The organism is Micromonospora rosaria (assembly GCF_001567585.1).
GTDB classification, from domain to species: Bacteria; Actinomycetota; Actinomycetes; order Mycobacteriales; family Micromonosporaceae; genus Micromonospora; species Micromonospora rosaria.
Map to the genome: position 1 here is coordinate 1 of NZ_LRQV01000044.1, position 48,261 is coordinate 48,261.

Genomic DNA, 48,261 nt, shown 5'->3' on the forward strand with positions numbered 1-48,261 from the left:
AGCTCGGCGTCCCGGCCGATCAGCACCGCCCGGTCGGGCGGGCCGGTCCCGGCCGTCGGGGCGGCTCCGTCGGGCGCGTCGACGCCGGGCGGCGGGTCGGCGGGGCGCCCGACCACCGTGCCCGCGCCACCCGCCCGCCGCGCGTCGGCCAGCATGCTGCGCAGGTCCTCCCGGCCGGGGTACGCGTCCACCAGCCCGTGCAGGACCGACGTGGCCTCCTCGTGCCGGCCCGCCGCGACCAGCAGGGTGGCGTACCGCTCGGTGGTGGCGAGCCGCAGTTCCGCCAGGCGCAGCCGCTGGGCCTCGGCGAACGGGCCGGGCACCCCGGCCAGGGCCACCCCGTGCCACAGCCGCAGCGCGGACTCCACGGTGGCCAGTTCGGCGGCCGTGTCCCCGGCGACCCGGTGGCGTCGGGCCGCCTCGCGCAGCGACTCGAAGCGGACGACGTCGACGGACTCCGGGGGCAGGTGCAGCTGGTACGAGCCGCCGCCCGAGCTGAGGAGCCGCCCCGCCGCCCACCGGTCCCGGGCCGGCTCCAGCACGTGGCGCAGCGCCGAGACGTACGTGTAGATGTTGCCGGTCGCGCTGGCCGGCGCCGCCTCCCCCCAGAGCGCGGTGACGAGCTGCTCCCGGGAGACGGCGTGCCCGGTGCGGAGGGCGAGGACACCGAGCACGGCCATCCGCCGCGCCGACCCCAGCGGGAGTTCGACCCCGTCCCGCCAGGCCCGCACGGGCCCCAGCAACTGGAGGCGTACGCCTCCGTCCCCCACCGACACCGCCGCCCCCAACCGCCGTTTCGAGACCTGGCCCGCCGCCCGGCGGCCACGCCCCCGTGCCACCGGCCCGCCCGACCGGCCTCCCCTCAAGATCTACGCGATTCGGGGCGGTCGTTGCCACCGCTGCCGATCGGTCGGGCCCCGATCGCGCGCCCCGCCCCACCGGCGGGGCGCCCTCGCGTCCAGTCTCTCCCCGCCGCGCCCACGGTGCCTGTCATGATCGGCCCGGTCCGGGCGTCCCGGGCGGTAGTCCGGGCAGAACAGACCGGAGCCCGGGGCACTTCCGTGACCGAGGCCTTCCCCCGTGGTCACCGGGCTGGTGCACTCGACCGGTGCCGGCTCACCCACCTGCCTCGACGAGCCCGTTCGCGGGCGAACTCCTGCTCGCGCTCGCCGCCGAGGGGCGGCTCGTGCTCGACGCGGCGCAGGCCGACGAGGCCATAGCCGGGCTGGAACGCACCCTGTCCGAGGTCCGGGCGCGGCTGCGCATCATCCACATGTGGCAGTGCGCGCCCACCCAGCGGGTCGACGAACTCCCCGACGAACTGGCCCGGGACGTGGTCGAGGCGGTCTTCGCCGACCAGCTCGCGCCCGGCCGGCTGGAGCTCGCCGTGGTGGAGATCCCCAAGTACATCGAGGCGCTCCGCCGGGCGCGGGAGGCTCCCCCGGCGGCGGGGGACGCCGCCTGTTCCTGAGCACGTCGGTGCCGCGCCTCGGGCAAACCTTCACGGTCGACGGGCGGGCGTGAAGACCGGCGTGGAGATTTTCTGAAGGGGTGTTGCGCAGACTCCACCGGGACCGGCGACAACGGGAGGCATCGGTGGAACGGGTAGGGCTCATCCTGCAGGCGTCAGAACCGCTCAGTCACGCGGGACTGGCCAGCTTCCTGCGCTCCTGCCCGGAGGTCGAACTGCTGCCCGCCGACGAGCGGGCCGGGGCGAAGGTGCTCGTGTTCGCCTGCGAGCAGCTCACGGTGGACGTGGTGGCGATGCTGCGCCGCTCGGCTGCGGAGACCGGCCTGCCGGTGGTCCTCGTGCTCCGTGAGATCACCGAGAGCGAGCTGCTGACGGCGGTGGAGTGCCGGGTGGTCGCCATCCTGCCGCGCGCGGCGGTCACCGGCGAGCGGCTGGTGCACAGCGTGCTGGCGGCGGCCAACGGCGGCGGGGTCATGCCGCCGAACCTGGTCGGGGAGCTGCTCAAGCACATCGAGCGGCTACAGCGCGAGGTGCTCGCCCCGAACGGTCTCAACGCCTCCGGGCTGACCCCGCGCGAGGTCGACGTGCTGCGGTTGATGGCCGACGGGCTGGACACCAACGAGATCGCCGGCAAGCTCTGCTACTCGGAGCGGACCGTCAAGAACGTCATCTACGGCGTCACCCACCGGCTCAAGCTGCGCAACCGCTCGCACGCCGTCGCCTACGCGCTGCGGGCCGGCCTGATCTGATCCGCTTCCCGGCGCACCGGCCCCGCCCGGGGGCCGGTGCGCCGGGCTGCCACCCCCGTTGCGGCCCCGCCGACCGTCCGCTGCCGCTCTCCGGGACGACATCTCGGAACGTGTACGTGATTTGACCGTAATATCCACTTTGTGGGTGAACCTTCGTCACCCGCCGCGACTCTCCCGTATGCACATCGTTTCCTCGGTGTCAACATCCACCACACGGGGGAGTACATGATCGAGACCTCTGCACGGCACAGACCGGGTCGCCTCTGGACCCGGCTGGCCACCTTCGTACTGCTGACGGGGGCCCTGCTGGTCGGGGCCGGCGCCCCGGCGGCCGCCGCGACGACGATCGAGATCAACCAGGGGAACGTGCCGACGACGGCGGCCAACTTCACCCAGAACTGTGATCCGAACCTGGGCGGCGGGCCCTATCCGAACCAGGACGTCTGGGTGTTCAACCTGCCAGGCAACCCGCAGACCAGCGGCACCTTCCAGTCGGTCACGGCGACGTTCAGCACGCCGACGGGCAACGTGACCCTGACGATTCCCACCGATCCCAACAGCGCCATCGTCAACGACCTCGGCACGAGCAAGGCCTGGATCCGGACGCCGGCCGGCTGGACGCTGCTCAACGCCACCGCGGTGATCAGCGGTACGGCCGACTTCTTCGTCCTCACCCACACCTGCGCCGCGTCCAGCCCGGAGGTCAACCCGAGGCTGACGCTGACCAAGACGGGGTCGCCGGCCAGTGGGCTGAAGGTCGGTGACGTGGTCACGTACACGTACACCGTGACCAACGCGAGCACCGGCACGGCCACGCCGATCACCGCCATCGCCGTCACCGACGACACGGTCACCGGCATCACGTGCCAGGCCACCTCGCTCGTCCCGGGGCAGAGCACCACCTGCACCGGGACGTACACGGTGACCGAGGCGGACGTGGAGCGCGGCCAGATCGTCAACACGGCCCAGGCCACCGGACGCTTCGGCGAGCAGCTCGTGCCCTCCAACGAGGCGACCTTCACCGTCACCACGGTGACGCCCAAGCCGAAGCTGACGCTGACCAAGACGGGGTCACCGGCCAAGGGTGTGAAGGTCGGTGACGTGGTCACCTACACGTACACCGTGACGAACGAGAGCACCGGCACCACCGCCTCGATCACCGACATCGCCGTCACCGACGACACGGTCACCGGGATCACGTGCGAGGACACCTCGCTCGCGCCGGGGGAGAGCACCACCTGCACCGGGACGTACACGGTGACCGAGGCAGACGTGGAGCGCGGCCAGATCGTCAACACGGCCCGCGCCTCCGGCGAGTTCCGCGAGCAGACGGTGTACTCCAACCAGGCGACCTTCACCGTCACCACCAAGGTGGCGCGGCCGGGCCTGTCGATCGACAAGAAGGCCCGGGTCGACACCGACTGCAAGGACAAGTGCAAGAACGGCGACGTCGCGCACAAGGGTGACAAGATCTTCTACACCTACCGGGTGACCAACACCGGGAACGTGACGATCACCAACGTCGCCGTCGACGACCCGACCGCCGGTCAGGTGGTCTGCGACCGCACCACCTTGGCGCCGGGCACCAGCACCGACTGCCACGCGGTCAACCCGTACGTCGTCACCGAGGCGGACGTGAAGGCCGGCAAGGTGGTCAACACGGCGCGGGCCACCGGCACGTACCGCTACCAGAACGTGGTCTCCTCCTCGGTGACCGTCACCGTCTGCGTCGAGGAGCCCCACAAGAAGGAGCACGAGAAGGGCAACTGGAACGACAAGGAGAACGACAAGGAGAACGACAAGGAGAACGGTAAGGGGAAGGGCAAGGACGGTCTGCCCGTCACCGGCCAGAGCCTCACCGGCGCCCTCGCCCTCGGCGGCGGCCTCCTGGTCGCCGGCGGCGGCCTGATCGGGCTCAGCCGGATCCGCCGGGAGGTGAACTCCTCACTCTGACCGCTCCGTCGCGAACTCCGGGCACCACTCTGGTGCCCGGAGTTCGTCTGTCGTGCGGCGGTGGACCGACGGCGCCGTGCCCGGTCGGGTGGGGTCAGGGGCGGCGGGCCAGCCAGACGGTCCGGGTGGCCCGGACCGTGAGGTCGGTACGGCTCGCCACGCCCGCCGCGATCGTGTCGAGCGCCGCGAGGTCGGGTGCGGGGAGCCGCCCGTCGAGGCCGTGCCGCATCCGGGCCAGGGTGAGGTGGGCGTAGCGACCGGTGGCGGCGGGCAGGGGTGCGCGCAGCGCGATGTCGAACCGCCGTTCCGCCTCGACGGTGAAGCCCGCCTCGACCAGTCGGGCGGCCCAGTCCTCGGTCATGTGCAGGCCCTTCTCGGCCCGGATCTCGGCGAGCACGGCGTGGCACCGTTCCTCCAGGTCCGCCCCGGCCCCCTCGGGCAGGAACCGGGGGAAGGAGTCCAACTCGGTGACCACGAACAGGCCCCCCGGGCGCAGCGTCGCGTGGGCCCGGGTGAGGGCGCGGGCGGGCTCGGCGAGGTGGTGCAGCGAGGCGGAGGCCCAGATCAGGTCGGCGGGGCCCAGCGGCGGCCAGGACTGGTCCAGGTCGGCCTGGACGGTGTGCACCCGGTCGGCGACGCCGAGCGCGTGCGCCCGGCCCCGGAGGTGGTCGAGCATCTCGTCGTCGACGTCGACCGCGACGATCTCCGCGTCCGGCAACTGCCGGGCCAGGGCGAGGGTACCGGTGCCGGAGCCCGCGCCCAGGTCGACGACGCGGGGCCGGGCGGGGGTGAGCGAGCCGACCCAGGTGAGCACCGTGTCGTGGTACTCGTGCAGGACGTCGGCGTCGAGGTCGAGCAGTTCGGCCAGGTGGGTGTGTGCCATGCCGCGACGGTACCCGCGTCTTGCTCTTACGGCATACAATCTTGCGTATGAAGCAAGACGGTGAGGTGGACGCCCTCGTCCGGCAGCGCATCCGGGGGCTGCGGGTCGCCCGTGGCTGGTCGCTGGACGAGCTGGCGGCGCGCAGCTTCCTGAGCCCGTCGACCCTGAGCCGGATCGAGACCGGTCACCGGCGGATCGCCCTCGACCAGTTGACCCCGATCGCGCGGGCGCTGGGCACCACCCTCGACCAGCTCGTCGAGTCGGGCACCGACGACGACGTGGTGATCCGCCCGCACCGCGACGAGGAGCGTGGCGTGACCACCTGGCTGCTGACCCGGCACGGCGCACCGGCCGGGATGACCGTGGCGAAGCTGCGCGTCACCCGACCGGTCCCCGCCGAGCTGCGGGTGCACCCCGGGCGGGACTGGTTCACCGTGCTCTCCGGGACCGTGGTGCTGCGGCTCGGTGAGCGGACGATCCTGGTCCGGACGGGCGAGGCGGCCGAGTTCTCGACGATGGTGCCGCACGCGTTCGGAGCGCACGGCGGCCCGGCCGAGATCCTGTGCATCCTCGACCACGAGGGGGAACGCAGCCACCTGGGCCCGCAGCGGCCCCCGGCCGGCACCGGATGACCCCTCCACCAGGCCGGCCCAGGCCCCTCCACCAGGCCGGCTCCACCCAGATCTCCACCCTCCGAAGGTGCCGGTCCACCCGGTCCCGCTCGTAACGTTCGGGTCATGAACGAGCAGGTCGACACCACGAGGAACGGCTCCCCGGCTGCCCGGCGCGGCACCGTCGTGCGGGCCGCGAACTATCTGCTGACCGGCGACGGGAAGGGCAGCCGGAGCACCCGGCTGGCCGGCACGGTCATCGACCGGGTGCTCGAACAGGAGGGGGGCAAGGTGACCGGACGTGTGGTGATGGCGGTCCTGGTGGTGCTCGGCGTGGCGGGACTGGCCTTCGTCGCCTACCGTCTGCTGGTGCTGGACCTGATCCTGACCCTGGTGCGGGAACGCGGTTGACCCTGGTGGACGGGCTGCGTCGGCTGACCCACCGGGTCGTACGGCTGCTGAAGGCCGACGACCCGGAGACCGGCTGGCTGGTCCGCATCGTGCTCAGCGCGCTGCTGGTCTGGTCGCTGCGGTACCTGGCCCCGACCGAGCCCGGCGTGCGGCCGGTCCTCGCCGTCAGCCTCGCCGGGTGGGCCTGCTTCGTGGCCACCGACCGCCGGTGGCCCCGGCTCGCCCGCACCGCGCTGGCCCTGGCGGCGCTGCTGCCGGCCACCGTCGCGGGCGTGCCGGACAACGCCGCGGCACTGATCTTCCTCTACGGCGCGCTGTTCACCTTCGTGCTGCTGCCCCGGATGCCGATGTGGGCCATCCTGGCCCTCACCGGCGCGGTCGTCGCGGTCCTGCTGACCGGCCTCTGGCTCGCCGGTCGCGGACCGACGGCGATGCTGACCCAGCCCGCGCTGATCGTCATCCTGGTGCTGTTCAGCCTGCACCGACGCGAGTACCGGCTGCGGGCCGAGCAGACCGCGCTGCTGTTGGACCAGACCGCGCGCACCCAGCAGGCCCAGGCCCGGGCGGCGGCGCTGGACGAGCGGGCCCGGATCGCCCGGGAACTGCACGACGTGCTCGCCCACTCGCTGGGCGCGCTCGGCGTGCAACTGGAGGTCGCCGAGGCGCAACTGACCGAGAAGGGGGACGTCGTGGCTGCCACCGCCCGGATCCGCCGGGCCCGCCGACTGGCCGGCGACGGCCTGGCCGAGGCCCGCTCGGCGGTCGCGGCCCTGCGTGCCGACGTACCGCCGCTGCCCCAGGCGCTCGGCGACCTCGTCGCCGGCCACCGGGCGGACCACGCGGCCACGGTCACCCTGCGTACCGAGGGCAGCCCTCAAGACCTGCCCTCGGCGGCCGAGGTGTCCCTGCTGCGGACCGCCCGGGAGGCGTTGACCAACGCGGCCAAGCACGCCCCGGGCGCCCCGGTCACCGTCACCCTCGACTACCACGGCCCGGCCGTACGGCTCACCGTGCAGAACCCGGCCCCGGACCCGACCCGGGTGCGGCCGGCCACCGGCGACGGCGCGGGTGGGCACGGGCTGACCGGAGCCCGGGAACGGATCGCGCTCGTCGGTGGGACCCTGGAGGCGGGCGTGGCCGACGGTACGTGGCGAGTCACCGTGGAGGTGCCAGCATGACCGACCGCACCGAGCGGGCAGTGCCGGAGGGGAGCCACGGCCGCGACGGCGAGGGCCGGGAGGGCATGCCAGTGCGGCCCAGCATGACCGACCGCACCGAGCGGGTCGAGCCGCGAGGGGGTCACGGCCGTGACGGCGAGGGCCGGGAGGGTATGCCAGTGCGGCCCAGCATGACCGACCGCACCGACCGCACCGGGCGTACCGACCAGCCGTTGCGGGTGCTGGTCGTCGACGACCAGCAACTCGTCCGGGAAGGGCTGACCGCCCTGCTGGAACTCACCGACGGGGTGGTCGTCGTCGGGGCGGCCGGCGACGGCCGGCAGGCGCTCGACCTGGTCGCCGACCGGAAGCCGGACGTGGTCCTGATGGACCTGCGGATGCCGGTCCTCGACGGGATCGCCGCGACCGCCGAGGTCCGGGACCGATTCCCGGAGGTCGCGGTGGTGGTGCTGACCACGTACGCCGACGACGAGTCGATCGCCGGGGCGCTCGCGGCCGGGGCCCGTGGCTACCTGACCAAGGACGCCGGGCGTGCCGAGATCGGCATGGCGTTGCGGGCGGCGGTCGCCGGCCACTCGATGTTCGACCCGGTGATCTCCGCCCGGCTCGCCGCCGCGCTGACCCGGTCGGCGCCGCCACCGGCGCGCGACCGGCTACCGGACGGGTTGACCCAGCGGGAGGCGGAGGTGCTCGGCCTGATCGCCCAGGGGCGGACCAACGCCGAGATCGCGGTGGCCCTGTTCGTCGCCGAGACCACCGTCAAGACCCACACCAACAACGCCTTCGCGAAGATCGGCGCCCGGAACCGCACCGAGGCTGCCGGCTACGCGATCCGCCACCGGCTCGGCTGACCCGGCGCCGCCCGGCGACCGACCCACTCCGGCGACCGACGGGGCCCGGCGACCGACCGGGTCCGGCGACCGACCGGACCCGCTGGCAGACCGGGCCGGTGGTGGACCAGAACTGCTGACGACCAGGCCGGTGGCAGACCGGCCTGGCGGTGGACCCATCCTGCCGGCGACCGGGCCGGTGACAGACCTGCTCAGTGAACGGCCGGGCCAGCCGATCCACGGCCGGGCCCACGGCACCCCGGGACAGGTGACGGCCAGCGGTGGCTGCCGCCCGCGCCCGACCTGTCGAGTACCAGCACCAACAAGGAGGGGATCAGTGCGACCGAGGATGCGGGCGCTCACCGTCGCCGTGGCGGCCGGGATGCTCGTCGCGGGCAGCGGTACCGGCGCGGCCGGGGCGGGACCACGGGCGGGGGACCGCGACCGTGGTTACCGCGCCGACATCACCTGGGTACCGTGCCCGGAGGCGGCCGACGTCGAGTGCGGCACGGTGCCGATGCCGGTGGACTGGGCCGATCCGGGTGGCGAGACGTTCACCCTCGCGCTGGCCCGCCGCCCGGCGACCGTGCCCGCCGAGCGCGAGGGCGTGCTGTTCGTCAACATCGGCGGGCCCGGCGGCTCGGGCGTGGACTTCGCCCTGGTGGCGGACCGGTACTTCAGCCCGCAGGTGCGGCAGCGGTTCGACATCGTGGGCATCGACCCCCGGGGGATCGCCCGCAGCACCGAGGTGGCGTGCCCGCCGGGCCGACTCGACCAGCGCCCCTCGCTGACGCCGGCCAACCAGGCCGGGTTCGCGCGCCTGGCCCGGTTCAACCGGCAGTTCGCCGCCGAGTGCCGGGCCCTGACCGGCCCGCTCTACGACCACGTGGACACCCGTAGCGTGGTCGAGGACATGGACGCCGTACGGCGGTCGTTGGGCGAGCGCACCATCAGCTACTTCGGCCTCTCCTACAGCACGCTGATCGGCCAGCAGTACGCCGAGCGGTACGGCCACCGGGTCCGGGCGATGGTGCTGGACAGCGTCATGGACCACAGCCTCGGTACCCGGGGCTTCGTCGAGACCGAGGCGGCAGCCGCCGAGGACTCGTTCCGCGAGTTCGTGGCCTGGTGCGGCCGGACCGGGTCCTGTGCGCTGCACGGCCGGGACGTGCCTCGGCTGTGGCGCAGCCTGCTGCGACGGGCCGACCGGGGCGAGCTGTCCGACCCCGGATCGGGTACGCCGGTCACCGCCCGGCAGGTGCGGGACCGCGCCTTCGCCGACTTCTACGGCCCGACCTGGTCCTCCCTCGCCGACTTCCTGTCGGCGCTGGACGGCTCCACCGCCCCGACGGAGCCGACCGGGGAGGCCGATCCCTACCTGAAGGCGCACCTGTTCCCGGCGGTGTTCTGCCTGGACTGGAGCATGCCGGTGCGTGACCACCGGGAGTTGACCACGCTGATTAAGCGGGCCGCCCGGGTGGCGCCGGCGATGGGCGGCTCACCACTGGCCACCGAGGCGGTCGGGTCGTGCGTCGGCCGGTCCGGGGACACGGTGAATCCGCAGCAGCGGCTGCGGATCACCACGGCACCGACGATCCTGCTGCTCAACGCCCGGCACGACCCGTCGACCGCGTACGAGTGGGCGGTCAACGTCCACCGGCAGGCCCGTGACGCCACCGTCCTGCTCACCTACGAGGGCTGGGGCCACGGCGTGTACGACCGTAGCGCCTGCACCAGGAACACGACCGACGCGTACCTGCTCGACCTGACCGTGCCCCGTGCCGGTGCCCGGTGTGCCGCCGTCGAGCCGGCTGCCGCCACGGACCGGCCGGCCCCGGTGGAGTCGCTGGTCGGCCCGCTGCGCAGCGTCGGCTGAGGCGGTGGCCGGGCGGCGGGTGCCGGTGGGGTGGTCCCACCGGCACCCGCCGCCGTGGTCGGCTCAGGCGATCGTGCAGGATGCGCCGTTGAGGGTGAACGAGGACGGCCGGGCGGTGTTGCCCGTGTGGGTGGCCTGGAAGCCGATGCTGACGGAGGCGTTGGGCGCGAGCGCGCCGTTGTAGTCGACGTTCCTGGCCGTCACCTGCCCTGAGGTGGGGGTGTAGGTGGCGTTCCAGCCGCCGGTGATGGTCTGCCCGCCGGGCAGGGTGAAGACCAGGGACCAGCCGTTGATCGTGGTGCTGCCGGTGTTGGTGATGGTGAGGTCCTCGGTCAGGCCGTTGCCCCACGCGTTGACGGTGGCGGTGACCCGGCAACCCGCCGGGCCCGGCGGCGGAGTGGTCGGGCCCGGCGGCGGAGTCGTGGGGTTGGGCGGCGGAGTGGTCGGGTTGGGCGTCGGGTTCGCCCCGAACTGGGTGAAGAACCGCCACGTCTCGCCCGGCAGCCAGGTCCGGGAGCCGCTGTCACCGGGGGCGCCGTCCTGCGGGGCGGCGATGTGGCCCTCGTCGAAGGCGGCCCACACCACCGGGTACCCGGCCGCGCAGCCGGAGTAGGTGGTGCTCCGGTGGGTCAGGCTGCCCTGTGCCGGCTCGGGCGGGTTCTGGGCGGTGCACCCGTTGTTGCGGACGAAGCGGTCGCGCAGCGTACGTCCACCGGAGATGGTGAGCACGTTGTCCCGGATGCCGTGCGCCCCGAAGTAGGCGACCCGGCCGGTACCGCCGCTGCACCCGCTGATCTGGCCGGCGCCGTAGACCGCGACCGCGCGGAACACGTCCGGCCGGGCGCAGGCGAGCGCGTAACTCATGCCGCCGCCCCAACTGAAGCCGAGCGCGAAGCGCTGCGTGGTCTCGACGCAGAGCTCCCCCTCGATGCGGCGGAGCATGTCGTCGACGAAGGTGACGTCCTCGCCGCCGCTGTTGGCCCAGCCGTTGTTGAGGCCCTGCGGGGCGACGAAGATGGTGCTGTTGTTCGCCAGCCGCAGCAGCCCGTAGTACGCCCAGACGTCCCGCTGCACGGTCTGCCCGGTGGCGACGTCGGTGGCCGTGGCGCCCCGCCAGTGGAACCCGAAGACCAGGCGGTGGGGGGTGCGGTTGTCGTAGTTGTCGGGCAGCCGCAGGATGAAGCTGCGGCTCTTGCCGCCGCTCTGGATCGTGTGCGTACCGCTGGTCAGCGTCGGGGTCCGGCCGCAGCCGGCGGTCGAGGCGGCGGCGCCGACGTCCGTGGCCGCCGTGGCGCCGCCGCCGGACGCGGCCGACGAGCTGGCGGCGGCGCCGACGGCGAGCGTCGTACCGCCGAGGGTCAGGGCGAGCAGGGCCGCTACCGCGACCGATCTGGGTCTCACCATCACGCGAAAACTCCCTCTGCCGTCCATGCGTCGGCATCAGTGGCGATGTGGGGTTCGGAACGGCTCGACGTACCGGACGGCTCCCGCGACTGGCCGTCCTGTCGGCCGGTACGTGTCCGATCGGTGTCCCGCCGGGGTGCCCGGGGGCGTCCGCTGCTCGGCAGCGGACGACGGACCCGGTGGGGACGGCGGAGCGTGCCCTTCGCTCCTGCCTGGAACCTACATTGTGAACGATAACATCGCAATGCGTGGATGGCATGTGTCGGCTGTCGGGCGGGGGCGGTCAGGCCGGGTGCTGGTACGTGGGATAGGTCAGGTAGCCCGCGTCGCCGCCGGTGTACCAGGTCGCCTCGTCGTGCGCGGCGATCGGCAGGCCCTGGCGCAGCCGCTCGACCAGATCGGGGTTGGCGAGGTAGGCGCGGCCGAAGCTGATCAGATCGGCGCCCAGCGCCAGCCAGTGGTCGGCGGCGGCCCGGTCGGTCTGCCGGGGGCCCATCGGGAGGACCGGGTTGACGACGAACGTGCCGGGCCAGGCGCGACGCAGTCCCACCAGGATCTCCTCGTCGGTGGTGGCCTCGACGTGGACGTACGCCAGGCCGAGGGGGGCGAGCTCGGCGAGTAGCGCGCCGTACAGCTCCGGTACCTCGCTCTCCCGGACCCCCCAGAAGCCCGCGCCGGGCGAGAGCCGGATGCCGGTGCGCGGCCCACCCACCGCGTCGACGGTGGCGGCGACCGCCTCCACCGCGAACCGGATCCGGTTGCCGATCGGACCCCCGTACCGGTCGGTGCGCAGGTTGGCGTTGCTGGACAGGAACTGGGCGATGAGGTACCCGTTGGCCCCGTGCAGTTCCACCCCGTCGAAGCCGGCGTCGACGGCGTGGCGGGCGGCGTCGGCGTAGGACCGGGCGTGCTCGGGCACCTCCCCGGTGGCCAACGCCCGGGGCACCGGGGCCGGCTTCGGCCCGGTGGGGGTGAAGACGTCCCCCTCGGCGGCGACCGCCGAGGGGCCGACGGGCTGCGTCCCCGTCGTCTCCGGGTGGGACACCCGGCCCCCGTGCATGAGCTGGGCGAAGATCCGCCCCCCGTTGGTGTGCACCGCGTCGGTGACCGGTCGCCAGCTCGCGACCTGCGCGTCCGTGTACAGCCCCGGGGTGCCCGGGTTGGACTGCCCGACCAGGCTCGGCTGCACGCCTTCGCTCACGATCAGCCCGGCGGTCGCGCGCTGGGCGTAGTACGTCGCCATCGAGGGGGTCGCCAACCCGCCGGGGGCGGCGCGGACCCGGGTCATCGGGGCCATCACCACGCGGTTGGGCAGGGTCAGCTCGCCGAGCCGGTAGCGGTCGAACAGGGTGGTCATGAGGTGCCTCCACGGGTGTCGGGCGGGACGGTCGCGTCGGCGGCTCCGGCGCAGCGCTACGCTAAAACCTGACGTTGACGTCAGAGGCAAGTGCTGCGGGACGCGGATCACAGGGGGGCGCGGTGCGGATCGGGGACCTCGCGGCGCGAGCCGGGGTGAGCGTGCGCGCGCTGCGCTACTACGAGGAGCAGGGCCTGCTCACCAGCGTCCGTAGCCCCGGCGGCCAACGCCGGTACGCCGACCGCGACGTCGCCCGGGTGCTGCTCATCCAACGCCTGTACCAGGCCGGGCTCTCCAGCCGGACGATCGTCGACCTGCTGCCCTGCACCGAGACGCCCAGCCACGAGGCCTCCGACCTCGCGTTCGAGCGGATGCGGCAGGAACGGGACCGGATCACCGGGCACATCGCGGAGCTCGTCCGTACCCGGGACGCCCTGGACCGGCTCCTCGCCGCCAACCGCACCCACCGGGAAGGGCTCGTCCCCGGCTGACCCCGGCCCCGGTCAGTTCGATGGTTTGCCCGTGCCGGGCCCGCCACCCGTACCACGATGGTCGGGCAGGCCGGTACGGGTGACGGGGGCACGGGGTGAGCGCGCTTGTCCTGATCGTGGTGCTGGGCGCCACGGTGATCATCGGCACCACCCTGGGCGGCCGGTACAGCGTCGCCCCGCCCGTCCTGCTCATCACGATGGGCGGTCTGCTCGCGCTGCTGCCGCCCTTCTCGCACGTGGTGCTGGAACCCGAGGTGGTGCTGGTGCTGTTCCTGCCGGCGATCCTCTACCGGGAGAGCCTGGTCGTCAGCCTGCGGGAGATCCGGGCGAACCTTCTCGTGATCACGTTGCTCGCGGTCGTCCTGGTCGTGCTGACGATGGTCTCGGTGGCGGTGGTCGCCCAGGCGCTCGGCGTCGTGCCGGCCGCCGCCTGGGTGCTCGGCGCGGTCCTCGCGCCCACCGACGCCGCCGCGGTCGCCGGCCTGGCCAAGCGGATGCCCCGCCGGATCCTCACCACCCTGCGCGCGGAGAGCCTGATCAACGACGGTACGGCGCTGGTGCTGTTCAGCGTGGCGGTCGGCGTGATCGCCGGGCACGCCTCACCGGGGTTCCTCGTCCTGCTCGGTGAGTTCGCCGGCAAGGCCGCCGTCGGGGTCGCCGCCGGGCTGCTCACCGGGGGCGTGGTGATCCTGGTCCGGCGGCGTCTCGACGACCCGCTGCGGGAGGGGGCGTTGAGCGTCATGACGCCCTTCGTCGCGTTCCTGCTCGCCGAGTCGGTGCACAGCAGCGGGGTGCTCGCGGTGGTGGTCGCCGGCCTGCTCCTGACGTACGCGGCCCCCCGGGTCATCCGGGCCCCCTCCCGGGTGCTGGCGCTCAACTTCTGGGACCTCACCACCTTCCTGATCAACGGTTCGCTCTTCGTCCTGCTCGGCATGCAGATCCCCCGCGCGGTGCGGAGCATCACCAGCACCTCGACCGGCCAGGCGTTGATCATCTCGGCGGTGATCGCCGGGGTCGTGGTGGTCACCCGGATGGCCTGGGTGCACCTGTCGATCGCCACCCTCCAGGCAATCGAGCGCCGGCCGGCCCGCCGGGAGAACCGGGTCGACTGGCGGGTCCGGACCATGGCCGGCTGGGCGGGCTTCCGGGGTGCGGTCTCCCTGGCGGCGGCGCTCGCGGTACCGGTGACCACCGACACCGGCTCACCCGCCGCCGAGCGGGACCTGATCATCTTCTGTACCGCCGTGGTGATCGTGCTGACCATGCTGGTCCAGGGCACCACCCTGCCGGCTGTGGTCGGCTGGGCCGGCCTGGTCGGCGACCCCGGCCGCGAGGACGAGGTCCGGCGGGCCCGGCTGGCGGCCACCCAGGCGGGACTGGCCGCGCTGCCCGAGGTCGCCGCCCGCATCGGCGTCGGGCCGGACGCGGTGGACCGGCTCCGCAGCGACTACGAGCGGCACCTCGACGAGGTCCAGTCCGCCCCCGACGACGAGGAGGCCGCCCGGGATCGGGAGCTGGACCGGCAGTTGCGGCTCGACGTCCTCGAACACAAGCGCCGCGAGGTGACCCGGCTGCGGGACAACCACGAGATCGACGACGCGGTGCAGCGGGAGTTGCAGGCGGCGCTGGACATCGAGGAGATCCGCCTGCTGGGGCCGCAGAACAACGACTGACGCCCCGCCCGCGCGACCGCCCCGCCCGCCGCCCGGCGCACCCTCCGGTGTGTACGGAGCGCACACCACGGCGTCGCTCACTGCTAGGATTCGTCGTCGCCGGGCCCTCCGACGCCGCCCTGCCGGGCGCGCCGTCCACCGACCACGTCGAGGTGCGTTCACGCCGAACCGCGACCACGCCGAACCGCGACCACCCCGAGGTGCCCGTCCGTCGATCACGTCCACGTCGCGTCAGTCGATCCGAGAGGACAGTGTCAATGACCGTCAGCGCGGATGCAGGACAACCCTTCGACTACCGGGTCGCCGACCTGGGCCTGGCCGAGTTCGGCCGCAAGGAGATCCGCCTCGCCGAGCAGGAGATGCCCGGCCTCATGGTCCTGCGGGACGAGTTCCGCGACACCCGCCCGCTGCACGGGGCCCGGATCTCCGGGTCGCTGCACATGACCGTGCAGACCGCCGTCCTGATCGAGACCCTGGTGGCGCTCGGCGCCGAGGTGCGCTGGGCGAGCTGCAACATCTTCTCCACCCAGGACCACGCCGCCGCCGCGGTGGTCGTCGGTCCGGAGGGGACGGTCGACGAGCCGCGCGGCGTGCCGGTCTTCGCCTGGAAGGGCGAGACGCTCCAGGAGTACTGGTGGTGCACCGAGCAGATGCTCACCTGGCCGGGCGCGACCGGGCCGACCACGATCGTCGACGACGGCGGGGACGCCACCCTGCTGGTGCACCTCGGCGCGGAGTACGCGCGGGCCGGCGCGGTGCCGGCGACCAGCCCCGAGGACAGCGAGGAGTTCGGCGTCCTGCTCGACGTGCTGCGCCGCTCGATCGCCGAGCGGCCCGACACGTGGACCACGATGGCCGACGGGATCCGGGGCGTCACCGAGGAGACCACCACCGGCGTGCACCGCCTCTACGACCTCGAACGCAGCGGGCGGCTGCTCTTCCCGGCGATCAACGTCAACGACTCGGTCACCAAGTCGAAGTTCGACAACCGCTACGGCATCCGGCACTCGCTGATCGACGGCATCAACCGGGCCACCGACGTGCTGATCGGCGGCAAGGTGGCGGTCGTCTGCGGCTACGGCGACGTCGGCAAGGGCTGCGCCGAGTCGCTGCGCGGCCAGGGCGCGCGGGTGGTGGTCACCGAGATCGACCCGATCTGCGCCCTCCAGGCGGTGATGGACGGGTACCAGGTGGCCCGGCTGGAGGACGTCGTCGAGCAGGCCGACATCTTCGTCACCGCCACCGGCAGCCGCGACGTGATCACCGCCGACCACATGGCCCGGATGCGGCACCAGGCGATCGTGTGCAACATCGGGCACTTCGACAACGAGATCGACGTGGCCGGGCTGACCGCCGTGCCGGGGATCGTCCGGGACCAGGTCAAGCCGCAGGTGGACGAGTGGCGCTTCCCCGACGGCCACTCGGTCATCCTGCTCAGCGAGGGCCGGCTGGTGAACCTCGGCAACGCCACCGGCCACCCCAGCTTCGTCATGTCCACCTCCTTCGCCAACCAGGTGCTGGCCCAGATCGAGGTGTTCACCAAGCCGGACCAGTACCAGCGGCGGGTCTACACGCTGCCCAAGCAGCTCGACGAGCGGATCGCCCGGGTCCACCTGGAGGCCCTCGGCGCGCGGCTGACCACGCTGACCAAGTCGCAGGCCGACTACCTGAACCTCCCCGTCGACGGGCCGTACAAGCCGGACCACTACCGGTACTGACGGTCACCCCGTCCGCCCGGTCGTGGCCGCCGGCCCGAGCAGGGCCAGGGCCGCGGCCGGGCTGCGGATCGTCACGTCGGCGGGGACGGCCGGGTCGTACTCGTGTCCCCACCCGGCGGCGACCGCGAGCGCGCCGGCGTTCCCGGCCGCCATCAGGTCCCGGGCCGAGTCGCCGACCATCGCCAGCGCGCCCGGCGGCACGCCGAGCCGCGCGGCGACCACGAGCAGCCCGTCCGGCGCGGGTTTGGCCCGCCGGGCGTCCTCGGCGCAGACCAGCACGTCCACCAGGTCGGCCAGGCCCGCGTCGTGCAGCAGCACCGCCGCCGCCCGCCGGCTCGCCCCGGTGCAGACCGCCACCGGGCCGTAGGCCCGCTGGGCGCGCAGTACACCCGGCACCCCCGGGTACGCCACCACGCCGGTCGCGCCGAGGTGTGTGTAGTACGCGCTCAGGTCCTCCTCGGTGGCCGGGCGGCGCAGCAGGTGGGCGAGCATCCGTTCCGGCGGCCCGAGCGGGTACGCGGCCTCGACGTCCGCCGGGCTGACGACGTGCCCGCCGACGGCCGCGACCGTCCGGACGAAGGCCTGCGGCACGTGGTGACCGGAGTCGACGAGCGTGCCGTCGAGGTCCCAGACCAGCAGCTCGGGTGGGGTGGGCCGGGCGGCGGGCGGCACGGCCGGCTCAGCTCGGCGGCAGCGGCAGGTCGGCGCGGCCGGGGGTGCGTGGTGGCCGGGGCGCGAAGGTCACCGGGAGCCGGCGGAAACCGTTGACCTGGCCGACCGACGGGTACCGCCGCACCCCGGCGGCGTCGACGCGGAAGTCCGGGATGCGCCGCAGCACGGCGGCGAGCAGGACCCGGAACATCGTCCGGGCGAAGTGGGCGCCGAGGCAGTGGTGCACCCCGGCGCCGAAGGCGACGTGCCGGTTGTCGGGGCGGTCCAGCACCACCCGGTCGGGCTCGGCGATCGCCGTGTCGTCGTGGTTCGCCCCGGCCCAGGAGATCAGCAGCCGGTCGCCGGCCTTCAGCGGGCACCCGTCGAGCACGGTGTCGGCGGCGACCGTCCGGCCGTTGAGGTGGATCGGGGAGAAGTACCGCAGGAACTCCTCCGTCGCCGGCTCCAGCAGGCGCGGGTCGGCGGCGAGCCGGTCCCGTTCGGTGGGGTGCGCGTCGAGCCAGTGCACGACGCTGCTGATCAGCGCGGTGGTGCTGTCCACGCCGCCGAAGAAGACCAGTTGGGCGATGCTGACCACCTCCTGGTCGGTCAGCGGCCGGTCCCCGTCGGCGTCGCCGACCAGCCCGCTGATCAGGTCGGTGCCCGGCTCCCGGCGGCGGCGCGCCACGGTCTCGGCGAGCAGCGCGAGCACGTCGGCGAGCCCGGCCTGGGCCCGGTCGTGGCTCGGGGTGCCGGGCGGATGGGTGACCAGGGTGTGGAACGGGTCGACCAGCTCGCGCCACCGGGGCACGGGCAGCCCGAGCAGCGCGACGACGAGCGCGGCCGGCACGGGAAAGCCGAGGTCGTCGGCGATGTCGAGCCGGCCGGTGGCGATCCTCGCGTCGATCAGGTGCTCGGTCAGCTCGGTGAGCCACGGCTCCCAGCGGGCCACCTCGCGGGGCGAGAACCAGCGGCTCATCCGGCGTCGGTAGAACGCCGACTCGGGCGGGTCCGCCTCCTGCGGCAGGCTGCGGGTGCCGACGGAGGCGGGGATGCCCACCCCCCGGTACCCGGTGCGCTCCCCGGTCGGGTCGTGGTCGGAGGAGAAGACCTCCGGGGTGCGGGCCACCTCGCGGACCGCCGCGTACGACGAGACGACCCAGAAACCGCCGTGCGCCCGGGAGTAGCCGACCGGGCAGGTGGCCCGCAGACCGGCGTAGATCTCCGGCCAGTGCCGGGCGTACTCCGTGGAGCTGAAGTCGAAGTCGATGACCGGTCGGGCCTGGGTCACCTCGCGCCACCTCCCCCGTCGCGCACCGGTGCGAAAAGCCGGCACGAACCGGCAAATCGATCGACAGCGATCGTACTCCCAATCGCGTCGGAGGGGCAAACGCATTGCGCTCGTCCGGTCGCTTCGAGTGACGTACGGGGTTGTGTTCATCGAACGCCTGTGCCTAGCATCGAGCGGAGCAAGTAGATCAATGCCAAATGTTGCCGGTAAGACGGGCATCCGGGTCGTGGCTGTGGTCCGCCCGGGCCCGGTGCCGATGTCGGCGCCCGCACATCAATTGCAGCCCTGATCGAAAGCGCGGGGGACCATGTCCGAACTCCTCACCATCGGTGGATCGCGTCCGGAGGGTTCCCGGGACCGCACCCGGGTGCACTACCGCAGATTCCACAACATCTATCTCTACATCACCGAGCGGTGCCAGTTGCGCTGCGGCCACTGCTACATGGGCGACCGGCTCGAACGCGGGCTCTCGCTCAGCTACGACAAGGCCGTCCGCATCATGAACCAGTGCCGCACGCTGGGCGGCGAGTACATCACCTTCCTCGGCGGCGAGCCGACCCTGCACCCCGACCTGCCCCGCATGGTCGACCACGCCCGCGAGGTCGGCTACCGGCAGGTGATGATCAACTCCAACGGTCTGCTGGAGCGGACCATCGACAAGATCGCGCCGGAGAAGTTGCACTACATCTCGTTCAGCCTGGACGGCGCCTCGGCCGAGGTGCACGACGCGGTCCGGGGCGAGGGAATGTTCGACAAGACGGTGCCCTGCATCCGCAGTACCGTCGAGGCGGGATATCCGGTCCGGCTGATCTGCACGATCTCCCAGATCAACATCGCCGACGCGCCGAACATCCTCGCGCTGGCCGACGAGATCGGCGTGCAAATGGTGAACTTCCACGTCTTCTCCGAAGAGGGGCGGGGCATCGCCAACGCGGAGACCTGGTCGCTGTCGCCGTACGAGTGGATCAGTTTCTACGAGCACCTGGAAAGCATCAAGGACGAATACCGGACCTCGATCTGGTACCCGCCGACGTACGCCAACCGGGAACGGCTCGAACGCTACGTCGACGAGGGGTACCGGGGCTGTGTCGGCTGCTCCCTGGACCGCCTCTCGATCTTCCCGGACGGGCGCTCGTACGTCTGCTCGGTCCTCTTCGACGAGCCGATGCACTTCGCCGTGATGACCGACCAGGGGCTCCGGCTCAACCGCCAGCAGAACGAGTTCGAACTCTTCACCCAGGCCACCTTCCAGGCCGGTGACGAGCCGTGGCTCAGCGGCTGCCCGGCCGAGGCGGTCCTCGCCCGCAACGGCAAGCCGACCACCCCACCAGACCTGGTCTCGCTCTGCCGGCTCTGGAAATCGCAGGCATGACCACGACCGACACCCACCCGACCCCGGCCGCCGGCAGCACCGCCGCGCCGCCGACCGACCCACCGTCGACCGACGCGGCCCGCTCCGGGGCGCGACCGAGCGCGAGCGCGACGGCGCGGCTGCGCCTGGCCTGGCGGCAGATGCCGGTGCTCGCCGCGCTGCGCCGCCAGGTCCGCGCGGACCGCCCGCTGCTCGGCGTGCCGGTGGCGGCGGCGATGCACGTGAGCACCGAGACCGCCCACCTCATGGTCACGCTGAAGGACGCCGGGGCCCGGCTCCTGCTGCACCCGTCCAACCTGGGCACCCTCGACCCGGCGGCGGTGGCGGAGCTGCGTCGGCGGGCGATCCGGGTGAACCTGCCGGACACCGGTTCGGCGCCGCTCACCGAGCAGCTCGCCGCCTTCCGGCCCCGCCTGCTCACCGACAACGGCACCCTGCTCACCGCCTGCGCCGACGTCCCCGAGCTGGCCGGCGACCTGCTGGGCGCCACCGTGCACTCGCGCAACGCGGAGCGGACGGCCCGCGCCCTGGCCGCCGCCGGCCGGCTGCCGGTACCGGTCATCCCGGTGGCCGACTCGGTGCTCAAGAGCGCGGTGGAGACCCCGGCCGGCACCGGCCAGTCCACCGTGCACGCGCTGGTCCGGGCGACCGGGGTGCAGCTCGGCGGCAAACGCGCGGTGGTCGTCGGGTACGGCACCGCCGGCACCGGCATCGCCCGGTACCTCCAGGCGATGCGGTGCCGGGTCACGGTGGTCGACACCTCGGCGGTCGCCTGCCTGCGGGCCCTGGCCGACGGCCACGCCGTCGGGGCGCTCGACACCGTCCTCGCCGAGGCCGACATCGTCGTCGTCGCCACGGGTACCCGGCAGGTGGTCACCGACCGGCACCTCGACCTGCTGCCGGACGGGGTGCTGCTGGGCAACATCGGCCACTACCCGGACGCGATCGACGTCCCCGCCCTGACCCGCGCCGCCGACCGGGTGACCGCCCTCGGCGGCGGTGTGCACGAGTACCTGCTCGCCGGCCGGTCGGTGTTCCTGCTCGGTGAGGGCAGCCAGCTCAACCACGTCTGCGCGGGCGGGAACTCCAGCGAGACCATGGACCTGACCCTCTCCCTGCACGTGCTCTGCCTGCTGCACCTGGTACGGCGACCGGACGACCTGGTACCCGGTCTCAACCCGCTGCCGGACTCGTTCTCCGAGACCGTCGCGCGGGCGAAGCTGCGCGCCCTCGGACACGTGGCCTGACCATGGTCGAGCCGATCGACGGCGGCGCGGTGGCCGCCCGGATGCCGGTGCTGGCGCGACTCGCCCGGGAGTTCGCCACCGACCGGCCGCTCGCCGGGCGTCGGGTGGCGGCGGCGCTCAACGTCACCCCGGAGGCGACCGCCCTGGTCCGGGTCCTGCTGGCCGGCGCGGCCGAGGTGCTGGTGGTCTCCTCGAAACCGACCACCTTCGACCCGGCCGCCGCCGAGGCGATGGGCCGGCTCGGCGCCCGGGTGCTGCCCGGCCCCGACACCGCCAAGGAGGTGCTGGCCTTCGCGCCCGACCTGGTGGTCGACAACGGCTCGGTGGCCGAACTCTGGGCCGCCGAGCCGGACCCGCCCGCCGTCGTCGGCGGCACGGTCCACTCCCAGCACGCCCTCGGCCGGGTCCGCCGGGCCGGCCGGCTGCCGTTCCCGCTCTACACCGTCACCGAGTCGGCGGTGAAGACCACCGTCGAGACCGCGCACGGCACCGGACAGGCCGCCCTGCGTGGCCTGATCGACGCGGGGGTGCAGATCGCCGGCAAGCGGGTGCTGGTGGTCGGGTTCGGGGTGACCGGCCGGGCGGTCGCCGACTACCTGCGCGGCTGCCACGCGCGGGTGGCGGTCGCCGAGGTCGCCCCGGTGCCGCTGCTCCAGGCGGTCCACCTCGGCTTCGAGGTGGTCGGCCTGACCACCGGGCTGGCCACCGCCGACGTGGTGGTCACCGTGACCGACGCGGAACGGGTGCTCGACCTCGACCACCTGCGGCTGCTCCCCGACGGGGCGGTGCTCGGCGGGATCGGGCACGCCGCCACCGAGATCGACCGCGCCGGCCTGGCCGCCGCCGCCGACCGGGTCGATCCGGTCCCTGGCGGGCGGCGGTACCGGCTCGCCGGCCGGCACCTCACCCTGCTGGAGGGGGCGGGCGGCAACCACGTCTTCGCCGGCATCAACCCGCCCGAACTGATGGACCTGAGCCTCGCCCTGCACGCGTTGTGCCTGGCCCGGCTCGCGTCGACCGGTCCACCGCCGGCCGGGCTGCACCCGGTGCCCGCCGAGGTGGACGCCCGGGTGGCCCGTACCAAACTGGCCGTCCTCGGCCTGGCCGGGGTCCTGCCGTGAACATCGTCGTGCACGGTCCGGTCAGCGACCTGGGACGGGACCTCATCCGGCGGGAGCTGCCGCCCGAGCGGTTCACGGTCCGCTTCTCCGACCGCGCCGACCCGGACCGGCCCGCCGTGCTCGCCGGCTGCGAGGCGATCGTCGTCGACCACGCCCCGCTGACCGGGGCCGACTTCGCGGCGATGCCCCGGCTGCGGCTGGTGCAGCGGCTGGGCCGGGGGCCGTTCGACATCAGCGCGGAGATCGCCGCCGCGCACGCCCACGGCGTCCCGTTCGCGCACAACCGGTCCGGCTTCGCCGCCTCGGCGACCGCCGAGTACACCGTGCTGGCCATGCTCGCCCTGCCCCGCCGGCTCGTCGAGGCCGACGGGTACGTCCGGCGGGGCGGGTGGGGCCCCGACAACCGGTTCGACGCCGCCACCGCCGACCTGGCCGGCAGCACCGTCGGCCTGGTCGGCATGGGCCGGGTCGGCCGGCAGGTGGCCCGGCTGCTGCGCCCGTTCGGCGTGACCGTCCGGTACGCGTCCCGCCGCCGGCTGCCGGCGGAGGAGGAACGGGCGCTCGCCGTCGGGTACCTGCCCCTGCCCGACCTGGTCGCCACCGTGGACGTGGTCAGCCTGCACGTGCGGGCCACCGGGCCGGACCCGTTCCGGTTCGACGCCGCGCTGATCGACCGGATGCGTCCCGGGGCGTACCTGATCAACACCTCGCGGGGTCCGTTGCTGGACCAGGCCGCGCTGGTCCGCGCGCTGACCGAGGGCCGGCTGGCCGGCGCCGCGCTGGACGTCTTCGACCCGGAGCCGCTGCCCGCCGACTCCCCCCTGCACACCCTGCCCACCGTCATCCTCACCCCGCACATCGCCGGACGCACCCGGCAGGTCGCGGAGATGTACTACCGGTGCGCGGTCGACAACCTCGTCCGGCTGGCCGCCGGCGAGCCGCTGCGCGACCTGGTGCCACCCGCACCCGTGGAGGAGGTCACGTGCTCGTCCTAGGCGTCAACTTCGGATTCCACGACCCGTCCGCCGCGCTGGTCGCCGACGGCCGGCTGCTCGCCCTCGCCGAGCAGGAACGCTTCAGCCGGCGCAAACGGGCGCCGCTGGAGATGCCGCTGGACGCGGTCACCGCCTGCCTGGAGACGGCCGGCGTCCGGCCCGCCGACGTCGACGCGGTCGCCTGGGGCTGGGACGTCGACCGGTTCGACCCGCCGCTGCCGCCCGCCCCCCACCTCGACCCGGCCAACGCCCTGCCGGCCGGCTTCGACGCGGCCCCACCGGTCACCCCGGTCGCCCACCACGTCGCCCACGCCGCCAGCGCCTTCTGGGCCAGCGGCTTCCCCTCCGCCGCCGTCCTGATCGCCGACGGCCAGGGGGAACGGGAGGCCACCTCGCTGGGCGTGGCCGACGAGTCGGGCGTCAAGCTCCTGGCGACGTACCCGGTCAACGCCTCGCTCGGGCACTTCTACCGGGGCGCGGCGCAGTACGCCGGGCTGGAGCGGGGCGCGTCCCGGGGCGAGGGCAAGCTGATGGGACTGGCCGCGTACGGCCGGCCGGTCGACCCGATGCCCCTGCTCACCGGGGACGGGCAGCTCGCCCTCGACCCCCGGGTCCGGGTCCCGCACACCGCCGACACCCGCAGCGAGATGCGGGACGCGCTGCGCCGCTGGTGGACGGCGCACACCTTCCCGTACGTCAGCGGCAACACCGCCGAGCAGATGGCGTACGTCAACTTCGCCGCGTCGGCGCAGGCCGCCCTGGAGACCGCGCTGGTGAACCTCGCCGCGCAGGCACGCCAGCTGACCGGCCAGCGCCGGCTGGTGATCGCCGGTGGCGTGGCGCAGAACTGCTCGGCGAACGCGGCGATCGTGGAGGCCGGCCACTTCGACGAGTACTACGTCCTCCCGGTGCCGCACGACGCCGGGGTCTCCTACGGTGCCGCGCTGGCCGTGGCACACGCCGAGGCCCTGCGCACCGGGGCGCCGTTCCGGCCGCAGCGGCTCGACCACGCCTACTGGGGGCCGGACGTCCGACCGGAGCAGGTGGCGGCGGCGCTGCACGGCAGCGGCCTGCGCGCCGAGCGGCTGCCGGAGGAGGAACTGCTGGGCCGGGTGGCCGCCGCGCTGGCCGAGGGCCGCATCGTCGGGTGGTACTCGGGGCGGGCCGAGATCGGCCCCCGCGCGCTGGGCGCCCGGAGCCTGCTCGCCGACCCCCGCCGCCGCGAGACGGTGCTGCGGCTGAACACCCTCAAGGGGCGGGAGGTGTGGCGACCGCTGGCCCCCAGCGTCCTCGCCGAACGCTTCGACGAGTACTTCGAGGCGGGGCTGGCCTCGCCCTTCATGAACGTCCGGGCGATGACCCGCCCGGCGGTCCGCAGTCGGATCGCGGCGGTGGTGCACGTCGACGGCTCGGCCCGGCCGCAGGCGGTCAACCGCACGGACTCGCCCCGGTACTGGTCGCTGATCAGCGCGTTCGAGCGGCTGACCGGGGTGCCGGTGGTGCTCAACACGTCGTTCAACCTGGCCGGCGAGCCGATCGTCAACACCCCGGCGGAGGCGGTGCGGACGTTCCTCGCCGGCCAGCTCGACCTGTTGGTGCTCCAGGACCGGCTGGTCACCCGGCCCGAGCCGGCCGACCCCGGCCCGGCCGGGTGACCCCTCCGGCGCGGGCCGGGGCGACCGTCCGGGCCCGCGCCCGGCTGGCCGGGCCGGCTTCGGGTGGGCGGCCCGGCCCGGCTCAGCGGTGCGCCGCCACCAGCGGGTCGCTGACCACGAGCCCGTCGCGCAGCCACCGGGCCACGTCGGCGTGCCCCACCCCGGACCGGCGGCCCAGCTCACCGACCGTGGTCCCGGCCGACAGCTCCGGGACGCACCGGACGAACCCCTCGTCGTCGCGGTGGTAGCCGGTGTAGTCGTGGTAGTAGCCGGCGCGCAGCGGCGCCGCCCACGGCGGCACGGCGAGCCGCGTCTCGTCGGTGATCGGCCCCGCCAGCGGACCCAACGGCCGCTCCGGTCCGCGCTCGCACTCCAGCAGCGCCCGCTCGTAGCCGCGCAGCATCTGCGCCAGGCCGAACCGGTCGCGCAGCAGCGCCCGCAGCTCCGGCCCGGTCCGCTCGCCCTTGCCGATGATCTCCGCCAGGTGGTCGGCGACCGCCTCGGTGTCCTTCGGGTCCACCTTGCGGGTCAACTCCTCGGGCACGGTGGTGCGCTGCGCCGCCACCCGGGCCAGCACGGCTGGCGTGCCGGAGAGCATCGACTCCACGTGCACGTTGCCGAACGCCTCGGGGAAGGTGCCGACGCAGAGGGTCGCCGCCCCCACCGCGTAGTACGCCGCCATGTCCGCCATCGGCACCCACGGGTGCAGGTGCAGCTTGTCCGCCACGCCGAGCCCGTCGGCGTACTGCTGGGCCTCCGGGTACAGCGTCTGCTGGATCTGGGTGGAGTTCTCCACCAGGTGGGTGTCCTGCCAGATCGGCACCAGCAGGCGCACCCGGGCGTACGTGTCGGCCGGCAGCCGGCTCTTGAGCTGCTGCACCGCCAGCAGCGCGTCGTACAGGCCCTTGTCCGGGTCGGGGCGGTGCGGGTAGAGGATCGCGACGGCGTCCTCCGGCAGCCCGAGACGGGCCCGCATCCCGGCCGGGTCGGTCGGGGCGAACCGCTCGGCGAACCCGTTGTTGACCACGAAGAGCGAGTCGTCGTCGAGGGGCCGGAAGCGCCGGAACAGCTCGTGCAGGCAGGCGCCGAGGTAGTCGGAGACGGCGATCAGCCGGTCCCGGGTGAACTCCAGCGCCCCGGACATGCTGTCGCCGTAGACCAGGTCGTGGACGGCGGCCACGGTCGGCCGCTGCGCCCCGGCGAACTTGAAGTGCAACTGGCTGTCGTGCACGTAGAAGACGTCGTGGTCCTCGGCCGCCCGGCGCAGCGTGTCGATGATGTCGGCGAGGTGGTACGGGCTGGTCCAGTACGGCTCGGGGTAGGTCTCCTTGAACCGCAGCACGGGCCGGACCCGGACGCCGGGGAAGAGCTCGAACTCGTCGGGATTGTCCCGACGCCAGGTGCAGTGCACCGTCACCTGGACCCCGAGCGAGCTGAAGTGCCGCAGCATCTCGGTGAGGATGGCCTGCGCGCCGCCGTGCGCCGAACCGGCGAAGAGCGGGGCCACCTGGAACACGGAGAGTCGCAACCCCTGGTACGGGCTGGTTCGGGACACGGAACCTCCTGACGGGGCGATCACTGGGCGGGCAGGTGGACGCGGACGTCCCGGCCGATGCGGTGGGCCTCCGCCCGGAGGTCGTCCCCCCAGCGGTCGTGCAGGCCGGTCAGCCGGGACGACACCACCACCAGGTCGAACGAGGCGTCGTCGTACGGGGTGCGCAGGCCGATGGCGAGCCGGGCCGGCGCGGCGGGCCGGTCCGCGGCGGCCTGCCGGAGCAGTTCCTCGTCGAAGTCGACCAGGGTGCCGGTCGCCGGCCAGGAGGGCGGCAGGGCGCCGCCGCAGCCGATGGCGGCGATCCGGCCGCCGGCCGGCAGCTCCGCGACGGCCGCCGCCAACTCCGCGCGGACGTCGAGGTCCCGGGCCTGCTTGGCCCAGTCGGAGAGGGTACGCAGCTCCTGCTCCAGCGGCACCAGGATGCCCCGCGAGTAGATGGCCCAGTACAGCTCCACCGGCGGCTCGCCGTGCTTGTCGAGGAAGCGCCGGGCGTTGCGGCGGCTGCTGGCCAGGTTGGCCTCGGTGTCCCGGTCGTGCGGGGTCTCGATGGCCCAGGCGTCCCGGGAGACCGCGAAGGCCACCCCGTGCCCGGCCGTCCGGTAGCCGAACTCCAGGTCCTCGACGCCCCAGCTCCGGAAGCCCTCGTCGAAGCCGCCGACGGCGCGGAAGTCCTCGGCCCGCACCGAGAGGTTGACCGTCCACGACAGCATCCACGGGGCGACCAGCCGGGACAGGTCGAAGTCCACCGCCGCGAACTCCGGGTGCCGCATGTCCTGGAAGGACCGGGTGTCGGCGAGGCGGGCGACCACCTCGGCCGGGGGCAGCTCGGCCAGCAGCTCGGCCAGCCCGGGGCAGGGATCGTACGGGTTGTAGCCGTAGGTGTAGCCGATCACCGCCCGGCCCGGCCCGCCCGTGCCCAGGGTGCCCTGGTGGGCGGCCCGGTGCGCGGCCACGAAGTCCGGCCCGACCAGGACACCGGTGTCGAGGAAGACCAGCACCGGGGCCGAGGCGAGCCGGGCGCCGGCGTTGCGGGCCTCGGCCACCCGGAACCCCTCGTCCGGCTGGAAGTGGTAACGCAGCGCCAACCGGTCGGCGAAGGCGTCGACCACGGCCCGGGTGTCGTCGGCCGAGCCGTCGTCGGAGACCACGACCTCGAAGGCGGGCCCGGCGGGACGTTGGGCGGCCAGCGCGGCCAGGGTGCGGTGCAGCAGCGCCGCCCGGTTGTAGGTCGGCACGACGACCGAGACCTCCGGACAGCCCGGTGTCGCCGAACGCGGCGTCGTCATCTTCTGTCCCCGTGGTGTGTGGCGGGCCCCGTTGTGTGTGGCGGGTCGGCACTTCTGACGTGCGGAATCGACAGGTGGCGTCGCGGGCGGCCACGTGACCCGGCGACGGCTCCGGGGAGTGTACCGCGCCGCCGACCGTCGCCGATGTCCCGACAATGTGACCGACGCCGTCGTCCCTGGTCGTCGCTGCCTTTTCGTGCGGCGGGGGGCCGCTTATCCTGATCATTTTCTGGGTGGATGTTGATCAATTTGTCGCGTCCGGATTTCCGGTGCCGGCGGTTGCAATTTCCGGGTACAGTTCGCCGCGAACGTGCTCCCACGCCGGCCCGACCGGCGTTCACGGGGGAAGGAGCCTGTTCCATGTCCACGTCCGAGCATCGGGCCCGACACGCCGATCCGACGTCCGCCCGACCCGTCGACCGACGCAGCCTGCTGCGGTACGCCTCGCTGGGCGGTCTGGCCGCGCTCACCGCCCCGCTGGTGGCGGGCTGCGGCGACCCGCCGGCCACCACCGGGACCGGCCCCGACACCATCACGTACCGGCTGTCGTGGGTCAAGAACGTGCAGTTCGCCGCCGCCTACATCGCCCTTGAGCAGGGCTTCTACGCCGACGAGGGGATCGCCGGGGTGAACCTGGTCGCGGGCGGCCCGGCGGCCACCCCGGTCGACGCCGACGTGGCCACCGGCAAGGCGCTGGTCGGTGTCAGCGCCCCCGACATCACCGGGGCCGCGATCGGCCGGGGCGCCGACCTCACCATCGTCGCCGCCGAGTTCCAGAAGAGTCCGTTCGCCGTCGTCTCCCTCGCGGACACACCGATCCGCACCCCGCAGGAGATGTACGGGCGCTCGATCGGGGTGCAGGCCGCCAACGAGACGACGTGGAACGCATTCCTGCGCGCCGCGAATCTCGACGGCACCAGGATTCGTACGGTCCCGGTGCAGTTCGATCCGTTGCCGCTGACCCAGGGCGAGGTCGACGGCTGGTTCTCCTTCATCACCGACGAACCGAATCGACTCCGCGTCAAGGGATTCGAGGTGACGACGTTCCTCTTCGCCGATCACGGATATCCCCTCGTCGCGCAGACCTACTGCGTACGCCGGGACACCATCGAAAAGCAGCGGGATCTGGTGAAGTCCTTCCTGCGGGCGCAGATCCGGGGCTGGCGGGCGAATGTCGCCGATCCGACCCTCGGCGCCCGGCTGGCCGTCGAGAAGTACGGCCGCGACCTCGGCCTGGACCTGCGCGAGCAGACGCTGGCCGCGCAGAGCGGCAACGACCTGCTGGTCACCCCGGACACCGAGCGCCACGGCCTGCTGACCATGACGCCGGAGCTGGTCGACCGCAACATCGCCACGCTGCGTGCGGCCGGTCTGCCGGTCTCCGCCGACCAGCTCTTCGACCTCTCCCTGATCGAGGAGGTCCACCAGGAGGATCCCACGCTGCGCTGAGGCGCGAACACGTTGGACGGGGGGACCACCGTGAGTAGCACCGCCACCGGGCCCGGCGCCGACCGGGCGTACGTCACCGCCACACCCGCCGTGCCCGCCTCACGGCCCGACACCAACACCACCGCGAGCGCCGGCACCAGCGCCACCGCCGACGCCGGCAGCACTGCCGGCACCAGCGCCACCGCCGACGCCGGCAGCACTGCCGGCACCACCGGCACCGCCGACGACGGCAGCACCGCCGCCGGGAGCGGCCTGCTCCTGCGCGACGTGCGCCGGGAGTTCCGGATCGGACGGCGGCGCGTCCTCGCGCTGGACGGGGTCGACCTCACCGTCGAGGCGGGGCAGTTCGTCTCCCTGATCGGCCCCTCGGGCTGCGGCAAGTCGACGATCCTGCGCATTCTGGCCGGTCTCGACCAGCCCAGCTCCGGCACGGTACGGGTGCGCGGCGAGGCACCGGAGCTGGTCCGGCGTCGGCACCAGCTCGGCGTGGCCTTCCAGGACAGCGCCCTGCTGCCGTGGCGCTCGGTGGCCGGCAACATCCGGCTGCCGTTGCAGATCAGCGGCCGGCGGGACACCTCGGCCACGGTCCGCGAGCTGATCGAGCTGGTCGGGCTCACCGGCTTCGAGCGGGCCCTGCCCCGGCAGCTCTCCGGCGGGATGCGGCAACGGGTGGCGATCGCCCGCGCCCTCGCCGTCCAGCCCCGGGTGCTGCTGCTGGACGAGCCCTTCGGCGCCCTGGACGACGTCTCGCGGCAGCGGCTCAACATCGAGCTGCAACGGATCTGGCAGCAACGGGCCGCCACCACCCTGCTGGTCACCCACAGCCTCGCCGAGGCGGTGCTGCTCAGCGACGTGGTGGCGGTGATGTCGCCGCGACCGGGGCGGATCCGGCACACCGTACCCATCGAACTGCCCCGGCCCCGCACGGCCGCGACGCTGCGGACCCCGGAGTTCCACGCCTACCACGACGCGCTCTCCGCCCTCCTGTTCGACCAGGAGGACGGGTGAGCGTCCGACCAGGAGGACCGGTGAGCCCTCGACCAGGGGGACCGGTGAGCCTCCGGCCGCCACCGCAGCGGGCCCGGCCCGAGCGGCCGGGCGGTCGGGCCGGCCGCTGGTGGGGCACCGGGCTGGCGGGCGGGGTGGGCCTGCTGCTGCTCTGGTCGGTGCTGGCCACGACGGTCCTCTCCACCGCCGACGGGGTGCCCACCCCGTGGGCGGTGCTGGGTCGACTGCTCCGCGACGGCTGGTCGTTCTACGCGCCGCACGTGCGCCAGACCGGCGGCGCGGCGCTGCGCGGCTACCTCGTCGGGAACGCGGTGGCGCTCGGCGCCGCCCTGCTGGTGCTGCTGGTCCCCGCCCTGGAACGGCTGGTCACCCAGGTCGCCCTGGCCTCGTACTGCCTGCCGCTGGTCGCGGTGGGTCCACTGCTGTCCACCCTGCTCGACGGGGACACCCCGATCGTGGTGCTGGCCGCCCTCGCGGTCGTCTTCACCACCCTGATCGGGGCCCTGCTCGGGCTCCGCTCGGCCGACCGCACCGCCCTCGACGTGGTGTACGCCAGCGGCGGTGGACGCTGGGCGGCACTGTGGCGGGTGCGGGTGGTGGCCGCCCTGCCGAGCACCCTCGCCGGGTTGCGGATCGCCGCGCCCGGCGCGCTGCTCGGCGCGGTGATTGGCGAGTACCTGGGCCGGGTCGACCAGGGGCTCGGGGTCGCCCTCACGATCAGCGCCCAGCAGCTTGAGGTCGCCCGGACCTGGGGGATCGCCCTGGTCTGCGGGGCCCTGGCCGGTGCCGGGTACGCGGCGACGGCGCTGCTGTCCCGGCTGGCCCTGCCCTGGGCCCGGGACGTGGACGGCGGGCCGGGATGACTGGCCGCCGCCCGCTCCGGCCGCTGCTCGGCGGTCTCGTGGTGCTGGGCACGGTGGTCGGGCTGTGGCAGGTGCTCCTGTCCGTCTTCGCCGTCGACCCCTTCCTCGCCCGGACCCCGGCCGACGTCTGGCGGTACCTGACGACCGCGCCGGACGCGGCGGCCCACCGGGAGCGGCTGGCCGCCGGGCTCGGGCACACCCTCGCCGACGCCGCGCTGGGCTTCGGCTGCGGGCTGACCTCGGCGGTCGGCGTGGCGCTGCTGTTCGTGCTGGTCCGCCCGGTCCGGCAGGCCCTGCTGCCGATCGCGGTGCTGCTGCGCTCGGTTCCGCTGGTCGCGATGACCCCGCTGCTGACCCTGGTGTTCGGGCGCGGCCTGCTCGCCACGGCGGTGATCGCCGGGCTGGTGGTCTTCTTCCCCGCCCTGGTCACCATCACCCACGGGCTGCGTACGGCCGCCCGGCACACGGTGGAGCTGTGCCGGGCGTACGGGGCGGGCGGCTGGACGATCGCGCGGGCGGTGCTGCTCCCGGCGGCCGTACCGGCGATCTTCGCCAGCGCCCGGATCGGGGTGCCGGCCGCCCTGATCGGCGCGACCCTCGCCGAGTGGCTGGCCACCGGCCGGGGTCTGGGCTACGAGATGCTCCAGGACGCGACGACGTTCGACTACGACCACCTGTGGGCGGCCGTGGCGGCCCTCACCCTGGTCTCGGTTCTGGTATACAACGGCTTCGCGCTCGTGGAGAGCATGGTGACGCCCCGGTTCACCGACGGGTGACCGGTTGCCACGAGGAGGACGCATGACCGACGCCCCACCCGTACCCGACGCCGCCCGGGACCTGGCCGCCCTCCCCAAGGGGCACCTGCACCTGCACCTGGAGGGGGCGATGCGGCCGGAGACACTGGCCGAGCTGGCGCAGCGGCACGGGAGGGAGGTCCCGCCGACCCGGGGCTACGGATCGTTCCTCGCCTTCGTGGACCTGTACGTCGCGGCCTGCGCGGTGCTGCGGACCACCGAGGACCTCCAGCGGCTCACCCGGGAGGTGGTGCAGGACGCCGCCCGCGACGGCGCGGTGTGGGTGGAGCCGTCGATCTACCCCGTGCACCACGTCGGCACGATCGGGCCGGTCGAGGAGGTCACCGCCGCCGTGGTCACGGCCGGTCAGGAGGCCGCCCGCGAGTACGGCATCGGTTTCGGGCTGATGCTGGCGGCGAACCGGACGGCCGACCCGGCCGAGGCGGAACGGATCGCCCGGGTCGCCGCCGGGTGGGCCGGTCGGGGCGTGGTGTCGTTCGGCCTGGCCGACAACGAGGACGGGTACCCGCCCGAGCCGTTCGTCGAGGCGTTCCGGATCGCCCGGGACGCCGGCCTGCTCGCCGCCCCGCACGCGGGCGAACTCGCCGGCCCGGAGAGCGTCGCGGCGGCGCTCACCCTGCTCGGCGCCGACCGCGTCCAGCACGGGGTCCGCGCGGTGGAGGACCCGGAGCTGGTGCGCCGCCTCGCCGACGCGGGGACCTGCCTGGACGTCTGCCCGACCAGCAACCTGCTGCTGTCGGTGGTGCCCTCGCTCGCCGAACACCCGCTGCCCCGCCTGCTGGCCGCCGGGGTGCGGTGCAGCGTGAACGCCGACGACCCGCTGCTCTTCGGCCCCGGCCTGCTCGCCGAGTACGAGCTGTGCCGCGACGAGCTGGGGCTCGACGACCGCGCGCTCGCCGCCGTCGCCCGCAGCTCGATCGAGAGCAGCGGGGCGGATCCGGCGACCAGGCGCTCGGCGCTGGCCGACATCGACGCCTGGGAACGGCAGCCGGCGACCCGGACCGCCGGCCCCACCGGTGCTGCGGCCGGCGGCCCCACCGCCGGCCCGGTCCCGGCCGGGGACCGGCGGTCGCAGCCGTGACCGATCCCCGCCGCTGGCGCCGGTACGCCCGGCGACTCGCCGTCGGTGGGCTCGTCGTGCTGCTGCTGGCCAGCATCCCCTGGCTCTGGACGGAGATCGCCGCCCACGGCCACGAGTACGACCCGGCCGACGCGCCGACCGCGGACGTGGTCGTCGTCCTCGGTACCGAGGTGGCGCCGGACGGGCAGCCCTCGGCGCGGCTCGCCGGTCGGCTGCGGACCGCCGCCGAGCTGGTGCACGCCGGTCGGGCCCGGGTGGTCCTCGTCTCCGGCGACGGCGGGGGCCTCTCCGGGGACGAGCCGGCGGCGATGACCGCGTACCTGACCGGGGAGCTGGGGGTCGACCCCCGGCGGGTGGTGGCCGACCCGGCCGGCCTGGACACGTACGACACCTGCGTGCGGGCGCGGGACGTGTACGGCGTCGGCCGGGCGTTGATCGTCACGCAGGGGTACCACCTCTCCCGGGCGGTGGCCCTCTGCCGGCACGTCGGGCTGGACGTCGACGGGGTGACCGCCGACTGCCCCGGCTGCTCCACCGGGCTGCTCGCCGAGAAGACGGCCCGGGACTACCTGGCCAGCGGCAAGGCGGCCTGGGACGCGGTACGCCGCCGGCCACCGGCGGTCCGCTCACCGCAGAGCCCGCACCTGCGCGACGCCCTCCGGGCGGGGTGACCGTCCGGCCCGGACACCTCGCCCCCACCCGGCCCCGGACGGAGACCGTCCGTCCGGGGCCGGGCCGCGGGCGGGGGGCGACCCGACACCGCTGGAGGTGAAGCGTGTGACGCGCGGCCCGGCCCGGCGGTCGCGCTGCCGGGACCATTATGGCGTGGGGCGCGGGCGGGTCGGCTCCAGACGGTAGTGCAGGCGGAGCGCCTGCGCCCGGTAGAGCCGTAACTCGTGGTCGGTACGGAGCACGCCCCGCCGGTCCCGGTAGACGTGGAAGCGCTCGTGGATCGGCACCCGCGCGGCGTACGCCCGGCGGCCGTGCCGGACCACGACGTACGCGCCGTCCTCGCCGAAGGCCCCCGCGCCGGAGGTCAGCACCAACGAGCCGTCGGCCCGTACGGCGGGGCGGAGGAAGACCTGCACGTTGCCGGCCTCCAGCGGGAACGCCACGTGCACCGAGGGCTGCGCCGAGCCGGGCAGCAGGCGGTGGGAGTAGCAGCCGCTGTAGACGTACTCGCCGGTGGCGGAGAGCGTCCGTAGCCACCCGGCGGCGTGCTGCGCCCCGTCGGCGTCGAGCAGGTGCACGACCCGCGAGTCCATGCCGTGCGCGACGTCGAGCGGACGGGTGGGCAGGGCGAGCTGCTGGACCCGCCGACCGAAGAGCCGGCTCACCAGCTCACCACCCGGCTGGAACAGGGCCGACCACTGCGCCCACACCTCCATCCGCCAGCCCGCGGTGTGCTCGTAGAAGTCCCGGACCGCCGGGTCCAGGTCGGCGGCGCGGAACTCCGCACCGTCGAGCACCGACATCGACGACAGCAGCCCGCCGTCCGTGACGTCCTCGCGCACGGTACCGCCGACCCGCTCGGCCTCGGCCGCGAGCCAGGAGCCGCCGACCGGTCCCGGGCCGCACATCGGCGCGTCCAGCCACCGGTGTTCGCCGTCGAGGTCCACCGGGCGGCCGACCAGCCGCCACCAGGCCCGGGTGGCCGGGTCGAGAGCCCTGCTCAGTCGCCTGCCGGTCACCGCGACAGCCTCCCCACCGGTCCCGACGCCGGTGCCCGTGATCCGGCCACGCGTCCCGTGTCCGACACACCATAGAACCCGCTGCGTCGCTGCCGGAGCGGTGTGCACGATCCGACGCCGCCACCGGCGTGTCGCGTCGGAGAACCGCCACCGCGCTCAGCAGGCTGCCACGGGTGAGCCGGCCGGCCCCGGGCCCCATCCGGGGCCGGCCCGGTCTCAGACCAGGGACTGTTCCGCGGCCAGGGTGGCGTAGAGCGAGTCGGTGCGGACCAGGTCGGGGTGGGAGCCGACCGAACGGGCCGAGCCGTTCTCCAGCACCACGATCTGCGCCGCGCCGAGCACCGTGGAGAGCCGGTGCGCGACCATCAGCACCGTGGTCCGGCGGGAGACCTCCTGGATCACCTCGCGCAGCGCCGCCTCGTTGGCCGCGTCCAGTTGCGAGGTCGCCTCGTCGAGCAGCAGCAGCCGGGGCCGGCGCAGCAGCGCCCGGGCCACCGCGATGCGCTGCCGTTCCCCACCGGAGACGGAGCTGCCCCGGTGCGCGATCGGGGCGTCCAGGTCGCCGCCGAGGCGCTCCAGCAGCGGGCCGAGCCGGGTGGTGCGCAGCACCGCGTGGATCTCCTCGTCGGTGGCGCCGGGCGTCGCGTACGCCACGTTCTCCCGCAGCGTCCCGGCGAGCACGGCGACGTCCTGCTCGACGTAGCCGATTGAGGCCCGCAGCTCGGCCAGCGGCCAGTCGGCCAGCGGTCGCCCATCGAACAGGATCCGGCCGTGCTCCGGCTCGTAAAAGCGTTCGATCAGGGCGAGCACCGTGGTCTTGCCGGAGCCCGACGGGCCGACGAGGGCGGTCAGCCCGCCCGCCGGCACGGTCAGGCTGAGGTCGTGCAGGGCCGGCTCGGCGCGGCCCGGGTAGCCGAAGCCGACCTGCTCGAAGACCACCGCCGCCGGTTCCGCCCGCCCTGCCGCCGGCTCCGCCCGAGCCGCCCCGGCGTCCGCGCCGGGGCGAGCCGCCCCGCCGCCCGGCCCGGCGACCCCCGACGTCGGGATCCCGGCCGACGTCGGGGGTCCGGCAGGCCTCGCGGTCCCGCCCGGCGGGGGCAGGTCGATCGGCTCGACGGGGAGCGCGTCGATCTCGCCGATCCGGGTCAGCGCGGCCCGGCCGATCTGGAGGTACGTGCCGGCGCCGACGAGTTGCAGCACCGGGTGGGTCAGGTACGCCACGTAGAGCAGGAACGCCACCAGCGCCGAGACCGGCATCGCGCCGCTGGCCACCCGCGCGCCACCGACGCCGAGCACCACCAGGAACGCGACCTGGATGGCGAGTCCGGCGCTGGTGCCGGCGATCGAGCCCCACCGGGCCAGGCTCACCCCCTGCCGGTACGCGGTCAGCGCCGCCGCGTCGATCCGGGCCGCCTCCGTGGCCTCGGTACCGGACGCCTTCATGGTGGTGAAGGCGCCCAGTGCGCGCTCCAGGGTGGCCCCCATCTCGCCCACCGACTCCTGCGAGCGCAGCGCCGCCTCCCGGATCCGGGGCATCAGCACCCCCATGATCACCAGCAGCAGCGCCACCACGATCACGGTCACCCCGAGCAGCGCCAGGTCGACCACCGCCATCAGCACCACCGCGCCGAGCAGCATCACCCCGCCGGTGAACAGGTCGATCAGGGCCTGGCTGGCGATCTGGCGCAGCAGCATGGTGTCCCCGGCGACCCGGGCCAGCAGGTCGCCGGGGGCCTGCCGCTGCATCGCCGGCACGGTGAGCCGCAGCAGGTGCCGGACCAGACCCCGCCGGCCGTCCAGGGCGACCGCCTCGGCGGTGCGCAGGATCAGGTAGTTGCCGACGCCGAGCAGCACGGCGGCGGCCAGCACCAGCCCGGTCAGCGCGACCAGCGCCCGGCCCACCCCCTGCCCGGCGGAGAGCCCGTCGATGAGCGCCTTGGCGGCCAGTGGCTGCGCCAGGCCGAGCAGGCTGGAGAGGAGCAGCAGCATCCCGGCGGCCAGGAACGGACCCCGGTGCGGCCGGACGTACCCGGTGAGCATGCCCAGCCAGTGCCGCTGCCCGCCGGTCGCCGGGCTCACCGCTCGTCCCCGGCGCGGTACACGCTGACGTACATCGGTTCCGCGCCGGTGAACTCGGTGCCGGCCCAGTCGGCGTGCCGGGCGACCGGTGTCAGCCCGGCCCGCTCGGCGTACCCGTCGACCTCCTCGGGGGTGGTGAGCCGGCTCAACTCGGTGGCGATCCGGGACCGGCCCTCCTCGATCCAGATGTGCGCCAGGTGCCACACCCGGTGCGTCACGTCGATGGTCGAGTAGGAGAGCAGCCCGGTGTCCCGCCCCGGGTAGGGGACGAAGAAGGAGTCCCGGGCCCGGCCCTGGTTGAGCACCGTGAGCGCGAACTCCGGGTTGTGGGTCTCCACCACCAGGGTCCCGCCGGGGGCCAGCCGGTCCGCGGCGACCTGCACGGCCCGCTGCTGCTCCGCCGGGTCGAGCAGCATGGAGAGCGTGCCGCAGACGCAGTAGACCAGCCCGTACCGGCGGTCGTCGGCCCAGTCGCGGATGTCGCCGTGCACCGGGGTGACCGGGCGGGGCCGGTCGGCCAGCGCGGCGCGGAGCACGTCGAGCATCTCCGGCGAGGAGTCCACCCCGACGATCTCCCCGACCCGCTCGGCCAGCGGCAGGGCGATCCGGCCGGTGCCCACGCCGAGTTCCAGGGTGGGCAGGCCGTCGCCGGGGTGCCGCTCGGCGAGGTACCCGACGGTCTGCTCCACCGCCGGCCCGCCGGGGAAGAGCCGGTCGTAGAAGTCGACGAACTGGCGTCCGTAGCCGCTGTCGGCGATCTCAGTCATCGGCGTTGCCCTCCAGGGGTACGAACGGGGAGACGAGCAGGTACTCGGGCTTCTGCGACTCGTCGTAGCCGGTGCTGCGGGCGATCACGAACTGGAAGCCCTTGGGCGTACGCATCGGGTGGGTCTCCCGTACGGCCGCCTCGACGATGTCCCGCAGCACCTCGTACGCCGGGGTGTCGGTGACGTCCACGCCCGGCTGTCCGAGGTGCACGATCAGGTCGGCGCAGATGTCGAAGATGGCCTTGTCCTGGCGGCGTTCCGGGAACCAGACCACCTGCCGCCAGCACCGGCGGGGGATCTCGACCGTCTCCGACCACCGGCTCTGCTCGCCGTCGGTGTGCAGGACCCGGTGCAGGATGTGGAAGTCGTGCTGCGCCGGCTCCGGGGCGAAGAACCGCCAGTTGCCGATCAGCAGCCCGGAGACGTCGAAGCGGCGGAACCGGTCGAAGACCTGCTGCGGGTGCTGGCTGAGCACGGTCACCCCGAACCAGCCGACCAGGCCGGCGGTGACCACGGTGGTCAGCGGGCGCAGGTCGGTGCCGACGCGGCGGCTCATCGCTCCTCCTCGGGGTGGCCGGCAGCGGGATCGGTGACGTCGTCGACGAAGGCGGTCAGGATCTTGACCACCTCCTCGGCCCGGTCGGCGGCGGTGAGGATCTCGTCGTGGTCGGCGTCCTCGACCACGTACCGCTCGGCGCGGGGCGCCGCCGCCGCGAACTCGTCGTGCAGGTCGGCCTGGACGGCGTCGGTCCGGGCGGTCCGCCCGGCGGTCACCACCACCAGCGGTACGTCGATGCGGGGCAGCCCGACGCTCTCGTCCTCGAAGCGGTCCCGGACCACCGACCACTCGCGGCGGGCGGCGGCCCACAGCTCCGGGTCGCGGTACTGGGCCAGGGCGAGTCGGCGCACCGGCTCGGGCATCCGGTCGACCCAGCCGGCCCGGGGCAGCAGCGAGCCGAAGCCGGCCCGCAGCGAGCCGGGCATGATGGCCAGCGTGCTGGTCAGGGCCCGGCCCCCCTCGGCCTGGCGCAGCGAGCGACGCAGCTCGGCGGGGTGACTGGAGTCGACCAGGGCCACCCCCCGGACCCGGGGGCCGAGCCGCTCGGCGGCGAGCAGCGCCAGGTACCCGCCGAGGGAGTGGCCGACCAGCACCACCGGGCGGTCCCCGCTGACGTGCCGGGCCAGGTCCACCAGGTCGTCCACCATGGTCTCGAAGCGGAACCCCCGGCCGCCCGTGTAGCGGCTGGCACCGTAGCCGGCCCGCTGGTAGGTCACCGTGGTGAACCGCTCGCCCAGCGGGGCGGCGATCCGCTCCCAGTGCTCGGCGGTGGCGGCCAGCCCGCTCTCCAGCAGCACCACCGGTCCGGTCCGGTCGTCGCCGCCGCCGGCGTACCGGTAGGAGAGCACGTTGCCGGCGGTGGTGGTGAGGGTCCGCTCGTCGCCGCGTCCCCGCTCGATGAGCCGCCGACGGCGGATCCGGGCGGCCTGGCCGGCGGCGAAGAGGGCCAGCCCGGCGGCGGCGACCGCGGCGGGCAGCGTGTCGTCGCGGCGGACCCCATCACGGCCGGCGGTCCGCGCGCGGGGCCGGGTGGTGTAGACGACCGCCGGGTACGTCGAGGTGAACGCCCAGAAGAACCGCCCCAGCCCCATCACCCGGGCATTGACCAGGTGGAACGCCCCGGCGGCGGCGAGCAGGTACGGCGCCGGCCGGCCCCTGGCCGCGTACGCCAGCGGGAACGCGCACTCCATCGCCAGCACGCCGTGCGCGGTGAGCCTGGTCAGCCGGGGGTACCGCTGCATCAGCCGCCACACCTGCGGGTCGCCGTAGGTGAGGGTCCGGGTGATCCCGGGCAGGGCCCGCCCGCTGCGCCAGGTGTCGCTGGGCAGCTTCGCCCAGCCGGAGACGGTGTACGACAGCACCGACTGGAGGGCGACGAACCAGAGGCAGGCGTCCACCACGGCGGGGCGGCGCTGACCGATCCGGCCCAGCGTGGTGAGCGCCTGGACGAGGAAGGAGACCTGGTCGGCCCCGTCGCTGCCGTACAGGTGCTGGGCGTGCAGGGCGGCCTGGCTGCCGGTGAGCACGGCGTTGGCGGCGACCCGCTGCCGGGGGCTCAGCGGCAGCCAGAGCGCGGCGGCCGAGACGGCCCGGCTGACGTGCAGCGCGGTGGCGACCCGGTCGTCGGCGACCAGGTCGAGGGCGCGGGTGATCCGGGGGACCTGGGCGTGGAAGGTGCGCCGGTTCACCGCCCAGTTGTTCGCCCCGCCCCGCTGCCGGTCGCGGCGCCGGGTCAGGTACTCCAGGCTGGCGAAGAGGTGGGTCACCGAGCTGATCCGCTCGGTCCAGGTCAGCACGGCGGAACGGTCGTACGTGGCGGGCGGCCGGAGCCGGTCGCGCCAGGCTGGTCTCGTCATGGTCGGCGCTTCCTGACGGTCGGGGGCCGGTGCGGCGGGACGGGTGGTGGGGCTGTCGGAGGAGCCGGTGTGCCGCCGGGACGGCACACCGGACCCGTACCGTGGTGGCTGGCCGCCCGGGTGGGCGGGGCCGGATGGTCAGTTCTGGACTGGCGGGCGGGTGCCACCGAGGTTGCGGCCGGCGACGTAGCCGGCGCCGAAGAGCGCCGCCACCGAGCCGACCAGGCCGACACCGGCGGCGACGCTGACGATGGTGGCCGGGGTGGCGAGCACGGGCATGCCGCCGACCTGGCTGCACGCCTCGCCGCTGTCGATCGGGATCGCGGCGAGGTCGGGGTCGGTGTTCACCCGGGTCGCGAGGACGGACACGGGATCACCTCCTGGTTGAGGGCGCGTTGCCGCGCGGGGACTGGGTTGCCCTTACTGCGGCCGGGGGCGGGTGCCCTCGGCCATGTTGCGGGCGATGCCGACCATGTAGCCGGCGTGGAACGCGACGGCGCCGACGGCGACGCCCAGCGCCACGGCGGTCGGGGTGGCGAGCACCGGGGTCAGGCCGGCCAGCCCCTCGGCGGTGCGGTCCTCGGTCAGCTCACCGAACATCTCGGCCGAGATCTCGTTGGTGTGCGCGACGAGTGCGGTCATCTGAATTCACCTCCTGGTAACCAGTTAGCTGGTGTGAAGCAAGGCAACTAGCTTCATTCATCTCAGCTAAATTCCGAATCGCTAGGATGTCCGAGGTGGCTCCCGCCGTCAACCACGTCGACCGGGAGACCGCCGGTCGACGAGGGGAGGGGTCGCGTGCACCGGTCACCCGGGGGCACCCTCGCCGAGAAGATCAACAGACTCTTCGAGGTCGTCCGGCGGCCCGACCGCGAGCAGTACCGCAACGACGAGGTCGCCGCCGCCTGCCGCGAGGCGACCGGGGAGAGCTTCTCCGCCACCTACCTGTGGCAGTTGCGCAACGGTCGCCGGGACAACCCGACCAAGCGGCACCTGGAGGCGCTGGCCCAGTTCTTCCAGGTCCCGACCGCGTACTTCTTCGACGACGAGCAGAGCGCCCGGATCGCCGGTGAGCTGGAACTGCTCGGCGCGCTGCGGGACAGCGCGGTCCGGCAGATCGCGCTCCGGGCGGTCACCCTCTCGCCGGAAGGGCTGGACACCATCAGCGACATGATCGAAGCTATCGGGCGGCGGGAGGCGAGCCGGAACACCACGTCCGGTGTGGACCGCCCCGATCGCGGCGAACGGCAGGGCAAGAGCGGGGCGTGATGGCGGTCGACCGGAGCATGTGGCGCCGGTGCCGGCGGATCGTCGACGGGCTGACGATTCCGACACCCTTCGAGCCGGCCCGCTTCGTCGCGGCCCTCGCCCGGCAGCGGGGCCGGCCGGTCGAACTGGTGCCGATGCCCGGCGGCGCCGCCCAGTGCGGCGCCCTGATCGCCACCGACCAGGCCGACTACCTCTTCTACGCCACCAGCACCACCCGGCTGCACCGCGAGCACATCCTGCTGCACGAGGTCGGTCACCTGCTCTGCGGCCACATCGGCGACCGCACCCTGGCCGCCCTGCCCGACCTCCTGCTGCCGAATCTCTCCGCCGACCTGGTGCGTCGGGTGCTCGGTCGCTCCGACTACTCCGCCCAGCAGGAGCAGGAGGCCGAACTGGTCGCCTCGATGATCTCCCAGCGCGCCCGGCGCGACCCGTCCGGGCGGGCCGGGCCGGTCACCCCCGAGGTCGCCGACGGCCTGGCCCGCCTCGGCTCGATCTTCGACTCGGGCTGACCGTCGGCGGGCGTACCCATGCTGAACTGGCTCAACTTCTGCGCCCTGGCCCTCGCCGTGGTGGTCGCCACCTACAAGCTCCTGCGGGGACGCGGCGCCCGCCAGGCCGCCGGCACCCGGTACCTCTCCGGGTTCTTCCTCTGCATCGGTCTCGGCCTGGCGGTGATGGCGCCTCCGGTCCTGATCGCGGTCAGCCACGTCGAGCCGGTGCCGAACCTGGGCCGGCTGCTCGGCAACAGCCTGGAGATGATCTCCGCGTACCTCCTCGGCGCGCTCGGCCAGAGCATCGCCCGGCCGGCCGGCATCCGGCGCTGGCTGCGCCGCTACGGCCTCCTGCTGGCCGCCGCGGTGACCCTGATGGGGACGCTGCTCGTCGTCGCCGACACCACGTTCACGCTGAACTTCGTCAACACGTACTCCCATGAACCCCTGGTGGTCGGCTACCTCGTCACCTTCTTCTGCTACATCGCCGTCTGCCTGGTCGCCTTCATCGCCAGCGTGGGCGGCTACCTGCGACACGTGCAGGCCGGGCTGTTCCGGGTCGGGCTGTGCTTCGTCGTCGCCGGGGCCGGGCTCGGCATCATCTGGGCGGCCTGGTCCGGGGTGCGCCCGGTGCTCGTCCTGGTCACCGGTCGGTCGCTGGCCACCCCGCTGCCGGTGGGGGCCACCCTCGGCTCGATCTGCATGCTGCTCTGGCTGGTCGGGGCGACCCTGACCGGGTGGAACGACCGGCTCACCGCGCCACTGCGCTGGCTGCCCGCCTGGTGGCGGCTGCGCCGGATCGACCCGCTCTGGCAGGCGGTCCGGGCCGCGCTGCCGCAGATCGCCCTGCACACCAGCGGCGGCTGGCCGCTGGCCGACGCGGAGTTCGCGCTCTACCGGCGGGTGATCGAGATCCGGGACGCACAACTGACCCTGCGCCCGTACGCGCACCCGGACGTCCCCCGCTGGGTCGGCCCGGGGGCGGACCCGGCCACCCTGGAAGCCGCGCTGATCGCCGCCGCGCTGGTCGGCCACGCCCACGGTCGCCACTACCGCGCCGAGCACCCGTTCCAGGACGTGGCCGCCTCGGTGGCCTCGGAGAGCGCCTGGCTGGCCCGGGTGGCCCGGCAGTTCGCCCGCGCCGACGCGGTGCAGCGGGCCCGCTGGCAGGCCACCCTGGCGGCCACCGCCGACCCCGACCCCCACGCCACCGGCACCGTCGGGCCGGGGCGGGGCGGCACCTGACCCGGCCCGGTGCCGTCCCTTCCTCAGCAGGCCCACTCGGGGGCGGGGAGACCGCTGGCGGTGCGCGGGCGCGGCAGGGTGATGGTCGGGTCGAGGTCCGTGGACGGTGGGGTGTCGGCGGCACTCTCCGGTGGTGCCGGCGGCCAGCCGCTACCCGACGTGCGGCCCGGTCCCGCCCCGGCCCGGTCGACCAGACCCGGGGGTCGGACGGGGCGCGGGGCGTGCTGCCGAAGCGACCGGCGCACCAGTCGTGGCCGACCCCGTCGAGGTGGAGGGCTGTCGCTGTCGTCCCCGTCGTCGTACCGGTCCGGACCAGCGGGACGCCAGCGCCCGGTGACGTACACGGCGATGCCCGTCAGGAGCACCACGAGCGGCGACAGACCTCCGGCGAGCGACCACCGGTCCGAGGTCACGAGCAGGAGGAGCCACCCGAGGCCGATCGTGCTGTACCCGATCCCGATGCTGGCCCTGAGCAGCACCAGCCACCGTTCCTTGCGTGCGTGCACCTCCCGTACCTGCTGGAGCGACCGCTGCCGGTGGGCCCGCCGCTCGACGGCCCGGTGGTGTCGCGCGGCCGTCGACTCGTAGAGGGCGACGGCGACCCGGTCCGTCGACTGGTCGCCGGCCGGGTGCGACCCGGACCGAGGCCGCGGTGGCGTGTCGCCGTCGGCTGGGGGACAAGGGAGGTGGCCGGGTGGGGACTCCGGGGCGACCAGCGGCGACGGGTCGCCGAAGTTGGAGGCGACCAGGTGGTCGAACCGTTGCGCCGTACCACCCGGTCGGGTGGGCGCGGCGAGCATGGCCGGGACGCCCCAGGCCGCTCTGGTGTGCAGCCGGTGGGCGTACCCCGGATCGGCGCCGATCTCCCCGGCGATCCGTTGCACCTGCTCGACGGTGGGCAACTCGCGGCCGGTGATGATCAACCGGAGTTGCTCGACGGGCATCTGGACCGCACCGGCGACCTCGGCGACCTGGTGCCCGGTCTGGTCCAGGTGGGACAGCAGGTACAGCGCGAGCTGACGGTTCACCGGTGTCCGGACGACCTCCCGGACCAGCCGGTTGTCCACCAACGTCTCCACCGCGACGTGGTTCTCCGCCCCGGCGATCAGCCGACAGGTACGTTCGACCAGGGTCCGGTTGCGGGTGAGGAGCGCGGCGTTGCCGGCCGCCAACTCCTCCTGACGCGCCTTCTGGTCGTGGAGCAGCGCCTGCTGGTGGATGACGGTCTCGTGCAGTTCCCGCATGGCCTGTTCCTGGGTCTGCTGCTCGGCCAGGTGGCGGGCGGACATCGCCAGCATGTGCTCCGTCAGCTTGGCGTTCTCGACCTCCTTCTCGGCGATCTGGCTACGCAGCTCCCAGTACTGTTCCGCCTTCTCCTCGGCCTGGACGAGTTGCTGCTCGGTCAGGGCCTGTCGCCGGGCGGTCTCGGCCAGGGCCTGCCGGAGCCGTTCCGCCTGCCCCACCGTCTCCTCGTGGCGTAGCCGTAGCTGATCCGTCTCCCGTACGTGCTCGTCGAGGGTGCGTCGCATCGCCTCCAGCGCCGGGTGTCCGAGGGGGACCGGTTCCTCGATCCGGTTGACCTGCCCGTCGTAGCCGGGAGGACGCTGGACCCGCCGGGCGGCACAGTACAGGCCGGCGATGTCGGCGAGGAATGCGTCCCGCTCCTCGGCGGGCACGCATTCCTCCGCGATCAGCCGGGCGATGCTCCACTCCGGGCCGCGGGGCTTCGCCGGGCTGCCGAGTTCCTTGGACAGTCGCTGTTTGGTCAGTGGCGGCTTGGGATTGCGCTGTCCGACGTGGGCGAGGAACTGTGTCCGGCTCGGCCAGCGCGTGTCGAGAGCGTCGACGAGCTTCTGTACGAGTGCGATTCCCTCCGGGGTGACGCCGGCCGTGGCCATTGTCTCCCGGGTGCGGCGGGGGGTCACCGAGTCGCCCCCGGTCGCCGCTGGTGTCTCCTGGTGTCGCCGCTCATGTCCCTCTCCGTCAACGCCGACGTCAAGGGGCGACACCGGTCGCGGTGTCGCCCAATCTCTCGTCCCGGCTGGAAGGCGACTCGATGAACGGATAGACCAGACGTGCCTCAACCGGATAGCGCTCCACATTAGAGCCTGCGACGCAAGATCGTGAATTCCGGCGGCGCGGGGTCGACAGCCGATTTCCTCCGGCCGACTGTCGTCCGCCCATTCCGAGAAATTCTCGGAGAACAGGAACAGGGAGAAGTTTCATGCGAAGGAATCGACGCGGCAGCGGCTCGGCGTACGACGACGAGCCGAGGCATCGTCCGCTGCTCGATCTCACCGCCCTCGTCGTCCTGGCCCTCGCGGGCGGGGCCGGCTGGCTCGCGTACCGCGAGGGCGGGTGGCCGGTGGCCCTCACCGTCGGGTTCGCGGTCGCCGCCGGCCTGCACCGACTGCTGCGGGGCGGCTGACGGGTCAACGGGGCGGGTTCATCGGCGCGCCCACGTCCGGGTCGTTGGTGTGGGTCAGGTACGCGGTCTCCGGCAGCCCACCACCGGCGGGCCGGTCCGCCTCGGCGGTCGCCGGGTCGATGTCGCGCAGCACCTGGGTACCCCAGCCGGGCCCGTTCCAGGAGTTGCCCGCCTCGTCGACCCCGTCCACCAGGACCCGCTGCTCGTCGTTGCCGAGGGCCACGTTGTCCCGGACCGTCGACGGGGAGGCGAAGGCGAAACCGTGTCCGGCGTTGCGGAACGCGGTGTTCCGGGTGATCCGGTGCGCGCCACCCGTCCCGCTGTCGGTGAAGCCGTGCCCGTGGTTCTTCCAGGCGGCGCTGCGGGTCACCACGTGGGCGGCGGCGGTGTCGCCCAGGTCGAAACCGTGCCCGGAACCGGGCTCCTCGGGCGCCTCCGCCCGCCGCCCGCCGTTGCCGTACGACCAGGTGGCGTCGATGGTGACCGGGTCGGTGAAGGCGTCGACGACCACCCCGTCGTCGACGTTGCCGAAGGTCCGGCAGCCCCGCACGACGTTGCCCCGGCCGGAGCCGACGCCGAAGGTCAACCCGTCGGCCTCCCGGCGGGCCGGGTCCGCGTTGTCGAAGAAGTCGCTGTCGAGCACCTGGTTGTCGCTGGTGCCCCGGCCCCGCAGGGTGAGCCCGGTGCCCCCGTTGGCGTGGATCCGCAGGTCCCGCAGGATGGTGTGCCGGCACGACTGGCAGACGTACGCCTCCCCCGGGGCCCCGCTGACGTCCAGCCCCCGTACCGTCCAGTGGCTGGCCCGGTGGGTGATGTACGGCTGTCCCGGCGGCACCCCGCTCGCGTCGATGGTCGGTCGCTCGCCGGGGTAGTTCGTCAGGGTGATCCGCCGCGCGGCCGTACCGTTGGTGGTGATCTCCACCGGCCGGGTGGCCCGGTGCACCCCGTCGCGCAGGTAGATGGTCTGCCCCGGCCGCGCGGCGGCGACCGCCCGGTGCACGGTGGCGTACGGTTCGGCCTCCGTGCCGGCGGCGGTGTCGTCGCCGTCCGGGGCGACGAAGAGCTCCGTGGGTACCGCCGTCGGGGGCGCGCTGGCCGGTGGCGCGGACGCGGTCGTCGCCGGGCTGGGCCCGGCGGCCGGCGCGGTCACCGACGGCGAGGGCGGTTGCGCCAGCGGTTCGTCACCGTCGGAGGGCAGGAGCAGGCCGGTCGAGAGCACGGCCACCGCGCCGACGACCGGGGTGGCGACCAGGGCGGCCGGCTTGCCGACGACGTACTCCGCCAGCCGGCGGAAGACGGTGACCAGCGGGGCGGCGAGGAACGCCAGCGCCTTCCCCGCCACCGGCGCCGCGACGCCTGCGGCGAGCAGGTCGGACAGGGGCAGGGCGGGCGCGGCGAGCAGCCCGATGCTGACCACGTGGTGCTCGGTGGGCGCCTGGGCCGCGCCGAGCGCGCCGCAGGCGGGGCAGGCGCGGACGTGCCGGGCCAGCTTGCGGAACCAGTACGGGTCGGCGCTGCCGTCCCAGCCCGCCCCGGCCCGGGTGAGGCCGGGACAGCGGGCCGGCTGCCGCAACGCCTGCAACACGGTGCGGGCCAGCAGCACCTGGCCCTTCATCCGCTGGATCCGGACCCCGGCGTGCGCGACGGTGACGCCCAGCGCCTCGGCCAGCTCGGCGCGGGTCAGGGTGCCGTTCAACTCCTGCCACCACAGGGCGAGCACCTGGCGTTCGTCGGGGTTCAGCCAGCGGACGGCGGCCAGCAGGTCCTGTCGCTGCGCCTGGTGGGTGGCGTGGGCCACGACGTCGGCGGCGACGTCGGTCTCGGGGTCCGGGGTCTCGGTGTACTCCGCCAGCGGCGTCTGCTGTCGCAGGGTGACCTGCCGGACCCGCATCCGGTCCTTGATCTGCCGGATGGTGATGCTGATCAGCCAGGCCCGGAACCGTGTCGGGTCCCGCAGGTCGCCCAGCCGTTGGACGACCCGCAACATGGTCTCCTGGACCACGTCGTCCACGTCGGCGCGTTCGGGCAGGGCCCGGCCGGCGACGTTGTGCACCAGGGGCAGGTGGGTGGCGACCAGTTCCGCGAGCGCCCGCTGGTCGCCCGCCTGCGCGGCCTGTACCAGGTCGGCGTCCGTCGTCGTCTCCACGCCGTACCACCCTTCGGGATCGCGCCGAGCCTCGTCGGGGTCGACCGACGCCGGGCCCGAAAAAACTCATCGAAGTTCTGTTATGCCCCCGACGGTAATCCGTCTGTAATCCCGACGGGTAGCGCCATCCGCCCGCGACGCACCGACCACCACCATCACCACCGCGTCCCGAGGAGAGCTTCAGACATGCAGGGAAGCAGGAAAGCCAGGATCTGGCGTACCGGCCTGGTCGCGTCCACGACCGCGGCGCTGGTCGCCACCGGAGCCGTGCTGGCGGTCTCCGCCCAGGCCGCCGCCGGCTGCCGGGTCGACTACCGGGTGAGCAGCAGTTGGGGCGGGGGCTTCACCGCCGACGTGACGGTCACCAACCTGGGTGACGCGGTCAACGGCTGGCGGCTGACCTGGACGTTCACCGGCGGCCAGCAGGTGAGCCAGGCGTGGAACGCCACCATCCCGAGCGGCACCTCGGCCATCACCGCGACGAACGTGTCCTACAACGCGGCGATCCCGACCAACGGGAGCGTGACCTTCGGTTTCAACGGGTCGCAGGGCGGCAGCAACCCGAACCCCACGAACTTCGCCCTCAACGGTACGGCCTGCACCGGCTCGGTCGGCCCGACCACCGGCGCGCCCACCACCCCGCCGAACCCGACCACCGCACCGCCGACGACGCCGCCGCCGACGACCGGGCCGGGCGTGCCGTACTCGAACACGCCCGACGGGTTCGCCGGGG

Annotated in this window: 44 protein-coding genes; 27 read left to right on the top strand and 17 right to left on the bottom strand. The window is 73.9% G+C overall.

The annotated features are described in order from the left end of the window. Positions 1-770 (bottom strand): AfsR/SARP family transcriptional regulator (locus AWW66_RS14175; RefSeq protein WP_245648283.1); only part of this gene is annotated, 770 nt, incomplete at its 3' end. A 338-nt stretch (positions 771-1,108) separates the two neighbouring features. Here AWW66_RS14175 and AWW66_RS14180 point away from each other — a divergent pair. The 3 genes from AWW66_RS14180 to AWW66_RS14190 all read left to right on the top strand — a co-directional run bounded on the left by AWW66_RS14180 (position 1,109) and on the right by AWW66_RS14190 (position 4,173). Continuing rightward, a complete protein-coding gene (locus AWW66_RS14180; RefSeq protein ID WP_067365476.1) occupies positions 1,109-1,471 on the top strand; it encodes a hypothetical protein in 363 nt (120 codons plus the stop codon). 125 nt (positions 1,472-1,596) lie between these two features. Continuing rightward, on the top strand, positions 1,597-2,220 hold the full coding sequence (locus AWW66_RS14185; RefSeq protein WP_067365479.1) for a helix-turn-helix transcriptional regulator: 624 nt from the start codon (positions 1,597-1,599) through the stop codon (positions 2,218-2,220). A gap of 225 nt (positions 2,221-2,445) precedes the next feature. Beyond that, positions 2,446-4,173 carry a DUF7507 domain-containing protein gene (locus AWW66_RS14190; RefSeq protein ID WP_067365482.1) on the top strand — a complete coding sequence of 576 codons (1,728 nt, stop codon included), beginning with the start codon at positions 2,446-2,448 and terminating at the stop codon, positions 4,171-4,173. A 94-nt stretch (positions 4,174-4,267) separates the two neighbouring features. Here AWW66_RS14190 and AWW66_RS14195 read toward each other — a convergent pair whose 3' ends face one another. Continuing rightward, complete coding sequence (locus tag AWW66_RS14195) at positions 4,268-5,056, bottom strand: class I SAM-dependent methyltransferase (RefSeq protein ID WP_067365485.1); 789 nt, start codon at positions 5,054-5,056, stop codon at positions 4,268-4,270. A 47-nt stretch (positions 5,057-5,103) separates the two neighbouring features. Between AWW66_RS14195 and AWW66_RS14200 the strand changes: the two genes are divergently transcribed. From AWW66_RS14200 to AWW66_RS14220, 5 genes are all read left to right on the top strand, one after another. Further along, a complete protein-coding gene (locus tag AWW66_RS14200) occupies positions 5,104-5,688 on the top strand; it encodes a helix-turn-helix domain-containing protein (RefSeq protein ID WP_067365488.1) in 585 nt (194 codons plus the stop codon). A gap of 105 nt (positions 5,689-5,793) precedes the next feature. After that, on the top strand, positions 5,794-6,078 hold the full coding sequence (locus AWW66_RS14205; RefSeq protein WP_067365491.1) for a hypothetical protein: 285 nt from the start codon (positions 5,794-5,796) through the stop codon (positions 6,076-6,078). A gap of 5 nt (positions 6,079-6,083) precedes the next feature. Further along, positions 6,084-7,256, top strand: coding sequence for a sensor histidine kinase (locus tag AWW66_RS14210; RefSeq protein WP_245648287.1), 1,173 nt, complete (start codon positions 6,084-6,086; stop codon positions 7,254-7,256). Positions 7,257-7,426: 170 nt separating this feature from the next. After that, positions 7,427-8,107 carry a response regulator gene (locus AWW66_RS14215; RefSeq protein ID WP_067365589.1) on the top strand — a complete coding sequence of 227 codons (681 nt, stop codon included), beginning with the start codon at positions 7,427-7,429 and terminating at the stop codon, positions 8,105-8,107. A 316-nt stretch (positions 8,108-8,423) separates the two neighbouring features. Continuing rightward, positions 8,424-9,962 carry an alpha/beta hydrolase gene (locus tag AWW66_RS14220; RefSeq protein WP_067365494.1) on the top strand — a complete coding sequence of 513 codons (1,539 nt, stop codon included), beginning with the start codon at positions 8,424-8,426 and terminating at the stop codon, positions 9,960-9,962. 63 nt (positions 9,963-10,025) lie between these two features. Here the strand turns inward: AWW66_RS14220 and AWW66_RS14225 are convergent, their stop codons facing one another. Together AWW66_RS14225 and AWW66_RS14230 are read right to left on the bottom strand one after the other, a co-directional pair. After that, complete coding sequence (locus AWW66_RS14225) at positions 10,026-11,366, bottom strand: CE1 family esterase (RefSeq protein WP_067365496.1); 1,341 nt, start codon at positions 11,364-11,366, stop codon at positions 10,026-10,028. A gap of 283 nt (positions 11,367-11,649) precedes the next feature. Beyond that, complete coding sequence (locus AWW66_RS14230) at positions 11,650-12,723, bottom strand: alkene reductase (RefSeq protein WP_067365499.1); 1,074 nt, start codon at positions 12,721-12,723, stop codon at positions 11,650-11,652. 122 nt (positions 12,724-12,845) lie between these two features. Between AWW66_RS14230 and AWW66_RS14235 the strand changes: the two genes are divergently transcribed. The 3 genes from AWW66_RS14235 to ahcY all read left to right on the top strand — a co-directional run bounded on the left by AWW66_RS14235 (position 12,846) and on the right by ahcY (position 16,605). Then, positions 12,846-13,214, top strand: a complete 369-nt coding sequence (locus AWW66_RS14235; protein WP_067365501.1) for a MerR family transcriptional regulator — start codon at positions 12,846-12,848, stop codon at positions 13,212-13,214. A gap of 95 nt (positions 13,215-13,309) precedes the next feature. Next, a complete protein-coding gene (locus AWW66_RS14240; protein ID WP_067365505.1) occupies positions 13,310-14,887 on the top strand; it encodes a Na+/H+ antiporter in 1,578 nt (525 codons plus the stop codon). Between the two features lie 257 nt (positions 14,888-15,144). Next, positions 15,145-16,605, top strand: coding sequence for an adenosylhomocysteinase (ahcY, locus tag AWW66_RS14245; RefSeq protein ID WP_067365506.1), 1,461 nt, complete (start codon positions 15,145-15,147; stop codon positions 16,603-16,605). Positions 16,606-16,608: 3 nt separating this feature from the next. Here ahcY and AWW66_RS14250 read toward each other — a convergent pair whose 3' ends face one another. Both AWW66_RS14250 and AWW66_RS14255 read right to left on the bottom strand, forming a co-directional pair. After that, entirely contained in the window at positions 16,609-17,277 is a 669-nt protein-coding gene (locus tag AWW66_RS14250; protein WP_067365509.1) for an HAD family hydrolase, read from the bottom strand. 7 nt (positions 17,278-17,284) lie between these two features. Continuing rightward, positions 17,285-18,547, bottom strand: coding sequence for a cytochrome P450 (locus AWW66_RS14255; protein WP_067365512.1), 1,263 nt, complete (start codon positions 18,545-18,547; stop codon positions 17,285-17,287). Between the two features lie 307 nt (positions 18,548-18,854). Here AWW66_RS14255 and AWW66_RS14260 point away from each other — a divergent pair, with 307 nt between their 5' ends. The 5 genes from AWW66_RS14260 to AWW66_RS14280 are packed head-to-tail and all read left to right on the top strand — an operon-like array spanning position 18,855 to position 24,937. Continuing rightward, positions 18,855-19,919: a radical SAM/SPASM domain-containing protein gene (locus AWW66_RS14260; RefSeq protein WP_067365515.1), complete on the top strand. Its 1,065-nt coding sequence runs from the start codon at positions 18,855-18,857 to the stop codon at positions 19,917-19,919. Then, a complete protein-coding gene (locus AWW66_RS14265) occupies positions 19,916-21,166 on the top strand; it encodes an adenosylhomocysteinase (protein ID WP_067365518.1) in 1,251 nt (416 codons plus the stop codon). Before AWW66_RS14260 ends, AWW66_RS14265 begins: the two co-directional genes overlap by 4 nt. A 2-nt stretch (positions 21,167-21,168) precedes the next feature. Beyond that, positions 21,169-22,287, top strand: a complete 1,119-nt coding sequence (locus AWW66_RS14270; RefSeq protein WP_067365521.1) for an NAD(P)-dependent oxidoreductase — start codon at positions 21,169-21,171, stop codon at positions 22,285-22,287. After that, positions 22,284-23,282, top strand: a complete 999-nt coding sequence (locus AWW66_RS14275) for an NAD(P)-dependent oxidoreductase (protein ID WP_067365524.1) — start codon at positions 22,284-22,286, stop codon at positions 23,280-23,282. The genes AWW66_RS14270 and AWW66_RS14275 overlap by 4 nt, the downstream gene beginning before the upstream one ends. Continuing rightward, positions 23,270-24,937, top strand: a complete 1,668-nt coding sequence (locus AWW66_RS14280; RefSeq protein WP_067365527.1) for a carbamoyltransferase family protein — start codon at positions 23,270-23,272, stop codon at positions 24,935-24,937. Before AWW66_RS14275 ends, AWW66_RS14280 begins: the two co-directional genes overlap by 13 nt. 82 nt (positions 24,938-25,019) lie before the next feature. On the opposite strand, the gene AWW66_RS14285 is transcribed toward AWW66_RS14280, so the two are convergent. Both AWW66_RS14285 and AWW66_RS14290 read right to left on the bottom strand, forming a co-directional pair. Next, on the bottom strand, positions 25,020-26,492 hold the full coding sequence (locus AWW66_RS14285) for a glycosyltransferase family 4 protein (protein WP_067365530.1): 1,473 nt from the start codon (positions 26,490-26,492) through the stop codon (positions 25,020-25,022). Between the two features lie 20 nt (positions 26,493-26,512). Further along, positions 26,513-27,778, bottom strand: a complete 1,266-nt coding sequence (locus tag AWW66_RS14290; protein WP_067365533.1) for a glycosyltransferase — start codon at positions 27,776-27,778, stop codon at positions 26,513-26,515. 360 nt (positions 27,779-28,138) lie between these two features. Here AWW66_RS14290 and AWW66_RS14295 point away from each other — a divergent pair, with 360 nt between their 5' ends. The 6 genes from AWW66_RS14295 to AWW66_RS14320 are packed head-to-tail and all read left to right on the top strand — an operon-like array spanning position 28,139 to position 33,665. After that, positions 28,139-29,227: an ABC transporter substrate-binding protein gene (locus AWW66_RS14295; protein WP_067365536.1), complete on the top strand. Its 1,089-nt coding sequence runs from the start codon at positions 28,139-28,141 to the stop codon at positions 29,225-29,227. Between the two features lie 30 nt (positions 29,228-29,257). After that, complete coding sequence (locus AWW66_RS14300) at positions 29,258-30,235, top strand: ABC transporter ATP-binding protein (protein WP_245648285.1); 978 nt, start codon at positions 29,258-29,260, stop codon at positions 30,233-30,235. A 20-nt stretch (positions 30,236-30,255) separates the two neighbouring features. Then, a complete protein-coding gene (locus AWW66_RS14305) occupies positions 30,256-31,098 on the top strand; it encodes an ABC transporter permease (RefSeq protein ID WP_067365539.1) in 843 nt (280 codons plus the stop codon). Next, a complete protein-coding gene (locus AWW66_RS14310) occupies positions 31,095-31,874 on the top strand; it encodes an ABC transporter permease (RefSeq protein ID WP_067365542.1) in 780 nt (259 codons plus the stop codon). Before AWW66_RS14305 ends, AWW66_RS14310 begins: the two co-directional genes overlap by 4 nt. Before the next feature lie 22 nt (positions 31,875-31,896). Beyond that, positions 31,897-32,994, top strand: a complete 1,098-nt coding sequence (gene add, locus AWW66_RS14315; protein ID WP_067365545.1) for an adenosine deaminase — start codon at positions 31,897-31,899, stop codon at positions 32,992-32,994. Further along, complete coding sequence (locus tag AWW66_RS14320; RefSeq protein ID WP_067365548.1) at positions 32,991-33,665, top strand: SanA/YdcF family protein; 675 nt, start codon at positions 32,991-32,993, stop codon at positions 33,663-33,665. Before add ends, AWW66_RS14320 begins: the two co-directional genes overlap by 4 nt. 147 nt (positions 33,666-33,812) lie before the next feature. Here the strand turns inward: AWW66_RS14320 and AWW66_RS14325 are convergent, their stop codons facing one another. The 7 genes from AWW66_RS14325 to AWW66_RS14355 all read right to left on the bottom strand — a co-directional run bounded on the left by AWW66_RS14325 (position 33,813) and on the right by AWW66_RS14355 (position 40,588). Next, positions 33,813-34,685 (bottom strand): hypothetical protein, encoded by an 873-nt coding sequence (locus AWW66_RS14325; RefSeq protein WP_067365551.1) that lies wholly within the window; start codon positions 34,683-34,685, stop codon positions 33,813-33,815. Positions 34,686-34,901: 216 nt separating this feature from the next. Then, a complete protein-coding gene (locus tag AWW66_RS14330) occupies positions 34,902-36,764 on the bottom strand; it encodes an ABC transporter ATP-binding protein (RefSeq protein ID WP_067365554.1) in 1,863 nt (620 codons plus the stop codon). Then, positions 36,761-37,531: a class I SAM-dependent methyltransferase gene (locus tag AWW66_RS14335; protein WP_067365557.1), complete on the bottom strand. Its 771-nt coding sequence runs from the start codon at positions 37,529-37,531 to the stop codon at positions 36,761-36,763. The genes AWW66_RS14330 and AWW66_RS14335 overlap by 4 nt, the downstream gene beginning before the upstream one ends. Beyond that, positions 37,524-38,087, bottom strand: a complete 564-nt coding sequence (locus tag AWW66_RS14340; protein WP_067365560.1) for a hypothetical protein — start codon at positions 38,085-38,087, stop codon at positions 37,524-37,526. The genes AWW66_RS14335 and AWW66_RS14340 overlap by 8 nt, the downstream gene beginning before the upstream one ends. Further along, on the bottom strand, positions 38,084-39,946 hold the full coding sequence (locus tag AWW66_RS14345) for an alpha/beta fold hydrolase (RefSeq protein ID WP_157527454.1): 1,863 nt from the start codon (positions 39,944-39,946) through the stop codon (positions 38,084-38,086). The genes AWW66_RS14340 and AWW66_RS14345 overlap by 4 nt, the downstream gene beginning before the upstream one ends. Before the next feature lie 138 nt (positions 39,947-40,084). Next, positions 40,085-40,315 (bottom strand): hypothetical protein, encoded by a 231-nt coding sequence (locus tag AWW66_RS14350; protein WP_067365566.1) that lies wholly within the window; start codon positions 40,313-40,315, stop codon positions 40,085-40,087. Positions 40,316-40,366: 51 nt separating this feature from the next. Beyond that, positions 40,367-40,588, bottom strand: coding sequence for a hypothetical protein (locus tag AWW66_RS14355; protein WP_067365569.1), 222 nt, complete (start codon positions 40,586-40,588; stop codon positions 40,367-40,369). 156 nt (positions 40,589-40,744) lie between these two features. On the opposite strand from AWW66_RS14355, the gene AWW66_RS14360 reads away from it, so the two are divergent. Genes AWW66_RS14360 through AWW66_RS14370 form a run of 3 tightly spaced genes read left to right on the top strand, consistent with a single transcriptional unit; the run spans position 40,745 to position 42,954 of the window. Continuing rightward, complete coding sequence (locus AWW66_RS14360) at positions 40,745-41,215, top strand: XRE family transcriptional regulator (RefSeq protein WP_067365572.1); 471 nt, start codon at positions 40,745-40,747, stop codon at positions 41,213-41,215. After that, the gene (locus AWW66_RS14365) at positions 41,215-41,727 is read left to right on the top strand and encodes a hypothetical protein (RefSeq protein ID WP_211271945.1); all 513 of its coding nucleotides are present in this window, start codon (positions 41,215-41,217) and stop codon (positions 41,725-41,727) included. Before AWW66_RS14360 ends, AWW66_RS14365 begins: the two co-directional genes overlap by 1 nt. Before the next feature lie 18 nt (positions 41,728-41,745). Beyond that, on the top strand, positions 41,746-42,954 hold the full coding sequence (locus AWW66_RS14370; RefSeq protein WP_067365575.1) for an MAB_1171c family putative transporter: 1,209 nt from the start codon (positions 41,746-41,748) through the stop codon (positions 42,952-42,954). A gap of 23 nt (positions 42,955-42,977) precedes the next feature. Here the strand turns inward: AWW66_RS14370 and AWW66_RS14375 are convergent, their stop codons facing one another. Continuing rightward, entirely contained in the window at positions 42,978-44,852 is a 1,875-nt protein-coding gene (locus AWW66_RS14375; protein ID WP_067365578.1) for a coiled-coil domain-containing protein, read from the bottom strand. Between the two features lie 326 nt (positions 44,853-45,178). Between AWW66_RS14375 and AWW66_RS14380 the strand changes: the two genes are divergently transcribed. Next, positions 45,179-45,382, top strand: a complete 204-nt coding sequence (locus AWW66_RS14380) for a hypothetical protein (RefSeq protein WP_067365580.1) — start codon at positions 45,179-45,181, stop codon at positions 45,380-45,382. 4 nt (positions 45,383-45,386) lie between these two features. On the opposite strand, the gene AWW66_RS14385 is transcribed toward AWW66_RS14380, so the two are convergent. Next, positions 45,387-47,528, bottom strand: a complete 2,142-nt coding sequence (locus AWW66_RS14385; protein WP_067365582.1) for a sigma-70 family RNA polymerase sigma factor — start codon at positions 47,526-47,528, stop codon at positions 45,387-45,389. A 186-nt stretch (positions 47,529-47,714) separates the two neighbouring features. On the opposite strand from AWW66_RS14385, the gene AWW66_RS14390 reads away from it, so the two are divergent. Further along, positions 47,715-48,261: cellulose-binding domain-containing protein (locus tag AWW66_RS14390; protein ID WP_211271946.1), on the top strand; the 547-nt coding region annotated here is incomplete at its 3' end.

What these genes read in the sequence shown, in the direction of transcription:
- AWW66_RS14190 (WP_067365482.1), top strand. Translation starts at nt 2,446, where the DNA reads ATGATCGAGACCTCTGCACGGCACAGACCGGGTCGCCTCTGGACCCGG.
- AWW66_RS14195 (WP_067365485.1), bottom strand. Translation starts at nt 5,056, where the DNA reads ATGGCACACACCCACCTGGCCGAACTGCTCGACCTCGACGCCGACGTC.
- AWW66_RS14200 (WP_067365488.1), top strand. Translation starts at nt 5,104, where the DNA reads ATGAAGCAAGACGGTGAGGTGGACGCCCTCGTCCGGCAGCGCATCCGG.
- AWW66_RS14205 (WP_067365491.1), top strand. Translation starts at nt 5,794, where the DNA reads ATGAACGAGCAGGTCGACACCACGAGGAACGGCTCCCCGGCTGCCCGG.
- AWW66_RS14215 (WP_067365589.1), top strand. Translation starts at nt 7,427, where the DNA reads ATGACCGACCGCACCGACCGCACCGGGCGTACCGACCAGCCGTTGCGG.
- AWW66_RS14225 (WP_067365496.1), bottom strand. Translation starts at nt 11,366, where the DNA reads ATGGTGAGACCCAGATCGGTCGCGGTAGCGGCCCTGCTCGCCCTGACC.
- AWW66_RS14230 (WP_067365499.1), bottom strand. Translation starts at nt 12,723, where the DNA reads ATGACCACCCTGTTCGACCGCTACCGGCTCGGCGAGCTGACCCTGCCC.
- ahcY (WP_067365506.1), top strand. Translation starts at nt 15,145, where the DNA reads ATGACCGTCAGCGCGGATGCAGGACAACCCTTCGACTACCGGGTCGCC.
- AWW66_RS14260 (WP_067365515.1), top strand. Translation starts at nt 18,855, where the DNA reads ATGTCCGAACTCCTCACCATCGGTGGATCGCGTCCGGAGGGTTCCCGG.
- AWW66_RS14265 (WP_067365518.1), top strand. Translation starts at nt 19,916, where the DNA reads ATGACCACGACCGACACCCACCCGACCCCGGCCGCCGGCAGCACCGCC.
- AWW66_RS14270 (WP_067365521.1), top strand. Translation starts at nt 21,169, where the DNA reads ATGGTCGAGCCGATCGACGGCGGCGCGGTGGCCGCCCGGATGCCGGTG.
- AWW66_RS14290 (WP_067365533.1), bottom strand. Translation starts at nt 27,778, where the DNA reads ATGACGACGCCGCGTTCGGCGACACCGGGCTGTCCGGAGGTCTCGGTC.
- AWW66_RS14295 (WP_067365536.1), top strand. Translation starts at nt 28,139, where the DNA reads ATGTCCACGTCCGAGCATCGGGCCCGACACGCCGATCCGACGTCCGCC.
- AWW66_RS14310 (WP_067365542.1), top strand. Translation starts at nt 31,095, where the DNA reads ATGACTGGCCGCCGCCCGCTCCGGCCGCTGCTCGGCGGTCTCGTGGTG.
- add (WP_067365545.1), top strand. Translation starts at nt 31,897, where the DNA reads ATGACCGACGCCCCACCCGTACCCGACGCCGCCCGGGACCTGGCCGCC.
- AWW66_RS14335 (WP_067365557.1), bottom strand. Translation starts at nt 37,531, where the DNA reads ATGACTGAGATCGCCGACAGCGGCTACGGACGCCAGTTCGTCGACTTC.
- AWW66_RS14340 (WP_067365560.1), bottom strand. Translation starts at nt 38,087, where the DNA reads ATGAGCCGCCGCGTCGGCACCGACCTGCGCCCGCTGACCACCGTGGTC.
- AWW66_RS14345 (WP_157527454.1), bottom strand. Translation starts at nt 39,946, where the DNA reads ATGACGAGACCAGCCTGGCGCGACCGGCTCCGGCCGCCCGCCACGTAC.
- AWW66_RS14355 (WP_067365569.1), bottom strand. Translation starts at nt 40,588, where the DNA reads ATGACCGCACTCGTCGCGCACACCAACGAGATCTCGGCCGAGATGTTC.
- AWW66_RS14365 (WP_211271945.1), top strand. Translation starts at nt 41,215, where the DNA reads ATGGCGGTCGACCGGAGCATGTGGCGCCGGTGCCGGCGGATCGTCGAC.
- AWW66_RS14370 (WP_067365575.1), top strand. Translation starts at nt 41,746, where the DNA reads ATGCTGAACTGGCTCAACTTCTGCGCCCTGGCCCTCGCCGTGGTGGTC.
- AWW66_RS14375 (WP_067365578.1), bottom strand. Translation starts at nt 44,852, where the DNA reads ATGGCCACGGCCGGCGTCACCCCGGAGGGAATCGCACTCGTACAGAAG.
- AWW66_RS14380 (WP_067365580.1), top strand. Translation starts at nt 45,179, where the DNA reads ATGCGAAGGAATCGACGCGGCAGCGGCTCGGCGTACGACGACGAGCCG.